Annotated in this window: 55 protein-coding genes (1 of these 55 only partly in view); 19 read left to right on the plus strand and 36 right to left on the minus strand. The window is 70.3% G+C overall.

The window, feature by feature from the left end:
- The 4 genes from eccE to rarD all read left to right on the plus strand — a co-directional run.
- Nucleotides 1–1298, plus strand: partial view of a type VII secretion protein EccE gene (eccE, locus tag KBX71_RS22745; RefSeq protein WP_374102626.1) — the 3' portion only. The gene continues 658 nt to the left of window position 1, outside the view; only the last 1298 of its 1956 coding nucleotides appear in the window; the start codon falls outside the window, past its left edge; the stop codon is at nt 1296–1298.
- Between the two features lie 60 nt (nt 1299–1358).
- Nucleotides 1359–1745 (plus strand): phage holin family protein, encoded by a 387-nt coding sequence (locus KBX71_RS22750; RefSeq protein ID WP_091395522.1) that lies wholly within the window; start codon nt 1359–1361, stop codon nt 1743–1745.
- Between the two features lie 128 nt (nt 1746–1873).
- Nucleotides 1874–2371: a GNAT family N-acetyltransferase gene (locus tag KBX71_RS22755; RefSeq protein ID WP_210819956.1), complete on the plus strand. Its 498-nt coding sequence runs from the start codon at nt 1874–1876 to the stop codon at nt 2369–2371.
- Nucleotides 2368–3285, plus strand: coding sequence for an EamA family transporter RarD (rarD, locus tag KBX71_RS22760; RefSeq protein WP_210819957.1), 918 nt, complete (start codon nt 2368–2370; stop codon nt 3283–3285). Before KBX71_RS22755 ends, rarD begins: the two co-directional genes overlap by 4 nt.
- Nucleotides 3286–3384: 99 nt before the next feature.
- On the opposite strand, the gene KBX71_RS22765 is transcribed toward rarD, so the two are convergent.
- Together KBX71_RS22765 and KBX71_RS22770 are read right to left on the minus strand one after the other, a co-directional pair.
- Entirely contained in the window at nt 3385–4101 is a 717-nt protein-coding gene (locus tag KBX71_RS22765; RefSeq protein ID WP_210819958.1) for an anti-sigma factor, read from the minus strand.
- On the minus strand, nt 4098–4613 hold the full coding sequence (locus KBX71_RS22770; protein WP_051708644.1) for a sigma-70 family RNA polymerase sigma factor: 516 nt from the start codon (nt 4611–4613) through the stop codon (nt 4098–4100). The genes KBX71_RS22765 and KBX71_RS22770 overlap by 4 nt, the downstream gene beginning before the upstream one ends.
- Before the next feature lie 227 nt (nt 4614–4840).
- Here KBX71_RS22770 and KBX71_RS22775 point away from each other — a divergent pair, with 227 nt between their 5' ends.
- On the plus strand, nt 4841–6967 hold the full coding sequence (locus tag KBX71_RS22775) for a PhoX family phosphatase (protein ID WP_210819959.1): 2127 nt from the start codon (nt 4841–4843) through the stop codon (nt 6965–6967).
- A gap of 92 nt (nt 6968–7059) precedes the next feature.
- Here the strand turns inward: KBX71_RS22775 and KBX71_RS22780 are convergent, their stop codons facing one another.
- A complete protein-coding gene (locus KBX71_RS22780; protein WP_210819960.1) occupies nt 7060–7842 on the minus strand; it encodes an IclR family transcriptional regulator in 783 nt (260 codons plus the stop codon).
- A 154-nt stretch (nt 7843–7996) separates the two neighbouring features.
- Here KBX71_RS22780 and KBX71_RS22785 point away from each other — a divergent pair, with 154 nt between their 5' ends.
- Entirely contained in the window at nt 7997–9226 is a 1230-nt protein-coding gene (locus KBX71_RS22785; protein WP_210819961.1) for an MFS transporter, read from the plus strand.
- Here KBX71_RS22785 and KBX71_RS22790 read toward each other — a convergent pair.
- The 22 genes from KBX71_RS22790 to KBX71_RS22895 form a co-directional block, all read right to left on the minus strand.
- The gene (locus KBX71_RS22790) at nt 9202–10287 is read right to left on the minus strand and encodes a polyprenyl synthetase family protein (RefSeq protein ID WP_210819962.1); all 1086 of its coding nucleotides are present in this window, start codon (nt 10285–10287) and stop codon (nt 9202–9204) included. The genes KBX71_RS22785 and KBX71_RS22790 overlap by 25 nt on opposite strands.
- A gap of 90 nt (nt 10288–10377) precedes the next feature.
- The gene (gene nuoN, locus KBX71_RS22795; RefSeq protein ID WP_210819963.1) at nt 10378–11931 is read right to left on the minus strand and encodes an NADH-quinone oxidoreductase subunit NuoN; all 1554 of its coding nucleotides are present in this window, start codon (nt 11929–11931) and stop codon (nt 10378–10380) included.
- Entirely contained in the window at nt 11928–13463 is a 1536-nt protein-coding gene (locus KBX71_RS22800) for an NADH-quinone oxidoreductase subunit M (protein ID WP_091395550.1), read from the minus strand. The genes nuoN and KBX71_RS22800 overlap by 4 nt, the downstream gene beginning before the upstream one ends.
- Before the next feature lie 64 nt (nt 13464–13527).
- Complete coding sequence (gene nuoL / locus KBX71_RS22805; protein ID WP_210819964.1) at nt 13528–15453, minus strand: NADH-quinone oxidoreductase subunit L; 1926 nt, start codon at nt 15451–15453, stop codon at nt 13528–13530.
- A gap of 12 nt (nt 15454–15465) precedes the next feature.
- Entirely contained in the window at nt 15466–15765 is a 300-nt protein-coding gene (gene nuoK / locus KBX71_RS22810; RefSeq protein ID WP_030486270.1) for an NADH-quinone oxidoreductase subunit NuoK, read from the minus strand.
- Nucleotides 15766–15881: 116 nt separating this feature from the next.
- Nucleotides 15882–16652 carry an NADH-quinone oxidoreductase subunit J gene (locus KBX71_RS22815; RefSeq protein WP_124821337.1) on the minus strand — a complete coding sequence of 257 codons (771 nt, stop codon included), beginning with the start codon at nt 16650–16652 and terminating at the stop codon, nt 15882–15884.
- Entirely contained in the window at nt 16649–17290 is a 642-nt protein-coding gene (gene nuoI, locus KBX71_RS22820) for an NADH-quinone oxidoreductase subunit NuoI (RefSeq protein WP_210819965.1), read from the minus strand. The genes KBX71_RS22815 and nuoI overlap by 4 nt, the downstream gene beginning before the upstream one ends.
- A 1-nt stretch (nt 17291) precedes the next feature.
- Nucleotides 17292–18644 carry an NADH-quinone oxidoreductase subunit NuoH gene (gene nuoH / locus KBX71_RS22825; protein ID WP_210819966.1) on the minus strand — a complete coding sequence of 451 codons (1353 nt, stop codon included), beginning with the start codon at nt 18642–18644 and terminating at the stop codon, nt 17292–17294.
- Nucleotides 18641–21148, minus strand: a complete 2508-nt coding sequence (locus tag KBX71_RS22830; protein WP_210819967.1) for an NADH-quinone oxidoreductase subunit G — start codon at nt 21146–21148, stop codon at nt 18641–18643. Before KBX71_RS22830 ends, nuoH begins: the two co-directional genes overlap by 4 nt.
- A gap of 55 nt (nt 21149–21203) precedes the next feature.
- Nucleotides 21204–22535, minus strand: coding sequence for an NADH-quinone oxidoreductase subunit NuoF (gene nuoF / locus KBX71_RS22835; RefSeq protein ID WP_210819968.1), 1332 nt, complete (start codon nt 22533–22535; stop codon nt 21204–21206).
- Nucleotides 22532–23536, minus strand: a complete 1005-nt coding sequence (gene nuoE / locus KBX71_RS22840) for an NADH-quinone oxidoreductase subunit NuoE (protein ID WP_210819969.1) — start codon at nt 23534–23536, stop codon at nt 22532–22534. The genes nuoF and nuoE overlap by 4 nt, the downstream gene beginning before the upstream one ends.
- Nucleotides 23533–24861 carry an NADH-quinone oxidoreductase subunit D gene (locus KBX71_RS22845; protein ID WP_210819970.1) on the minus strand — a complete coding sequence of 443 codons (1329 nt, stop codon included), beginning with the start codon at nt 24859–24861 and terminating at the stop codon, nt 23533–23535. Before KBX71_RS22845 ends, nuoE begins: the two co-directional genes overlap by 4 nt.
- A gap of 55 nt (nt 24862–24916) precedes the next feature.
- Nucleotides 24917–25654, minus strand: a complete 738-nt coding sequence (locus KBX71_RS22850; RefSeq protein ID WP_196928714.1) for an NADH-quinone oxidoreductase subunit C — start codon at nt 25652–25654, stop codon at nt 24917–24919.
- Nucleotides 25651–26328, minus strand: coding sequence for an NADH-quinone oxidoreductase subunit B family protein (locus KBX71_RS22855; RefSeq protein WP_124821345.1), 678 nt, complete (start codon nt 26326–26328; stop codon nt 25651–25653). The genes KBX71_RS22850 and KBX71_RS22855 overlap by 4 nt, the downstream gene beginning before the upstream one ends.
- 14 nt (nt 26329–26342) lie before the next feature.
- On the minus strand, nt 26343–26708 hold the full coding sequence (locus tag KBX71_RS22860; protein ID WP_007454588.1) for an NADH-quinone oxidoreductase subunit A: 366 nt from the start codon (nt 26706–26708) through the stop codon (nt 26343–26345).
- 135 nt (nt 26709–26843) lie between these two features.
- The gene (locus tag KBX71_RS22865; protein WP_124821346.1) at nt 26844–28121 is read right to left on the minus strand and encodes a geranylgeranyl reductase family protein; all 1278 of its coding nucleotides are present in this window, start codon (nt 28119–28121) and stop codon (nt 26844–26846) included.
- 139 nt (nt 28122–28260) lie between these two features.
- Entirely contained in the window at nt 28261–28485 is a 225-nt protein-coding gene (locus KBX71_RS22870; RefSeq protein WP_210819971.1) for a hypothetical protein, read from the minus strand.
- A gap of 87 nt (nt 28486–28572) precedes the next feature.
- Nucleotides 28573–29283 carry a demethylmenaquinone methyltransferase gene (locus tag KBX71_RS22875; RefSeq protein ID WP_124821348.1) on the minus strand — a complete coding sequence of 237 codons (711 nt, stop codon included), beginning with the start codon at nt 29281–29283 and terminating at the stop codon, nt 28573–28575.
- A 228-nt stretch (nt 29284–29511) separates the two neighbouring features.
- A complete protein-coding gene (locus KBX71_RS33905) occupies nt 29512–31101 on the minus strand; it encodes a hypothetical protein (protein ID WP_247683948.1) in 1590 nt (529 codons plus the stop codon).
- Between the two features lie 412 nt (nt 31102–31513).
- On the minus strand, nt 31514–32704 hold the full coding sequence (mqnC, locus tag KBX71_RS22885; protein ID WP_210819972.1) for a cyclic dehypoxanthinyl futalosine synthase: 1191 nt from the start codon (nt 32702–32704) through the stop codon (nt 31514–31516).
- Nucleotides 32705–32865: 161 nt separating this feature from the next.
- Nucleotides 32866–33072 carry a DUF397 domain-containing protein gene (locus KBX71_RS22890; protein ID WP_210819973.1) on the minus strand — a complete coding sequence of 69 codons (207 nt, stop codon included), beginning with the start codon at nt 33070–33072 and terminating at the stop codon, nt 32866–32868.
- Between the two features lie 7 nt (nt 33073–33079).
- A complete protein-coding gene (locus KBX71_RS22895) occupies nt 33080–33928 on the minus strand; it encodes a helix-turn-helix transcriptional regulator (protein ID WP_210819974.1) in 849 nt (282 codons plus the stop codon).
- Between the two features lie 217 nt (nt 33929–34145).
- Between KBX71_RS22895 and KBX71_RS22900 the strand changes: the two genes are divergently transcribed.
- From KBX71_RS22900 to KBX71_RS22915, 4 genes are all read left to right on the plus strand, one after another.
- Nucleotides 34146–34442 carry a hypothetical protein gene (locus tag KBX71_RS22900; RefSeq protein WP_210819975.1) on the plus strand — a complete coding sequence of 99 codons (297 nt, stop codon included), beginning with the start codon at nt 34146–34148 and terminating at the stop codon, nt 34440–34442.
- Nucleotides 34443–34707: 265 nt separating this feature from the next.
- Nucleotides 34708–35793, plus strand: a complete 1086-nt coding sequence (locus KBX71_RS22905; RefSeq protein ID WP_210819976.1) for an ATP/GTP-binding protein — start codon at nt 34708–34710, stop codon at nt 35791–35793.
- Between the two features lie 112 nt (nt 35794–35905).
- Nucleotides 35906–36547: an RloB family protein gene (locus KBX71_RS22910; RefSeq protein WP_210819977.1), complete on the plus strand. Its 642-nt coding sequence runs from the start codon at nt 35906–35908 to the stop codon at nt 36545–36547.
- 16 nt (nt 36548–36563) lie between these two features.
- Entirely contained in the window at nt 36564–36980 is a 417-nt protein-coding gene (locus tag KBX71_RS22915) for a hypothetical protein (protein ID WP_247683973.1), read from the plus strand.
- 1 nt (nt 36981) lies between these two features.
- Here the strand turns inward: KBX71_RS22915 and paaE are convergent, their stop codons facing one another.
- Genes paaE through paaA form a run of 5 tightly spaced genes read right to left on the minus strand, consistent with a single transcriptional unit; the run spans nt 36982 to nt 40739 of the window.
- A complete protein-coding gene (gene paaE, locus KBX71_RS22920) occupies nt 36982–38100 on the minus strand; it encodes a 1,2-phenylacetyl-CoA epoxidase subunit PaaE (RefSeq protein WP_210819979.1) in 1119 nt (372 codons plus the stop codon).
- Nucleotides 38097–38570 (minus strand): 1,2-phenylacetyl-CoA epoxidase subunit PaaD, encoded by a 474-nt coding sequence (gene paaD, locus KBX71_RS22925; protein ID WP_210819980.1) that lies wholly within the window; start codon nt 38568–38570, stop codon nt 38097–38099. Before paaD ends, paaE begins: the two co-directional genes overlap by 4 nt.
- A gap of 53 nt (nt 38571–38623) precedes the next feature.
- Nucleotides 38624–39349 (minus strand): 1,2-phenylacetyl-CoA epoxidase subunit PaaC, encoded by a 726-nt coding sequence (gene paaC / locus KBX71_RS22930; RefSeq protein WP_210819981.1) that lies wholly within the window; start codon nt 39347–39349, stop codon nt 38624–38626.
- Nucleotides 39346–39666 carry a 1,2-phenylacetyl-CoA epoxidase subunit PaaB gene (gene paaB / locus KBX71_RS22935; RefSeq protein ID WP_374102628.1) on the minus strand — a complete coding sequence of 107 codons (321 nt, stop codon included), beginning with the start codon at nt 39664–39666 and terminating at the stop codon, nt 39346–39348. The genes paaC and paaB overlap by 4 nt, the downstream gene beginning before the upstream one ends.
- Nucleotides 39663–40739, minus strand: coding sequence for a 1,2-phenylacetyl-CoA epoxidase subunit PaaA (gene paaA, locus KBX71_RS22940; protein WP_210819982.1), 1077 nt, complete (start codon nt 40737–40739; stop codon nt 39663–39665). The genes paaB and paaA overlap by 4 nt, the downstream gene beginning before the upstream one ends.
- A 370-nt stretch (nt 40740–41109) precedes the next feature.
- On the opposite strand from paaA, the gene KBX71_RS22945 reads away from it, so the two are divergent.
- Nucleotides 41110–42099 carry a hypothetical protein gene (locus KBX71_RS22945; protein WP_210819983.1) on the plus strand — a complete coding sequence of 330 codons (990 nt, stop codon included), beginning with the start codon at nt 41110–41112 and terminating at the stop codon, nt 42097–42099.
- A complete protein-coding gene (locus KBX71_RS22950) occupies nt 42099–43061 on the plus strand; it encodes a hypothetical protein (protein ID WP_210819984.1) in 963 nt (320 codons plus the stop codon). The genes KBX71_RS22945 and KBX71_RS22950 overlap by 1 nt, the downstream gene beginning before the upstream one ends.
- Nucleotides 43062–43107: 46 nt before the next feature.
- Here the strand turns inward: KBX71_RS22950 and KBX71_RS22955 are convergent, their stop codons facing one another.
- The 3 genes from KBX71_RS22955 to KBX71_RS22965 are packed head-to-tail and all read right to left on the minus strand — an operon-like array spanning nt 43108 to nt 45914.
- A complete protein-coding gene (locus tag KBX71_RS22955; protein WP_196920646.1) occupies nt 43108–43959 on the minus strand; it encodes a menaquinone biosynthetic enzyme MqnA/MqnD family protein in 852 nt (283 codons plus the stop codon).
- Nucleotides 43911–45287: an MFS transporter gene (locus KBX71_RS22960; RefSeq protein WP_210819985.1), complete on the minus strand. Its 1377-nt coding sequence runs from the start codon at nt 45285–45287 to the stop codon at nt 43911–43913. The genes KBX71_RS22955 and KBX71_RS22960 overlap by 49 nt, the downstream gene beginning before the upstream one ends.
- 42 nt (nt 45288–45329) lie before the next feature.
- Entirely contained in the window at nt 45330–45914 is a 585-nt protein-coding gene (locus KBX71_RS22965; protein WP_124821359.1) for a helix-turn-helix transcriptional regulator, read from the minus strand.
- Nucleotides 45915–46075: 161 nt separating this feature from the next.
- Here KBX71_RS22965 and KBX71_RS22970 point away from each other — a divergent pair, with 161 nt between their 5' ends.
- The 7 genes from KBX71_RS22970 to KBX71_RS23005 all read left to right on the plus strand — a co-directional run bounded on the left by KBX71_RS22970 (nt 46076) and on the right by KBX71_RS23005 (nt 53440).
- Complete coding sequence (locus tag KBX71_RS22970) at nt 46076–47326, plus strand: HNH endonuclease signature motif containing protein (RefSeq protein WP_210819986.1); 1251 nt, start codon at nt 46076–46078, stop codon at nt 47324–47326.
- Between the two features lie 288 nt (nt 47327–47614).
- Entirely contained in the window at nt 47615–49813 is a 2199-nt protein-coding gene (locus KBX71_RS22980; protein WP_247683950.1) for an AAA family ATPase, read from the plus strand.
- 129 nt (nt 49814–49942) lie between these two features.
- Complete coding sequence (locus KBX71_RS22985; RefSeq protein ID WP_210819987.1) at nt 49943–50587, plus strand: transporter; 645 nt, start codon at nt 49943–49945, stop codon at nt 50585–50587.
- Nucleotides 50584–50895, plus strand: a complete 312-nt coding sequence (locus KBX71_RS22990; RefSeq protein ID WP_210819988.1) for a transcriptional regulator — start codon at nt 50584–50586, stop codon at nt 50893–50895. Before KBX71_RS22985 ends, KBX71_RS22990 begins: the two co-directional genes overlap by 4 nt.
- On the plus strand, nt 50892–51833 hold the full coding sequence (locus KBX71_RS22995) for an ABC transporter ATP-binding protein (protein WP_247683951.1): 942 nt from the start codon (nt 50892–50894) through the stop codon (nt 51831–51833). Before KBX71_RS22990 ends, KBX71_RS22995 begins: the two co-directional genes overlap by 4 nt.
- Nucleotides 51834–51843: 10 nt before the next feature.
- Nucleotides 51844–52581, plus strand: a complete 738-nt coding sequence (locus KBX71_RS23000) for an ABC transporter permease (protein WP_210819989.1) — start codon at nt 51844–51846, stop codon at nt 52579–52581.
- A 94-nt stretch (nt 52582–52675) separates the two neighbouring features.
- Entirely contained in the window at nt 52676–53440 is a 765-nt protein-coding gene (locus tag KBX71_RS23005; RefSeq protein ID WP_210819990.1) for a VOC family protein, read from the plus strand.
- 16 nt (nt 53441–53456) lie between these two features.
- Here KBX71_RS23005 and KBX71_RS23010 read toward each other — a convergent pair whose 3' ends face one another.
- The 3 genes from KBX71_RS23010 to KBX71_RS23020 are packed head-to-tail and all read right to left on the minus strand — an operon-like array spanning nt 53457 to nt 56312.
- Nucleotides 53457–54275, minus strand: coding sequence for an ABC transporter ATP-binding protein (locus KBX71_RS23010; protein WP_210819991.1), 819 nt, complete (start codon nt 54273–54275; stop codon nt 53457–53459).
- Nucleotides 54272–55369, minus strand: coding sequence for an iron ABC transporter permease (locus tag KBX71_RS23015; protein ID WP_307847252.1), 1098 nt, complete (start codon nt 55367–55369; stop codon nt 54272–54274). The genes KBX71_RS23010 and KBX71_RS23015 overlap by 4 nt, the downstream gene beginning before the upstream one ends.
- A gap of 13 nt (nt 55370–55382) precedes the next feature.
- A complete protein-coding gene (locus KBX71_RS23020) occupies nt 55383–56312 on the minus strand; it encodes an ABC transporter substrate-binding protein (RefSeq protein WP_210819992.1) in 930 nt (309 codons plus the stop codon).
- Between the last annotated feature and the right edge of the window lie 144 nt (nt 56313–56456).

A 56456-nucleotide genomic window follows, 5' to 3' on the forward strand; every position in this document is an offset into this window, starting at 1 on the left:
CCGGTGGCACTGTCGGCACGTCGTACCGGCAGCTCACCGACGGGCGTCTCGCCGGGCGCGAACGGGCGGTGGTGGCGGTTCGGGTGCTGCGGGTGAACGGTTGGTCCGAGGAGGACCTACGCCGCGTACTCGCCGGCACGGTCCGTCGGATCGTCAGGCGGCTCGGGCCGTTGGCAGCGCGGCCACTCGGGGTGCCCGCGGCGCTGCGGGTCCTGGGCGAGCTGGCCCACCACGACGGCGAACCGGTCCGGGAGTCCTGGTCGGCGATCCGGTCCGGCACCCTGGTCCAGGCCACCTTCCGACTGATCCAGTGGCCCGACGCGGGGGGTGCGGCCGGACGCCGGCTGGTGCCCCGCCTGCTCGCGCTGCCAGCGACGGCCACGACGGTGTCGATGTGCGCGGGCCCGTCGCCGACGATGACGACGTCGTCGGGTCCGCCGACGACCAACGGAGCGCCGACCGAGCTGACCGTACGCCTGGCCGCCGGGACGGCGACCGAGCTGGCGGCGGCCACCGAGGCGCTGGTCCGCCTGGTGACCGACCTGGGCGGAAAGCTGCGACGGCTCGACGGCGCCCACCTGGGCGGGCTGGCCGCCACGCTGCCGTTGGCGCTGACGGCGCCCGGGGCGCAGCCCCGTCCACCGTCGGCCGGGGCGCAGCCCAGCGCGGCGGCGGACGACTGGGAGTTGTCCCTGGGCGACGCGGGAATGCTGGTCGGCACCAACCGGCACGGTCGAGCCGTCACCGTGCGACTGTTCCGACCGGAGAGCACCCGCGTACTGCTGGTCGGCGGGGTGCGCGCAGCCCAACTGGTGGCCCTGCGCGCGCTGGCGCTCGGTGCCCTGGTGGTGGTGCAGACCGCCCGGCCACGCGCCTGGGAGCCGTTCGTCCGGGGGGTTGGCGCGCCGGGCGCGATCCCGTTACTCCCGCCCGGTCGGGCGGTCGCCGACGGGATCGGCACCGCGCTGCGTCCGTTGCTGCTGATCGTCGACGCCGGGCCGGTGGCGGCCGAGGCGACGCCGGGCCCGCCGTGGCGGGCCACCCTCGTGGTACGAGACGAGCTGACCCCGGCCGATGTGGACGCGTTGAGCCGCGCCGACCTGGCGTTGCTGCAGCCGTTGACCTCCGCCGAGGCCACCCTTGCCGGAGCCGCGCTGGGGCTGGGCGGCTCGGCCGAGTGGCTGACCCGGATCCGCGAGGACATGGTGGCCGTGGTCAACCGTCGGGCGCTGCGCTGGGCGCTGCTCTCCCCCACTCCGATCGAGGCACAACTGATCGGGCCGCCGACGCGCCGTTGATCCACCAGATGGCCAGCTGCCGGGTTACGCCGGTGCGTGGTCCGTGGCACGATCCCCGCCATGGGTTTTCTGAAAGGTCTGCTGATTCGGCTGGCCAGCACAGCTTTGGCTTTCTGGCTGGCCACGCTCCTCATCCCGGGCATCTCCCTGGATTCGAACTCGGCCACCGAGACGGTGACCACGCTGCTCCTGGTGGCGGTGATCTTCGGTGTGGTCAACGCGGTTCTCCAGCCGATCATCAAGACCGTCGGCTGTGGCTTCTACCTGCTGACCCTGGGCCTCATCGCCCTGGTGGTGAACGGGCTGCTGTTCCTGCTCACCAGCTGGATCGCCGACCAGGCCGGGCTGCCGTTCTCGGTGGACGGTTTCTGGCCGGCGGCCGTGCTCGGCGCCCTCTTCGTGAGCATCGTGACCTGGATCCTCGGCGCCGTCCTCGACCGGGACTGACCGCCGACCAGCCAGCACCGACCCGGCCCGTCCGGGGCTCCGACCTTGGCCGGGGCCCCGGCGGGCCGATGACCAGACTCCGGGAATGTGACGGCCTGACCGCCCACCTCGGCGGTTAGCGTCGCGGCATGTTCTCGCTTACCTATTCCGACGGTCACCTGCTCAGCACCGATCCGGCGCGGATCGATCTGGACCTGGTGCACCACTGGTTGTCCACCGACGCGTACTGGGCGCTCGGACGGGACCGGGAGACCACCGAGCGGTCGTTCGCCGGCTCACTGCCGTTCGGCATCTACCGGCCGGAGGACGGCCGCCAGGTCGCAGTGGCCCGGGTGGTCACTGACGGCGCCACCTTCGCCTGGCTCTGCGACGTGTACGTCGACCGGGCCGCCCGGGGTCGCGGGCTGGGCGGGTGGCTGGCCGGCGCGGTCCGCGACCACCTGGACGAGCTGGGCGTACGCCGGATCCTGCTCTGCACCAGCGACGCCCACCAGGTGTACGCGCGAGTCGGTTTCACGCCGCTGGACGCGCCGCCACGGTGGATGCAGCTGGACCGGCGGCCCCCGGTGACCCCGATCACCGGAAAGGAACAGAGCAGCAGTACGCCCCTTACGGTGGAAGCGTGACGCCACTCCGCCTGGGATATCTCTACGGCCTCGGCGCGTACCTGCTCTGGGGTTTCTTTCCGCTCTACCTGAAGTTGCTGCGACCCGCCGGCCCGCTGGAGATCCTGGCCCACCGGATCGTCTGGTCGGTGGTCTTCGTGGCCCTGCTGCTGGCGGCGCTGCGCAACGTCGGTTTCCTGCGGGCGCTGCTACGCCGCCCCTGGGCGGTGGCGGGCATCGTCGCCGCCGCCGCGCTGATCGCTGTGAACTGGGGCACCTACATCTACGGGGTCAACTCCGACCGGGTGGTGGAGACCGCGCTCGGCTACTTCATCAACCCGCTGGTCGTGGTGCTGCTCGGGGTGACGGTGCTGCGGGAGCGGCTCCGCCCGGCGCAGTGGGTGGCGCTGGGGATCGGCGCGTCGGCGGTCGCGGTGCTCACAGTGGACTACGGCCGGCTGCCCTGGTTGGCGTTGACGCTGGCGTTCAGCTTCGCCGGCTACGGCCTGGTCAAGAAGCGGCTCGGGCTGCCGGCCGCGGAGGGGCTCTTCGTCGAGTCGGCGGTGTTGGCGTTGCCGGCTCTGGGCTACCTGGCGTGGCTGACGGCGAAGTCCGACCTGGCCTTCGGGCACGTGTCGGCCGGACACACCGCGCTGCTGGTGCTGGCCGGCGCGGCCACTGCGATTCCGCTGCTGCTGTTCGCCGGGGCGGCCAACCGGCTGCCCCTGAGCAGCCTCGGCATGGTCCAGTACCTGGCGCCGATCCTCCAGCTCGGCTGCGGTGTGCTGATCTTCCACGAGCCGATGCCGCCGGCCCGCCTGGCCGGCTTCGCCCTCGTCTGGCTGGCCCTGATCGTCTTCACCGCCGACGCCGTCCGAGCCTCCCGCCGCACCCGCCAACCCACCCACGTCCCGACCCCTCTCCCCACCCCCTGACCCCGCGATCTTGCAGTTTCGGTGGTCGATATGCCTGCCATGCCCCTTATGGAAGGGCAGAAAGTGCAAGATCGCGGAGGACCGTCGGGGGTGGGTGGGCTAGGGGACGGCGTAGGTGAGGAGGGGGGTGCCGTCGGCTTTCTGCAGCTCCACGCTTACCAGCTCGGCGTCGGTGAACCTGGTGGCGCCGGTGAACCTGAGGTCGTCGCCGGGGGCCGCCAGCCAGGAGCCGATCTGCTCGGTGGCGCCGTTCGGGCCCCGCGCCACCAGCCGGAACGGGTACGCCTTGCCGTAGCTCGTCCGCGCGTCGTACCCGCAGCGCATGGTCACCTCGGTGCCCCACTTGGTGCCGGTGAGCCCGAGGTCGGCGTGCACCGGCCCGGCCGCGGCCACCGGCCGCATGGCGACCATCGACACCTGCGGGGCCGGGTTGCCCTGCGCGCCGGGCGGCCCGGAGGGGTTGACCTGTCGAGGCAGCGCCACGGCGGTGCCCACGCCGACCAGCACCGCCAGCCCGGCGGCGGCCAGTGTGGTCAGTGCGTACCGTCGCCGGTCCGCGGAGCGTTCCCGACGACGGCGGTGGCGGGCCTCGTCGAGCAGCGCGGGCACCAGGGGCGGGGCCGGCGGCGGCAGGATCTGCTCCAACCCCGCCGGGTCGAGGCGCCCGAGCAACCCGGGCAGGACGGCGATCTCGGCGACCGCCTCCCGGCACGAGGCGCAACCGCCGAGGTGCCGCTCGTAGGCCGCCCGCTCGGCCGGGGCCAGGGCGCCCAGCACGTACGCGCCGTCGTCGTACGCGAACTCGCACCGGGTCATCCCGTCACCCCCATCTCGGCCAGGACCAACCGTAGAGACCGCAGCGCGTAGTGGGTGCGGGATTTCACGGTCCCTGGCGGTACGCCCAGGCGGGACGCCGCCTCGGCCACCGACCGCCCCTGGTAGAAGCACTCGACGAGCACTTCACGGTGGGTCGGGCTGAGCCGGTTCAGCGCCTCGGCGACGGTCCACGCCTCCACCGCCCGTTCCGCCTCGTCGATCACCTCGGGCGGTTCGGGCAGATCGTCGGTGAACACCTCGCCGACCCGGGTGGATCGCCGCCGCCAGGCGTCGATGGCCAGGTTGCGGGCGGTGGTGAACAGCCAGGACCGCACCGAACCGCGCCTCGGGTCGAGTGACTCCGGATGTCGCCAGGCCCGCAGCAGCGTCTCCTGTACCAGGTCCTCGGCCCGCTGCCGGTCCCCGTTGACCAGCCGCAGGGCATGGGCGTACAGCGCCTCCGCGTGCTCGTCGTGCAGCGCGCGCAGCAGTTGGGCGTCGTGGTCGCTGATGGCGGTCTCCTCGCTTCCGGCGCGCGTCCGGCGGTGCGTCCGCTCGGGAATACGTGCGGTCACGCCGATCGGTTCAGCCCGAGGTCAGACCGGTTGCGTGGTGGTTGCCGTCGACGAAGGTGTTCATGCCCGGTTCACATCGCGGCTGACGTGCGCTCACCACGTCCTCCTAGCGTCCGGCTGGTACGCCGCCGATCGTGCCACCGACTTCTCTGGAGGCCTCTCCCATGAGCGACCGTCCCCGGCTGCTCCCCCTGTTGAACGGCACTCGTCATGGCACCCGTGACGCCATGACCTGCCTGTACCGGTGCGGAAACGCCTGTGACCACCCGGTGCCGAACACCTCTGACAACGCGTACTTCGGTGATGTGGTGAACGCCGAGGTTTCGCGACGTGGCGTGGTGCGGGCCGGCGCGGTCGGCGCGCTGGTGCTCGGTTTCGGCGGCGCGGCGGCCGGTGCGCTCGCCGGCGCGGCCCCGGCAGTGGCGGCCCCGACCACCCCGGACGTCCCGGAGGCTTTCGGTTTCGGCCGTCCCAGCACCGGGGTCGGCAGCGGCGCGCTGACCTTCAAGCCGATCCCACCGAACAAGTTGGACACCCTTGTCGTGCCGAACGGCTACGACCACGCCGTGGTGATCAAGTGGGGTGACCCGGTGCTGCCGGGCGCGCCGGAGTTCGACCTGCGTCACCAGACCGCCGCCGCGCAGTCCAAGCAGTTCGGTTACAACAACGACTTCGTGGGCGTGCTGCCGCTGGACAAGCAGGGCAAGCGGGCGCTGCTCGTGGTCAACCACGAGTACACGAACGAGGACCTGATGTTCCCGGGCTTCCCCGGCCTGGACGGGCTCTCCGTGGAGCAGCTGCGCACCGCCATGGCCGCGCACGGCATGTCAGTGGTGGAGCTTGAGCGGGTCGCCGGCACCGGGCAGTGGAAGCCGGTCGACAAGGGCCCGCGGCCGTACAACCGGCGGGTCACCGCGCTGAGCACCAAGTTCGACCTGACCGGTCCGGCCGCCGGCTCGGCCTGGCTGAAGACCGCCGCCGACCCCAGGGGCCGGACTGTCGTCGGCACGCTCAACAACTGCGCCGGTGGCGTGACCCCGTGGGGCACTGTGCTCTCCGGCGAGGAGAACTTCAACCAGTACTTCGTGGGCGCCGACGCCGCCCCGGCCGAGCTGAAGCCGAAGCTGGATCGTTACGGCATCAGCACCGCCAGCCGCTACCCCAGCGGCAGCCGCAAGTGGGAGCGCGCGGACGAGCGCTTCGACCTGGCGAAGCACCCCAACGAGGCACACCGGTTCGGTTGGGTCGTCGAGATCGACCCGTTCGACCCGGAGAGCCGTCCGCGCAAGCACACAGCGATGGGCCGGTTCAAGCACGAGGGCGCCAACGTGATCGTCGCAAAGGACGGCCACGTGGTCGCGTACATGGGCGACGACGAGCGGTTCGACTACCTCTACAAGTTTGTCTCGGACAAGAAGTTCATGAAGGGCAACTCCTGGGCTGCCCGCAAGCACAACCTGACCCTGCTGGAGTCCGGCACGCTCTACGTGGCGAAGCTCGACCAGACAAGTGCCGCCGAGATCGACGGCTCGGGCCAGCTCCCCACCGACGGCGCGTTCAACGGCCGGGGTCGCTGGATCAGGCTGGTCAGCGGCAACCGGTCGTTCGTCGACGGGATGACCGCCGCGGACGTGCTCACCTTCACCCGGCTCGCCGGCGACAAGGTCGGCGCGACCAAGATGGACCGCCCCGAGGACGTCGAGCCGAGCCTGCTCACCGGCAAGGTGTACGTGGCGCTGACCAACAACACCAACCGTGGTGTCGGCAGCAACCCGAAGGCGGACGAGGCCAACCCGCGCAACGCCAACAAGCACGGGCAGATCCTGGAGCTGGTCGAGGACCGCAACGACAACGCCGCGGAGACCTTCGCCTGGTCGCTGCCGATCGTCTGCGGCGACCCGACCGACCAGTCCACCTTCTTCGCCGGGTACGACAAGACCAAGGTTTCCCCGATCTCCTGCCCGGACAACGTCGCCTTCGACGCCACCGGCAACCTCTGGATCTCCACCGACGGCAACGCGCTGGGCAGCAACGACGGCCTGTTCGCCGTCGCGGTGGAGGGTCCGGAGCGGGGTCACCTCAAGCAGTTCCTGACCGTGCCGCTCGGCGCGGAGACCTGCGGCCCGTTCATCACCGGCGACAACCGCTCGGTCTTCGTCGCGGTGCAGCACCCGGGCGAGATCACCGGGGCCTCGGTGGAGAACCCGGCCTCGAACTGGCCGGACGGCGACTACGCCAAGCCGGGCGTGGTGGTCACCTGGCGCCTCGACGGCGGCCCGGTGGGCAGCTGAGCGGCCGACAGCCCCGCTGACGTTGCTCCGCGGTCCGGCGCCGGACCGCCCTGAGAGGCCCTCTCCCAGCCCGGGAGAGGGCCTCTCAGCGGTCAGTTGTCGGAGGCGATGCCGTCGGCCACGCTACGGGCCACGGTGAGCAGCTTGGCGCGTACCACCCGGGCGGAGGTCATCATCTCGCTGGCCGGCAACGCGCAGGCCAGCACGACCCGGCGTTCCATGTCCTTGTCCGGCGCGACGAGCACCGCCGCGCAGGCCACTCCCTGCCGGAACTGCCCCATCTCCAACTGCATGCCGCGCCGGTCACCGGCGGCCAGGTCGGCCTCGAAACTGTCGGTGGTGGTCAGCGTGGCGGTGGTGAACGGGCGCATGCCGTACTCGCGGAGATAGCGGTAGCGCTGGTCGGTCGTGAGGGTGGCGAGGAGCGACTTGCCGAGAGCTGTCGCGTGCGCCCCCTCGTCGAAGCCGGGGACCAGGTCCTCCAGGTAGGGCGAGCGGTGCCCCTCGGCGACCGCCGTGAGGGCCACCTGACCGCCGACGAACCGACCGAGGTAGTGGCTGTAGCCGGTGTCCAGGGCGGCCCGCCGCAGCGTCTCACCGACCGCCGGCGGGCCCCGGAACGCCGTCACCAGCTCCCGGTACCGGTCGGCCACCTCCAACCCCACGATGTACGTGCCGTCCTCGCGACGGATCACGTAGCCCTCGTACGCGAGGGTGCGGACCAGGTGGTAGGTGGTGGCCACGGTCAGCTCGCAGCGCCGGGCGATCTGCTTGACGGTCAGGCCCTTCGGGGCGCGACCGACCGACTCCAGCACCCGTAGCGCTCGGGACACGCTGCGAATCAGGTCCGAAGGTTCTGCCAAGGGGTCGCGCACAACCACCTCCGCCGCCGGGGACTTACACCATATGAAAAACAGGCCCGGTGCGAAATGCCTGTTCGGGTCGAGGATGCCAGATCACCATCCACAGCTTGTGCCCCGCCGGTCACCAGGAGTGCTCTGAGTGGGGCTCGCGTAGGTTTGCCGAACGATGACCGACACCTCCACAACCCCCGATCCGGCGATCGCCCAACCCCACCCGGTCCGGGCCAGCGCCGGCGCAGTCGTCACCACAGTGGCCTGCGTACTCCCGGTCTTCCTGCTCGGCGGTCTCGCCGTGCAGATGGGCACTGACCTCGGCTTCTCGCCGGCCGGTCTGGGCCTGGCCGTCTCCGTCTACTTCGGGGTCAGCGCGCTGGCCTCGGTGCCCTCCGGCCGCCTGGTCGAACGGTACGGACCGGCAGTGGTCGCCCGCTGCGGCATCCTGCTGGCCGCCGGGTCGATGCTGGCTGTGGCCGCCTTCGCCCGGTCGTACCCGGTGCTCGTCGGCCTGCTGGCGCTCAGCGCCGCCGCGAACGCGCTCGGCCAGTTGGCCAGCAACGCCGCGCTGGCCCAGCACGTGCCGGCCCGGCGGCAAGGGCTGTCGTTCGGTGTCAAGCAGGCCGCCATCCCGGTCTCCACACTGCTGGCCGGCGTCGCCGTGCCCACCATCGCGCTCACCGCCGGCTGGCGCTGGGCGTTCGTTGCCGCCGCCGTGGCCGCGCTGACGACGCTGGCCGCCGTACCCCGGCAGTTGCCCGGCACCGCACGGCGGGCCGGTGCCACACGCGCCGGGCGGGCGACGACGGCGCTCGTGGTGACCGGCGCCGCGGCGACGTTGGCCTCGGGCGCGGCCAACTCGCTGGGCACCTTCCTGGTGGACTCCGCCGCGGCCCGGGGCCTGTCGCCGGGTCTCGCCGGCCTCACCCTGACCCTGGGTAGCGCGGTCTGCGTGGCCGCACGGGTGGGCGCCGGCTGGTTGGCCGACCGCCGCGAGACCGGCCACGTCGCCCTCATCGCCGCGATGCTGCTCGTCGGCGCGGTCGGACTGGGCCTGCTCGCGTTGACCGGCTCGGTGCCGTTGGTGGTCGGCGTGGTGCTCGGCTTCGGCCTGGGCTGGGCCTGGCCCGGCCTGATGAACTTCGCGGTGGTCCGGCTCCACCCACAGTCACCGGCCGCCGCCACCTCGATCACCCAGACCGGGGTGTACGCGGGCGGCTGTCTCGGCCCGCTGAGCCTGGGCCCACTCGCCGCCCACCTCGGCTACCCGGCGATGTGGAGCATCGCGGCCGTGGCGATGCTGCTCGCCGCCGCCCTCATGCTCGTCGGCAGCCGACTGTTGACCCGCGCCGCCGCCGCAGCGGGCCGGGGTGTGGATCAGCTGGTGCGGTCGGCGATGTAGTCGCAGAGCGACTCGAGCGCGCTGCGGGACGGGCCGTTCGGCAGCGGGGCGAGCTGCGCGCGGGCCTCCTCGGCGTAGCTGCGCACGGTTTCCCGGGCCCGCTTGAGCGCCGGGCTCTCCCGGAGCAGCCCCAACGCCTCGGCGTGCAACGCGTCGTCGGTCAACGGGCCGGTCGCCAGGATCTCCCGCAGCCGCACCGACGACGCGTCGGAGTCGTCCGCCTCGCGGGCGTAGAGCACCGGCAGCGTCGGGACACCCTCGCGCAGGTCCGTGCCGGGGGTCTTGCCCGACTGCACCGACTCGGAGGCGATGTCCAGCAGGTCGTCGGAGAGTTGGAAGGCGACGCCGATCGTCTCGCCGTACCCGGCGAGGGCCTCGACGTGCTCCGGGGTGGCGCCACCGAACAGGCCGCCGAACCGGGCCGACGTGGCGATCAGCGAGCCGGTCTTCTCGGCGATCACGTGCAGGTAGTGGGTCACCGGGTCGTCGTCGGCGCGCGGCCCCACCGTCTCCGCGATCTGGCCGTGCACCAGTCGCGCGAAGGTGCGCGCCTGCAACCGGACCGCCTCGGGGCCCAGGTCGGCGGCGATGTCCGCCGCGCGGGCGAAGAGGTAGTCGCCGACCAGGATGGCCACCGAGTTGGTCCACCGGGAGTTCGCGCTGGGCGCGCCCCGACGGACGGCGGCCTCGTCCATCACGTCGTCGTGGTAGAGGGTGGCGAGGTGAGTGAGCTCCATCACCACGGCGGCCGGGACCACCTGCGCACTTGTCGGGTCACCGAACTGGGCGCCGAGCGCCACCAGCAACGGCCGGAAACGCTTCCCGCCGGCCTCGACGAGGTGCCGGGCAGCCTCGGTGACGAACGGGTCGGCGCTGGCCACACTGGCCCGCAACTCGACCTCGACCGTGTCGAGTAGGCCCAACACGGACGCCTCGACACGGGGATCGGCGAGGCTGAGGCCAAGCGCGCCGAACTGACTCGTGCTCGCCCGACCCCGCCGACCGCCGGAGCCGGAGGCACCTGAACGCTCGCCCGCCGGATTCACCACGCTATCAACCATGCCACACGCGTTCGACCTGCTCCGGGCCGGGGATACGCACCGGGAGCCGGCACGTGAACACGTGCCGACCCCCGGTGATCGATCCTTCGGTCATCGAACGAATTCGGCGGCTCCGGTGGCCAGATCGAGCAGCGGCGCCGGGGCGACGCCCAACACCAGGGTCGCCAGCACACCGATCATCAGCGCCGCGGAGGTGAGCCCACCGGGCACGGTGACGGTCGGGGTGGACTCGCCCGGCTCGGAGAGCCACATCATCACCACGACCCGCAGGTACGGGAACGCGAGCACCATGCTGGTCAGCACACCGGCGATCACCAGCCAGGCCTGACCACCCTCCAGCGCCGGCCCGAAGATGGCGAACTTGCTGGTGAAGCCGCTGGTCAGCGGGATACCGGCGAAGGCGAGCAGGATGAACGTGAACAGCGCGGCGAAGAACGGCGACCGCCGGCCCAGCCCGGCCCAGCGGGACAGGTGGGTGGCCTCGCCGTCCTCGTCGCGTACCAGGGTCACCACGGCGAACGCGGCAAGCACCGAGAAGCCGTACGCGACCAGGTAGAACATCGTGCCGGCGAGCCCGTCGCGGCTCGGCGCCAACACACCGACCAGCAGGTAGCCGGCGTTGGCGATCGAGGAGTACGCGAGCAGCCGCTTGATGTCGGTCTGGGTGACCGCCAGCACGGCACCCACCAGCATGGTCAGCACCGCCACCGCGCCCAGGACCGGGGTGAAGTCCCAGTTGGCGTCGGCGAACGCGACCTGGAAGACGCGCAGCAGGGCACCGAACGCGGCGACCTTGGTGCAGGCCGCCATCAACCCGGTGACCGGGGTCGGAGCGCCCTGGTAGACGTCCGGGGTCCACACATGGAACGGGGCCGCCGCGGCCTTGAAGAGCAGACCGATGGCGAGCAGCGCCATGCCGGCGAAGAGCAGCACCGGGCTGGCCGGCGACTCGCTCACCGCCGCGTGGATGGTGGCGAAGTCGACGCCGGCCGAGCGGCCCGGCATGCCGGCGGTGAAGCCGTAGATCAGGGCCACGCCGAACAGGAAGAAAGCAGAGGCGTACGCGCCGAGCAGGAAGTACTTCATCGCCGCCTCCTGGCTCAGCAGACGCCGGCGACGGGCCAGCGCGCAGAGCAGGTAGAGCGGCAGGGAGAAGACCTCCAGCGCGATGAACATGGTCAGCAGATCGTTCGCCGCCACGAAGATCAGCATGCCGCCGATCGCGAACGTGGTGAGCGGGTAGACCTCGGTGAGGCCGTTGCGCCCCTCGGCCTGCCGCCGGTCGTCGGCCGACTCGGCGGTCACCGCCGCCTGGGCGACGAACGCCCCGCCCCGCTCGACCGAGCGGTCACCGATCAGCAGCAGCGCCATCGCGGCCAGCACCAGGATCGCGCCCTGGAGGAACAGCGTCGGCCCGTCGATCGCGAGGGACTGGCCGGCGGTGATGATCCGCTCGTCGGCGCTGAGGACCACCATGGTCAGTGCCGCGAGCACCGCCAGCAGCGCCAACGTCAGCTGCACCACGTGCCGCCAGCGCCGGGGCACCACTGCCTCGACCAGCACGCCGAGCAACGCCGTGCCCAGCATGATCAGGATCGGAGCGATCGCCGCGTAGTCGATCGACGGCAGTTTCAACTCGGTCACTTTGCCGCCTCCTGGACGGTGCCGCCCACGGACGGCGCCGGGTCGGTTCTGCCGATGTCGTCCATGGTCGCCTGGACGGCCGGGTTGATCACGTCGGTGACCGGCTTCGGGAAGAAGCCGAGCAGCACGATCAGCGCGATCAGCGGGGCGACCACGACCTTCTCACGCAGGTTGAGGTCCCGGCGCATGCCGTCGACCTCGGTCAACGCCGGGTTGAGGGTGCCCTGGGTGGTGCGCTGCACCATCCACAGCACGTACGCGGCGGCCAGGATGATGCCGAGCGTGGCGATGACCGCGACCGGCTTGTTCACAGTGAAGGTACCGATCAGCACCAGGAACTCGGAGATGAACGGCGCCGTACCGGGCAGCGCCAGCGAGGCGAGACCGGCGAAGAAGAGCACCCCGGCGAGCACCGGGACCAGCTTGCCAGCGCCACCGAAGTCGCTGATCAGCGACGAACCACGCCGGGAGATCAGCATGCCCACCACCAGGAACAGCAGGCCGGTGGCCAACCCGTGGTTGAGCATGTAGAGCACCGCGCCGGTGCCGGCCTGGGTGGTGAAGGCGAAGATGCCAACCCCGATGAAGCCGAAGTGCGCGATCGAGGTGTACGACACCAGCCGCTTGAGGTCGTTCTGGCCGACCGCCAGCAGGGCGGCGTAGACGATGCCGATCACGCCCAGCGCCAGCGCCCACGGCGCGAACCACTTCGACGCCTCGGGGAACAGCGGCAGGCAGTAGCGCAGGATGCCGAATGTGCCGACCTTGTCCAGCACGCCGACGAGCAGCGCCGCCGCGCCCGCCGGGGCGGCACCACCGGCGTCGGGCAGCCAGGTGTGGAACGGGAAGAACGGCGCCTTGATGGCGAACGCGAGGAAGAAGCCGAGGAACAGCCACCGCTCGGTGCCGGTACTGATGTCGACCTGCGAGAGCGCCTGCCAGTCGAAGGTCTTGCCACCGACCACCCACAGGCCGATCACCGCGGCCAGCATGAACAGACCGCCGACGAGCGAGTAGAGGAAGAACTTCACCGCCGCGTACTGCCGCTGGTGGCCGCCGTAGCTGCCGATCAGGAAGTACATCGGGACGAGCATGACTTCGAAGAACACGTAGAACAGGAAGACGTCGGCGGCCGCGAAGACGCCGATCATCGTGCACTCGAGGACCAGCAGCAGCGCGAAGTAGACGGGCACCGACCGCTTCGACGACTCCGCGTCGTGCCACGACGCCAGGATCACCAGCGGCACCAGCACCGCGATCAGCATCAGCATCACCAGCGCGATGCCGTCGGCGGCGAAGGTGAAGCTGACACCCCAGTTCGGAATCCACGAGTACGACTCGCGGAACTGGAACCGGTCACCACCGGCGTTGAAGCTCACCCACATCACCACCGAGAGCACCAGCACCAGCAGCGACCAGGCGAACGCCACCTGCTTGGCCAGCTCCGGGCGGTGGCGCGGCAGGAAGGCCACCACCAGGGCGCCCACCAGCGGCGCCACGGTGAGCACCGAGAGGAACGGGAAGTTGGACATTATGCGGCCTTACCTCCGTCGTCACTGCGTGGTCCGCCGGCGGGGGCGGCCGGGAACAGGTCGATCACGCCAACCACCCCGCCTGCACCGCCAGGAACGCCGCCATCACCAGCAGCGCACCGGCCAGGATCGAGGTGGCGTACGAGCGGACAAAGCCGGTCTGCATCCGACGAAGGCGACCCGAACCCCCGCCGACCGCGGCGGCGAGCCCGTTGACGAGCCCGTCGATGCCCCGGTTGTCGAGGTACACGAGCGCCCGGGTGAGGAAGATGCCCGGCTTCTCGAAGACCGCCTCGTTGACCGCGTCGGTGTAGAGGTTGCGCCGGGCGGCGGTGACCAGCACCCCGGCCGGCTGCGGCGCGGTGGCCGTACCGGCCCGGAACAGGAACCAGGCGAGCCCGGCGCCGAGCACGGTGACCAGCAGCGACAGCGTGGTGATCACGGCGTGCGAGAGGACCGCCTCGTGCTCGGCGTGCTCGCCGCCCAGCCCGGCGGTCTCGGTCAGCCAGTCCGGAACGGACGTGGCGAGCAGGAAGCCGGCGCCGACCGACCCGACCGCCAGGAGGATCAGCGGGATGGTCATCAGCTTCGGCGACTCGTGCGGGTGCTCGATGTCCTCGGTCCACCGCTGCGGACCGTGGAAGGTGAGCACGAACAGCCGCGTCATGTAGAACGCGGTCAGCCCGGCGCCGAGCAGCGCCGCCCCGCCGAAGAGCCAGGCGGTCCAGTCATCCCGCTCGAAGGCGGCCACGATGATCGGCTCCTTGGAGAAGAAGCCGGAGAACGGGAACATGCCGATGATGGCCAGCCAACCCATCATGAAGGTCAGCCAGGTGATCTTCATGTACTTCGACAGCCCACCGAAGCGGCGGATGTCGACCTGGTCCTCCATTCCGTGCATGACCGAACCGGCGCCCAGGAACATGTTGGCCTTGAAGAAGCCGTGCGCCAGCAGGTGCACGATGGCCAGCGCGTACGCCGCGCCGCCGAGGCCCACACCGAGGAACATGTAGCCGATCTGGCTCACCGTCGACCAGGCGAGCACCCGCTTGATGTCGTCCTTCGCCGCACCGATGATGCAGCCGATCAGCAGGGTGAGCGCGCCGACGCTGACCACCACGAGTTGCAGCGTCGAGTTGGCGGAGAAGATCGGGTTGGACCGGGCGATCAGGTAGACGCCCGCGGTGACCATGGTGGCGGCGTGGATGAGCGCCGACACCGGCGTCGGGCCCTCCATCGCGTCCGGCAACCACGCCTGGAGCGGGAACTGACCGGACTTACCGGCCGCACCGAGCAGCAGCAACAGGCCGAGGACCAGCACTGTGGTGCCGGTCAGCGCGCCGACACCGTTGAACACCTCGTCGTACTGGGTGGTGCCCAGGGTGGCGAACATGATGAAGATGCCGATGGCCAGGCCGGTGTCGCCGACCCGGTTCATCAGGAACGCCTTCTTGCCGGCGGTGGCCGCGCTCGGCCGCTCCGTCCAGAAGGAGATCAGCAGGTACGACGCCAGACCGACGCCCTCCCAGCCGAAGTACAGCATCACGTAGTTGTTGCCGAGCACCAGCAGCAGCATCGCCGCGACGAACAGGTTGAAGTACGCGAAGAACCGACGACGGCCCGCGTCGTGCGACATGTACTCCACCGCGTACAGGTGGATCAGGAAACCCACCCCGGTGATCAGCAGTACGAAGACCGCGGCCAGCGGGTCGAAGAGCAGGCCGAAGTCGACCCGCAGATCACCGACCGCGATGAAGTCCCAGAGGCTCAGCTCGACCGACTTGTTCTCCAGGCCACGCAGCTGGAAGAAGAAGCTCAGGCCGAGCACGAACGCGGCGCCGATGGCGGCGACGCCCAACCAGTGCCCCCAGCGGTCGGCCCGGCGGCCGAGCAGCAGCAGGATGGCCGCGCTGACCAGCGGGATCGCCACCAGCAGCCAGACGCCCCCGAGCAGCCCCGTGGCCTGGGCGTATTCCACAGTCTCTTCCACCGGTGGACCCCTCTAGTACTTGAGCAGGTTGGCGTCGTCGACACTCGCCGAGCGTCGCGTCCGGAAGATGGACATGATGATCGCGAGCCCGACCACGACCTCGGCCGCCGCCACCACCATCACGAAGAACGCCATGATCTGACCGTTCAGGTCACCGTTGATCCGGCTGAAGGTGACCAGCGTCAGGTTGGCCGCGTTGAGCATCAGCTCCACGCACATGAACAGCACGATCGCGTTGCGCCGGACGAGCACCCCGGCGGCGCCGATGGTGAACAGCACCGCCGCGAGCACCAGGTAGTAGTCAGGCGTCATGGCTGGACTCGCTTTCGTTCGCGACTGCGGGGCTCCGCTTCGCTGCACTCCTCGCGCTCACCGGACTTGCCTTTCGTTCGCGACTGCGGGGCTCCGCTTCGCTGCACTCCTCGCGCTCACCGGTCCGTCCCCTTCAGGGTGGTCTCCTGCGCCGTCAGCTCGCGCACCGGCAGGATGTCCGGCGTACTCCGCTCGGAGAGGCGGCCGTCCGGCAGTCGGGCCGGGGTGGCCACCGAGGACGAGGTCGCGAAGACGCCGGGGCCCGGCTTGGGGCCGGGGTAGTTGCCCGGCGCGAAACGGGCCCGCATGGTCGACACCTGGTCGACCTTGTCCTGCTTGCGGCGCTCGATGTGCGCGAGCACCATGGCACCGACCGCCGCGGTGATCAGCAGCGCCGAGGTCAGCTCGAACGCGAAGACGTACTTGGTGAAGAGCAGTCGGGCGATGCCTTGGACGTTGCCCTCCGCGTTGGCCTGCTCCAGACCGACCGCTGTGGTCCCCTGCAGCGCCCGGTAGAGCGCGCCGCCGACCAGGCCGGCGAAGCCCAGGCCCAGCACGATCGCGGCGACCCGCTGGCCGCGCAACGTCTCGATCAGCGAGTCGGTGGAATCCCGACCGACAAGCATCAGCACGAAGAGGAAGAGCATCATGATCGCGCCGGTGTAGACGATGATCTGCACCATGCCGATGAACGGCCCGGCCTGGAGCACGTAGAACACGCCCAGACAGAGCATGGTGAGCACCAGCCAGAGCGCGGAGTGCACAGCGTTGCGGGCGGCCACCATCCCGATCGCGCCGATGAGCGCGAGCGGGCCGAGGATCCAGAAGGTGACCTCCTCGCCGCCGGATACCCCACCCGCCGCGGCCAGCACCGTAGACGTGGTCATGCCTTCTCTCCCTTGCCGGCCGCGACGCGCTGGGCGGCCTGCTCGGCGCCCGGGAACGTCACGCCGGGGTGCTCCTCGACCTGGTAGCGGCCGGGGCCCATCGGGGACTTCTCCGCACCGGCGGAGGTGCCCGGGTTGTCCAGCGCGCCGACGTAGTAGTCCTTCTCGCTGTCACCCAGCCGCATCGGGTGCGGCGGCTGCTCCATGCCCTCGAGCAACGGCGCGAGCAGCTGCTCCTTGGTGAAGATCAGGTCCTGCCGGTTGTCCCGGGCCAGCTCGTACTCGTTGCTCATGGTGAGCGACCGGGTCGGGCAGGCCTCGATGCACAGCCCACAGAAGATGCACCGGGCGTAGTTGATCTGGTAGACGCTGGCGTACCGCTCACCCGGCGAGAAGCGCTCCTCGTCGGTGTTGTCGCCACCCTCGACGTAGATCGCGTCCGCCGGGCAGGCCCAGGCGCACAGCTCGCAGCCGATGCACTTCTCCAGGCCGTCCGGGTGCCGGTTGAGGATGTGCCGCCCGTGGTAGCGCGGCGCCGACACCGGCGGCTTGAACGGGTAGTCGGTAGTGACGACCTTCCTGAACATGTGCGAGAAGGTGACACCGAATCCCTTGAACGTTCCGGTGATCGCGCCCACGTCACACCTCCCTGGAGTCCGAGCCGGCAACGATGTTGGCCGGCTCCCGCTCGGCGACCACGCGCGTGATACGCGGGCTCGGTGGTACCTGAAGATCCATCGGTGGCAGCGGGAAGCTCCCGTGCGGCCGGTTGTCGACCTGTTCCTGCGTGGTCGGCTTCGGCTTCGGGCGCCGGCTGGGCCAGAAGATCGAGGCGATCAGCAGGATGCCGGCCGGAATGCCGACGGCGATCACCTTGCCGCGGGTGTCCCAGTCCTCGATCGAGCGAAGGCCCGACAGGACCAGGATCCAGACCAGGTTGATCGGCAGCAGCACCTTCCAGCCGAGCCGCATGAACTGGTCGTACCGCAGCCGGGGCAGCGTGCCACGCAGCCACACGAAGACGAAGACCAGCGCGATCACCTTGCCGAAGAACCAGAGCATCGGCCACCAACCGGAGTTGGCGCCCTCCCAGATGGTGATCGGCCAGGGCGCCCGCCAACCGCCCAGGAACAGCGTGGTGGTGACCGCGGACATGGTCACCATCGCCACGTACTCGCTGAGCATGAAGAGCGCGAACTTCAACGAGCTGTACTCGGTCATGAAGCCCGCGACCAACTCGGACTCGGCCTCGGGCAGGTCGAACGGCGCCCGGTTGGTCTCACCCACCGTGGCGATGAAGAAGATGATGAAGCTCGGTAGCAGCAGGATCGCGTACCAGCCCGGCGCCGGGATCGTCTGGCCGAAGATGCTCAGCTCGGTGCCGTGTGCCTGCTTCGCGACGATCCCGCTGGTGCTCATCGTGCCGGCGGTCATGAAGACCGCCACGATGCTCAGCCCCATGGCGACCTCGTAGGAGATCATCTGGGCGCTCGACCGGAGACCACCCAGCAGCGGGTACGTCGAGCCGGAGGCCCAACCACCCAGCACGATGCCGTAGACGCCCATCGAGGAGCAGGCGAGCAGCAACAGCACCGCCACCGGCACATCGGTGACCTGCAACGGCGTGTGGTGGCCGAAGATGCTCACCATCGGGCCGAACGGCACCACCGACAGGGCGGTGACCGCGCAGATCACCGAGATGGTCGGGGCGAAGAAGTAGACGACCTTGTCGGCCGCCTTCGGCAGGATGTCCTCCTTGAAGGCCATCTTCAGGCCGTCGGCGAGGGTCTGCAGCAGGCCGAACGGGCCGACCTGGTTGGGGCCGGGCCGCACCTGCATGTAACCGACCACGCGCCGTTCGAACCAGACCCCGAGCAGGGTGGCCAGCAGACCGAAGGCGAACGCGAAGACAATCTTGCCGAGAACCAGCCACCACGGATCCCGGCCGAAGTCGGCAAGCGTCGGATCCTGGGCCAGGATTGACGAAGTCACTGGTTACCCCCGGAGTTGAGGAGCGGACCCGGGAGACCGGTCTCGTCGGCCGCCACGCGCCCGGCCGGGATGGCCGTGCTCGGTGCGGGGACGGAGATCCGGACGACCGCGCCGGACGTCGCCCCGAGGCTGCGCCGCACGGTCGAGCCGGGTGAGTTGGTCGGCAGCCAGACCACGCCGTCCGGCATCTCGGTGAGTTCCGCCGGCAGGGTCAGCGCCCCCCGGTCGGTGCCGACAGTGACCGCGTCACCGTCGACCACACCGAGCGCCTCGGCGGTGCCCTTACCAAGCCGGACAACCGGCGGACGGGCGGTCCCGGCGAGGTTCTCGTCGCCCTCGGTCAGGGTGCCGAGGTCCACCAGCTGGTGCCAGGTGGCCAGCACGGCCTCCCCGGCCTTCGGCTCCGGCACCCGGCCCGGCGCGACCGACGGCGCGGCCGGACGGGACATCCGCGTCGCCGGCAGCGTGCCCAGCTCGCGACGCACGCTCGGCACGTCGGCCGTGCCGAGGCGCACGTCGAGAAGCGCGGCCAGCGCGTCGAGCACCCGACCGTCGGTCATCGCCGCGGTGTTCAGCACCGCCTCGAACGGGCGCAGCCGGCCCTCCCAGTCCAGGAAGCTGCCGGCCTTCTCGGCCACCGGGGCGACCGGCAGCACCACGCTCGCCCGCCGGGTCACCGCGCTGGCGCGCAGCTCGAGGCTGACCAGGAACGGCACCGCGTCCAGGGCGGACTCGGCCAGTCGCGGGTCAGCCAGGTCGGCCGGGTCGACACCGCCGACGACAAGCGCGCCGAGCTGCCCGTTGGCGGCCGCGGTCAGGATGCCGTCGGTGTCCCGGCCGGCCTGGCTCGGGATCACCCCGGCCGGGATGTCCCACGCCTCACCCAGCTCGGCGCGGGCGGCCGGCTCGGTGACCAGGCGTCCACCGGGGAGCAGGTTGGGCAGGCAGCCCGCGTCGACCGCGCCGCGGTCACCCGCGCGCCGCGGCACCCAGGCCAGCTTCGCGCCGGTACGCCGAGCCACGTCGGCCGCGGCGGAGAGCCCACCCGGCACACTTGCCAACCGCTCGCCGACGATCAGGATCGCGCCCGGTGCGCTCAGCGCCTCGCTGACCGTGGCGTGCTCGGCGAGCACGCTGGCCTCCTCGCCCGGCACCACCCGGGCCAGCTTGGCACCGAGCTTCTCCAGGCCGCGGGTGGCGAAGGGCGCCAGCGCGTACACCGTCAGGGTCTTCTTCAGGTACGCCTTGCGCAGCCGCAGGAAGAGGATCGGGCACTCCTCCTCGGGCTCCAGGCCGACAAGCACCACCGCCGGCGCGTTCTCCACGTCGGTGTAGGTGACGTCGGTGACCCCGGCGACCGAGCTGGCCAGGAAGTCGGCCTCCTCGCGGGAGACCGGCCGGGCCCGGAAGTCGATGTCGTTGGTGTTCAACGCGACCCGGGCGAACTTGGCGTACGCGTACGCGTCCTCGACTGTCAACCGACCGCCGGTGAGCACCGCAGTGCCCTGCTGGCTCTCCCGAGCCGCGTGCAGGCCCTCGGCGGCGACGGTGAGCGCCTCGCTCCAGGACGCCTCGCGCAGCTCACCGGTGTGCTCGTCGCGGACCAGCGGAGTGGTCAGCCGCTCGGCGGCCCGGGTGTACTGGAAGCCCCAGCGGCCCTTGTCGCAGTTCCACTCCTCGTTCACCGCCGGCTCGTCGCCGGCGAGCCGGCGCAGCACCTTGCCGCGCCGCCAGTCGGTGCGCTGCCCGCAGCCGGCCGAGCAGTGCTCGCAGACGCTCGGGCTGGAGACCAGGTCGAACGGGCGGGCGCGGAAGCGGTACTGGGCACCGGTCAGCGCACCCACCGGGCAGATCTGGACGGTGTTGCCGGAGAAGTAGGAGTTGAACGGGACATCCCCCGCGTCACCCTCCTCGCCGTACGCGTCGTCCCGGTAGATGTTGATTTCTTCGGCGGACGACCGGCCCATCAGGTCGATGAACTTGTCGCCGGCGATCTCATCGGAGAACCGGGTGCACCGCTGGCAGAGCACGCACCGCTCGCGGTCCAGCAGCACCTGGCTGCTGATCGCCATCGGCTTCTCGTACTCCCGCTTGTGCTCGTGGAAGCGCGAGTCGGTGCGGCCGGTGGACATCGCCTGGTTCTGGAGCGGGCACTCACCGCCCTTGTCACACATCGGGCAGTCCAGCGGGTGGTTGAGCAGCAGCAGCTCCATCACCCCCTCCTGCGCCTTCTTGGCCACCGGGGAGGTGATCTGGGTACGCACGACCATGCCGTCGGCGACGGTCTGGGTGCAGGAGGCGACAGGCTTGCGCTGCCCCTCCACCTCGACCAGGCACTGCCGGCACGCGCCGGCCGGGGCCAGCAGCGGGTGGTCGCAGAACCGGGGGATCTCGGTGCCCATCTGCTCGGCGACCCGGATCAGCAGCGTCCCCTTGGGGGCGGTGACCTCGACGCCGTCGATGGTGAGGGTGACGGTCTCGGTCTGCTTGGCTACGTCGGTCATCAGAGTCGCCTTTCATTCGCGACTGCGGGACTCGCAAGCTCGTTCCTCGCGCTCATCAGTGCGCCCCTACCAGGGTCTTCTCCGACAGCTTGGGTGCGGTCCGACCCTCGATGTAGTCGAGGTAGTCCTGCTTGAAGTACTGCAGCGAGGAGGTCACCGAGCTGGTCGCGCCGTCACCCAGACCGCAGAACGAGCGGCCGAGGATGTTGTCGCAGGTGTCCAGCAGGGTGTCCAGGTCTTCGTGGGTGCCCTGACCGGCGAGGATCCGCCGGTAGACCCGGACCATCCAGTAGTTGCCCTCGCGGCACGGGGTGCACTTGCCGCACGACTCGTGGTGGTAGAACTCCAGCCACCGATACGTCGCGTAGACCGGGCAGTCCTGGTCGGAGAAGATCTGCGTGGCAGTGGTGCCGAGGATCGAGCCGGCCGCCGCCACCCCCTCGAAGTCCAGTGGCACGTCCAGGTGCTCGGCGGCGAGCAGCGGGGTGGACGAGCCGCCCGGGGTCCAGAACCGCAGGTTGTGGCCGGGCTGCATGCCACCGGCCAGCTCCAGCAGCTCGCGCAGCGTGACACCCATCGAGCACTCGTACTGGCCCGGGTTGGCCACCCGACCGGAGAGCGAGTAGATCATCGGCCCGGAGGACTTCTCGGTGCCCATGCTCTTCCACCAGTCGGCCCCACCGAGCACGATCGGCGGGACGCTGGCGATGGTGCCGACGTTGTTCACCACAGTCGGGCTCGCGTACAGGCCGTGGGTGGCCGGGAACGGCGGGCGCAGCCGGGGCTGACCCCGGAACCCCTCCAGCGAGTCCAGCAGCGCCGTCTCCTCGCCGCAGATGTACGCCCCGGCGCCGGAGTGCACCACAAGCTCCAGGTCGTAGCCGCTGCGCAGGATGTTCCGGCCCAGGTAGCCCTTGTCGTACGCCTCCTGGACCGCGCTGCGCAGCCGACGCGCGGCGTGCACCGCCTCGCCCCGGATGTAGATGTAGGCGCGGGCGGCCCGGATCGCGTACGACGCGATGATCACGCCCTCGACCAGCGCGTGCGGGTCGTGGGTCATCAACGGCAGGTCCTTGCAGGTGCCCGGCTCGCCCTCGTCGGCGTTGACCACCAGATAATGAGGAACCGTCGGCGGATTTCCGCTTGGCTGTTGAGGAATGAAGCCCCACTTGAGGCCGGTGGGGAAGCCTGCGCCACCTCGGCCGCGCAGCCCGGAGTCCTTGATCAGCTGGATCAGGTCGTCCGGGTGGGCCTTGAGCGCCTTGCGCAGCGCGGCGTAGCCGTCCAGCTGCTCGTACGTGCCGATCTGCCAGGCGTCCGGCGACAGCCAACGCTTGGTCAGCACCGGCGTCAGCTTGGCCAGCGTCTCCGGGCGGGGAGTGGTCACTTCTGGGCCCCCGTTTCGTTCGCGTCCGCCGGTCCGGCGCCGTCGGCGTCCGTCCCAGCCTTCGCTTCGGTGAGGTTGCGCTCCTGCGCCCCGGCCTCGTCGCCGGCGGGCTTGCGGTCGCCAGCGGGCTCGTTGGCCGCAACACCGGCGGCCGCCGCCTTCTGCGCGTCACGGGGTTCCGGCGGCGAGGTCACCGCGGGAACCTTTGCGGACGCCCCGTCGCCACCCTTGACCGGTGCCGCGCTGGCCTCGACGGGCGCCGGCTTGGCGGCCTCCGCCTTCGCCTTCGCCTCGGCGGCGGCCTTGTCGGCCTCGGCCTTGCTGCGGATCGGGGTGTTCGGGTCGAAGCCCGGCACCGAGACGCCGTGCTGCTGGGCCAGCCGCAGCCCGCGCAGGGTGGGCTCGCCCGGTCCGCCGTCGGCGACGGCCCCGTCGCGCTCGTCGGCGAAACCGGCGAGCTGCACCGCCATCTCCTTGAGGGTGCAGAGCCGGGCGCCCCGGGTCGGCATCGGCCGGCCACCGGCCCGCAGCTCGTCCACCACACCGACGGCGGTGGAGGCGTCCACACCGTCGAAGAAGTCGTAGTTGACGGTCATCACCGGGCCGTAGTCGCACGCCGCCAGGCACTCGGCGTGCTCAAGCGTGATCGTGCCGTCCGCGGTGGTCTCGTCGTGCCCGACGCCCAGGTGCTCGGCGAGGGTGTCGTAGACCTCCTGACCACCGAGCACATCGCACATCGTGTTGGTGCAGACGCTGACCAGGAAGTCACCTGTCGGCTTGCGCTTGTACATCGTGTAGAAGGTGGCCACCGCGCCGACCTGGGCCTTGTTCAGCCCCAGCACCTCGGCGCAGAACGTGACCCCGGCCGGGGAGACGTACCCCTCTTCGGCCTGCACCAGGTGCAGCAGCGGCAGCAACGCCGAGCGGGACCGGTCCGCCGGGTAACGGGCGATGATCTCGCGCGCCCGCTCCCGGGTCTCATCAGTGAAAACAACACTCATCGGTCACAACCACCCATCACCGGGTCCAACGAGGCGCCGCCGGCGATCACGTCGGCGATCAGGCCGCCCTCGGCCATCGCCGGGAGAGCCTGCAGGTTGACGAAGCTCGGCTCCCGGTAGTGCACCCGGTAGGGCCGGGTGCCACCGTCGGACACCGCGTGCACGCCCAACTCGCCCCGGGGAGCCTCGATCGCGACGTACACCTGGCCCGGCGGAACCCGGAAGCCCTCGGTCACCAGCTTGAAGTGGTGGATCAGCGACTCCATCGACTGACCCATGATCTTCGCGACGTGCTCCAGCGAGTTGCCCATGCCGTCCACGCCGATGGCCAACTGCGCCGGCCAGGCGATCTTGCGGTCGGCGACCATCACCGGGCCCGGGCGGAGCCGTTCGAGTGCCTGCTCGACCAGCTTCATCGACTCCCGGATCTCGGCGAGCCGGACCTGGTAGCGACCCCAGACGTCACCGTCGGGGTGGGTCGGCACGTCGAACTCGTACGTCTCGTAGCCGCAGTACGGCATCGTCTTGCGCAGGTCCCAGGCGAGGCCGGCGGAACGCAGCACCGGGCCGGTGATGCCGAGGGCCACGCAGCCGGTGACGTCCAGCACCGCGACGCCCTTCGTCCGCTCGGTCCAGATCGGCTGGCCGGAGAGCAGGTCCTCATACTCCTTGAGCTTCTTCGGCATCATCTTGAGGAAGTCGCGGATCTTGACGATCGCCTCGTCCGGCACGTCCTGCGCCACACCGCCCGGCCGGACGTACGCGTGGTTCATCCGCAGACCGGTGATGGTCTCGAAGATGTCGAGGATGTACTCCCGCTCGCGGAAGCCGTACAGCATGATCGAGATCGCGCCCAGCTCCATGCCGGTGGTGGCCAGCCAGACCAGGTGCGACGAGATCCGGTTGAGCTCCATCATCAGCACGCGGATCGTGGTGGCCCGCTCGGTGATGTCGTCGGTGATGCCGAGCAGCTTCTCGACCGCGAGGGCGTACGCCGTCTCGTTGAAGATCGGGGCGAGGTAGTCCATCCGGGTCACGAACGTCGAACCCTGGACCCAGTTGCGGTATTCGAGGTTCTTCTCGATGCCGGTGTGCAGGTAGCCGACGACAGAGCGGGCCTCGCGGACCGTCTCGCCCTCCAGCTCCAGGATCAGCCGCAGCACCCCGTGCGTGGACGGGTGCTGCGGACCCATGTTGACGATGATCCGCTCGTCGTTGATCGGGTCGGTGCCCGCGACGATCGTGTCCCAGTCTCCACCGGTGACGGTGAAGACCCGACCCTCGTCGGTCTCACGCTCGCTGGCGTAGTTCGACGTAGCGCTCACTGTGCCGGCCCTCCGATCGCGACTGCGGGGCTCCGCTCCGCTGCACTCCTCGCGCTCACTGGTACGACCTCCGCTCGTTCGGCGGCTGGATCTCCGCGCCCTTGTACTCGACGGGGACGCCGCCGAGCGGGTAGTCCTTGCGCTGCGGGTGGCCCTCCCAGTCGTCTGGCATCAGGATCCGGGTCAGGCTGGGGTGGCCGTCGAAGACGATGCCGAACATGTCGTACGCCTCCCGCTCCTGCCAGTCGGCGGTCGGGTAGATGGCGGTCACGCTCGGCAGGTTCGGGGCCTCGACGGAGACCGCGGCCTCCAGCCGGACCCGCCGCCGGTACGTCATCGAGGTGAGCAGGTAGACCACGTGCAGGCGGCGTTCGTCGGCGCCCAGGTAGTCCGCACCGGACACCGAGGAGCACAGCTCGAAGCGCAGCGCCAGGTCGTCCCGCATCACCTGGCAGACCTCGGCGATGCGTTCCGGGCGTACGTGCAGGGTCAGCTCACCCCGGTCGACCACGACCTTCTCGATCGCGTCACCGAAGGCCGGGTACGCCTCCTCCAGCGCGTCGCGGACCTCGTCGAAGTAGCCCCCGTACGGCCGGGACGCCTCCTCGATGGGCTGGCGCTGGCGGACCAGGCCGCCGTAACCGGACACGTCGCCGGTGCCCTGGTTGCCGAACATCCCGCGACCGGCCGGGCTGGACGGCGGGAGCTCGGCGGGTGCACCACTCGTGGCGCCGGCCGGCACCACCGGCAGCGGTACGCCGCCGTCGTTTGGCTTGTCCGTGGGTGACGTCATTTCGGGCCTGCCTGCGGGTGGAGGTGGTTCTGAGCGTTCATCCAGTTCTCGATGCGCAGCTGCTCCTCGCGGCCCTCGCGGACCGCCCGGGTCCACTCGGCGCGGCGGGCCTTGTCGCTGCGGTACGAGGAGGGCATCGAGCCGTAGGGCACGATCGGAACATCGCCACGCTCCTGGCGGGCGGCGAGCATCTTCCGACCGTTCGGGCCCAGCGGCTCGTACATGATCTTCTCGCGGAGCTTGAGGATCGCGTCGATGAGCATCTCCGGCCGGGGCGGACAGCCGGGCAGGTACATGTCGACGGGCACCACGTGGTCGACGCCCTGCACGATCGCGTAGTTGTTGAACATGCCGCCGCTGCTGGCGCAGACGCCCATCGAGAGCACCCAGCGCGGCTCGGCCATCTGGTCGTAGATCTGGCGCAGCACCGGGGCCATCTTCTGACTCACCCGGCCGGCCACGATCATCAGGTCGGCCTGCCGGGGCGACGCCCGGAAGACCTCCATGCCCCAGCGGCCCATGTCGTAGTGCGGACCACCGGCGGCCATCATCTCGATGGCGCAGCAGGCCAGGCCGAAGGTGGCGCCCCACACGGACGACTTCCGAGACCAGTTGACCAGCTTCTCCACCGAGGTGAGCAGGACGCCGGCGGGAAGCTTCTCCTCGATGCCCATCTGACGTTCCTTCCTCAGTCCCAGTCCAGGCCGCCGCGCCGCCACACGTAGGCGTACGCAACGAAGACCGCGACGATGAACAGGACCATCTCCACGAAGCCGAAGATCGGCAGAGCGTCGAACGAGACCGCCCAGGGGTAGAGGAAGATGATCTCGATGTCGAAGACGATGAAGAGCATCGCCGTCAGGTAGAACTTGATCGGGAACCGCCCGCCGCCGACCGGCTGCGGGCTGGGCTCGATGCCGCACTCGTAAGCCTCGAGTTTGGCCTTGTTGTAGCGACGGGGACCGGCGAAGCGGGCGGCGCCGACGGAAAACAGCGAGAACGCCGCGGCGAGGGCGAACAGCCCGATGATCGGTGCGTAAGGCGAGAGCGACATCGTTTTCTCCTGCTCGTCCTTCCCTGCCCTCGGTGCTTGACGAAAATCACACTATTCACGTCCCTCGCAGTGGCAGTCGGCGGGGGTCGATCTTTGTCAGCGTCGGGGCCGTGACCAGCACCGATGCCGTCCTACTTATACGGCTGGGGCGGCCTTCGTCATCGCGTTGATGACCCGATCCATCGCGTCCCCGCCACGCGGGTCGGTCAGGTTGGCCAACAACTTGAGGACGAAACGCATCAGCGTCGGGTGCGGCATGCCGTGTTTGGTGGCGATCCGCATGATCTCGGGGCGGCCGATCAGTTTCACGAAGATGCCGCCCAACCGGTAGTAGCCGCCGAGCCGGGCCTTCAGCTCGTTCGGGTACGCCATCAGCGCGCGCTCGCGTTCCGGGCCGGCCGGCCGGGCGAGGGCCTGGACCATGGCCTCCGCGGCCAACTCGCCGGACTCCATCGCGTACGCGATGCCCTCGCCGTTGAACGGGTTGACCATGCCGCCCGAGTCGCCGACCAGCAGCACGCCCCGCGTGTAGTGGGGCACCCGGTTGAAGCCCATCGGCAGCGCGGCACCGAGGATCGGACCGTCGGCGTTTGTCTCGTCGGTCATCCCCCAGTCTTCCGGGGTGTTGGCGAGCCAGTCGGTGAGCAGCCGGCGGTAGTTGGTCTTGCCGAACGCCGACGACGAGTTGAGCACGCCGAGGCCGACGTTGACCCGGCCGTCACCGAGGCCGAAGATCCAGCCGTACCCGGGCAGCAGGTTGTCGCCGCTGTCCTTGCTGCGCAGCTCCAGCCAGGACTCCAGGTAGTTGTCGTCGGCCTTGGCCGGCGAGCGGTAGTAGCGGCGGACGGCCACGCCGATCGGCCGGTCCTCCCGCTTGGCCAACCCGAGCGCGAGCGGGAACCGGCCGGAGACGCCGTCCGCCGCGACGACGAGCGGGGCGTGGAAGGTGGTGGGCTCCTTGTCCGGCCCGACCTCCGCCTCGACGCCAGTCACGCGGCCGTCGCCGTCGAGCACCGGGCCCAGCACGTTGACGCTGGTCCGCAGCTTCGCGCCGGCGGCCACCGCACGCTGGGCGAGCAGGTCGTCGAAGTCCAGGCGCGTGCGCACCAGGCCGTAGTTGGGGAAGCTGGCCAGCTCCGGCCAGTCCAGTTCGAGGCGCACCCCGCCGCCGATGACCCGCAGACCCCGGTTGTGCAGCCAGCCCGCCTCGGGCGAGGTGTCCACACCCATCCGGATGAGCTGGCGCACCGCGCGCGGGGTCAACCCGTCGCCGCAGACCTTCTCCCGGGGGAACTCGGTCTTCTCCAACAACAGCACCCGTACGCCGTGCCGGGCCAGGTGGTACGCAGTCGCTGATCCACCGGGACCGGCGCCCACGACAATGACGTCGGCGTCGTGTTCCACCGCGGTCATTCGCGCCTCCTCCCGCACGCTCGTGAAATGCTTCACAAGCCAGACGGGACGAGTGTATGACCGGCGTCATACCAGCGCAGGATCAGGGGTACCTAACTCGCCGATGTGACAGCCGATGACCGTCCACAGCGGTCGGGTGTCAGGCCGGGCTGGAGGCGTCCAAGCCCGCGTCGACCCGGATCGCCTCCGGCAGATGTTCGCGGAGCGCCCCACCCGCAGCCCGGTCCAGTGCCGCCAACACCTCGGCGACGACCTGCCGGACCTCCACCGGGTCGGCCCCGGCCAACTGGCGCAACTGGGCGATGAGTTCGGCCGCGTCGTCGTCGGTGGCGGCCACCGGGTCCGCCGGGTCTGCTCCGGTCATGCGATCGAGCGTACGGGGCAAAGTGGACTAAAAGCCGATATTACCGGAACCTGAATAATGTCCGTGCCGCTCAATGCGGTCCGTCAGCTACTCGCGGATCCCCCGGTGCAGGGCCACCACGCCACCGGTCAGGTTGCGCCACGCCACACGTCCCCACCCGGCCGCGGCCACCCGCCCAGCCAGCGCGGACTGCGCCGGCCAGGCCCGGACCGACTCGGCGAGATAGACGTACGCCTCGGGGTTGCTCGACACCGTGCGGGCCACCGCCGGCAGCGACCGCATCAGGTACGACAGGTAGACCGTCCGGAAGACCGGGTTGACCGGGGTGCTGAACTCGCAGACCACCAACCGGCCACCCGGCCGGGTCACCCGGGCCAACTCACGCAGCGCCGCGTCGGTGTCGTTGACGTTGCGCAGCGCGAAGGAGATGGTCACCGCGTCGAAGCTGGCGTCGGCGAACGGCAGGCGCAGCGCGTCTCCGGCCAGCAGCGGCACCTCGGGCCGGGCCCGCTTGCCGGTGTGCAGCATGCCCAACGACAGGTCGACCCCGACCGCGTACGCCCCGGACTGGGCCAGCTCCCGCGTCGAGACACCGGTGCCCGCCCCCACGTCCAGCACCCGCTCGCCTGGTCGCAGCCCGAGCGCCGCCCGGGTGGCCCGGCGCCAGGAGCGGTCCTGACCCATCGAGATCACCGTGTTGGTCAGGTCGTAACGCTCTGCCACGCCGTCGAACATCGCGGCGACCTCGTGCGGCTGCTTGTCCAGACTGGCGCGCTGGCCCTGCGGGGTACGGCTCACCCCTCCACTCTGCCAGCCGCCCGCCAAGCGACTCTCGCTGGGTGGGCGGCACGCCCCGCGACGCTCGCTGGGTGGGCGGCACGCCCCGCCTACGCGAAAGGGCGGGGTGGTCGCCCACCCCGCCCTCGCGTCGTGCCCGCGTCCATGACGCCTCGGTCAGGACGCGCGTCGTCCTCGCACCCGTCGCGGTCGCGCCTCTTCTGCGCGCCGCTGGTCAGGCCACCGGTGTCAGTCGGTCGACTTCTCGTCGGCCGGCGACACCAGGACCACCTTGCGGCGACGGCTGAGCACCAGCAGCGCTCCGCCCACGAGCAGGATGATCACGCCGATCCCGCCGATCAGGCCGACCTGCACACCTGTCACGGGCAGGCCGCCACCGCCCGAGCCGCCACCGTCGGAACCGCCGCCGGCACCCGGCGAGACGGTCGTGCCCGGCGTCGTCGTACCGCTTGGGACCGGAGTCGGCGTGGCCGACGCGGTCGGGGTCTCGGTCGGGGTTGCCGTCGCGGTCGGCGTCGGAGTGACAGTCGGCGTGTCCGTCGGGGTAGCCGTCGGGGTCGGGGTCGGCGACTCGGTCGGGGTGACCGTCGGCGTCGGAGTCGGCGTCTCGGTCGGAGTCGGCGTCTCGGTCGGGGTGACCGTCGGCGTCGGAGTCGGCGACTCGGTCGGCGTAGCCGTCGGAGTCGGCGTCTCGGTCGGGGTGACCGTCGGCGTCGGAGTCGGCGACTCGGTCGGCGTAGCCGTCGGCGTCGGCGATTCCGTCGGGGTGACCGTCGGCGTCGGAGTCGGCGTCTCGGTCGGGGTGACGGTTGGCGTGGGTGTTGGCGTCGGGTCCTCGGCCTGGTCGACGAAGACGTCGAAGATCGCCTGGTTGTCGCCCTCGTCGACCTCGCTGAAGGTCTTGCGCTGAGCGGTGTTGGCCCGCTTCGGCTGCTCCTCGGGCTTGCCGGCTGCTACGTCGAGACCCTGCGCAACCAGCTCGCCGACCCGCAGCACCGGCTCGGTGACGTCCTTACCGACTGTCACCTTGATGTCCGCCGTGTAGTAGTCACCGGGCCGGATCACCGCGCCGTCGTCCTGACAGAGCGCCTGCGCGACACCGAAGGACTGCTGCGTGCACGTGTCCGGCAGGGTGTCGAAGGTGACGCCCGCCGGGAGGGTGAGCACGTAGGCGAGGCCGGTGGCCTTGCGGCTGCCGTCGTTGTAGACCGCCCAGTCGACAGGCACAGTCTCGCCCGGCCGCACCGGCCGAAGGTCCGGGTCATCGCCGTTGACGCCGTTCACCACGACGTTCGCGTTGACGTCCTGCACCCAACTGGTCAGGTCGTACCCGGGCTCGGTGACGGTGATGTCGTGCTCGACCTTGTTGTCTTCCTTGTTGGGGTCCTCCGTGGCGGAACGGATGGTGACCACAAGCGTGCCGGCGGCGCCCTTACCACCGGTGGAGAAGATCGGAATGCCGAAGTCCTCGCTGGTGCCGGCGGCCAGGTCGCCGAGGCGGCAGGTGAACTTCTTGCCGTTCACCCGGCAGCCGTCGGGCACCACGACCCGGACCTTGTTCGTCTTCAGCCTGCTGGTGTCCACTGTGTAACTGACACCCTTGGCGTCTTCCTCGCTCCGGGTGTTGTCGACGGTGAACTTGAACGGCTTGCTCTTGGCCTCCGTGACGCCCTTGGCCAGGTTGTAGCTGAGCGGCACCAGGGCCAGGTCGGCCTGCTCGGCCGCCAGCACTGGGGCGGCCACGGCGGCGATGCCGCCGGCCGCGAGCAGCGCCACGACACTGGCGCGCACCAGCGTCGAGCGGTGGAACGCTGTCATCAGTCCCCCGGGGGTAGGGAAGAAAGAATGGTTGCGGAACGAGCGGACGCTATCGGAGGCCGATCTTCCACGCCAGCAGGCGGACCCGTTTTCATCCGTCCGGCCCCAGCTGGGCAGACAGTACGGGCGGGATGGTCACCCATCCCGCCCGTACTGCCGTGCGTTATATGAACGACCCGCAGCGGGCCGATGGAGGACAGCCCCGTCTGGCGACGGTGGTCACGGATATGAGCCGGGACGCTAGCGGCCGACGATCATCTCCACCAGCCCCGCACCGGACAGCCTGACGCTGCGGCGGCGGGGACCACCCGTACCGCCGGGGGGTGATCCGGCGGGAGCATGAGCGTCGATCAGCCGAACGGCCGGGTGCCGAGGTGGCCGTGGCCGTGGCCGTCGCGAAGCAGACGGCGCGTCAGTTGACGTCCACCAGAGGCAGGGATCGGCCCGCGCCGCCACCGGGCAGCGCGATCGAGGAGAAGTGCGAGACCACCCGCTCGTCGGTCGGGTCGTCGGCAGGAGTGTGGTGCACGGCGAGCCGGTTGTAGAGGGTGTCGCGCTGGGCGGGGATCCGGTCCGCCGAACGGATCATGCCGATCAGCTCGTGCAGGTTGGAGCGGTGCCGCGCACCGGCGGAGGAGATGACGTTCTCCTCCAGCATGATCGAGCCGAGGTCGTCCACGCCCATGTGCAGCGAGAGCTGCCCGACGTCCTTGCCGGTGGTCAACCAGGACGCCTGCAGGTGCGGCACGGTCTCGAAGAAGAGCCGGGCCACCGCGACGAGCCGCAGGTATTCCAGGGTGGTCGCCTGGGTGCGGCCCTTCAGGTGGTTGTTCTCCGCCTGGTACGTCCACGGGATGAAGGACCGGAAACCGCGGGTGCGGTCCTGTACGTCCCGGATCATGCGCAGGTGCTCGATCCGCTCGGCGTGCGTCTCGCCGGTGCCCATCATCATGGTGGCGGTCGACTCGATGCCCTGCCGGTGGGCCAGCTCCATGACCTCCAGCCAGCGCTCGCCCGACTCCTTCAGGGGCGCGATGGCCTTGCGGGGCCGCTCGGGAAGCATCTCCGCGCCGGCGCCGGCGATCGAGTCCAGGCCGGCGGTCTTGATCCGGGCGATGGCCTCGTCCAGGCTCACCCCGGAGACCTTGGCCATGTGCAGGATCTCGCTGGGGCCGATCGAGTGGATGACCAGCTGCGGGTACGCCTGCTTGACCGAGGAGAACAACTCCTCGTAGTACTCCACGCCGTAGTCCGGGTGGTGCCCGCCCTGGAGCATCACCTGGGTGGCGCCCAGCTCGACCGCCTCGCCGCACCGGCGCAGGATCTCCTCGGTCGGGTGGGTCCACCCTTCCTTGTGCTTGGGCGCCCGGTAGAACGCGCAGAACTTACACGCCGTCACGCAGACGTTCGTGTAGTTGATGTTGCGATCGATCAGGTACGTGACGACGTTGTCCGGGTAGCGCCGCCGACGCACCGCGTCCGCCGCCTCGCCCAACGCGTGGAAGGGCGCCTCGGTGTAGAGCAGCAGCGCCTCGTCGGGCGTGATCCGCCCGCCGTCCGCGCCGCGCTGCAGGATGTCGTCGATCTCCCGGCTCACCGTCACCCCCCGAGCCTACGCCGACGATGCTCCCCTTCCGGGAGGGGTCTTCATGGCTGCTGCACCCTTCCGCGATCTTGCACTTGCTGTCGCGACATAGGGGGCATTGCGCGCATCTTGGCGACCGAAACTGCAAGATCGGCGCGGGCGGGGCGACCCCGCCTCGGTCACCGAGCTTGGCGCCCCGCCCGAGGCACGGCCTCAACGAAACGGGACCAAACCGACAGGTCAAAGGCCAGGACCGGGCCGGCCGGGTCCTTCGAGTCGCGTACGGCGATCGCGTGGGTCAGCTCGGCGACCTCGACGCAGTTGGCATTGGTGCCACTACGGCTGGACTTGCGCCAGGTCGCGCCGGACAGCTCCGGAGTGATCATCAGGGGCTCACTCTCGCTCGTGCTCCGTTGCGACCCGCGCAACGAACTCCACCGAATCGACGGGGCTCAGCGCCACCTCGGCCAGCCTATCGGCCTCCCGCCGGAAGTGCGCCACCTGCGGCGGCTCCTCCAGGAACAGCCCGGCCAACTTGTGGTCCAGACAGACCACCGCCCGGTTGCGGGGAAAGTCGAAGAGCGCGAACGACCCATCCAGCCCGGTGTGCCCGCCGACCGCCAGCGGCACCACCTGCAAGGTCACGTTCGGCCGTTCCGCGGCATCGATCAGGTGCCGAAGCTGACGGGCCATCACCCGGTGGCCGCCGAGCACCCGGCGCAACACCACCTCGTCGAGCAGAGCGTGCAGCGACGGCGGCGTGGCGCGGGTGAGAATCGCCTGCCGGCCCAACCGGGCCGCCACCCGCCCCTGCGCCTCGTCATCCGCGATGCCACCACTGCGCATCAGCGCCTGGGTGTAGTCCGGAATCTGCAACAGGCCCGGCACCAGCAACGGCTCCCAGTTCACGATGCTGGTCGCCTCGGCCTCCAACCGGATCAGCGTCCGGGACTCGTCGGACAGGCCGCCGATCGCCTCCCACCACCCGGACTCGGCCGACCGATCGGCCATTCCGAGCAGGCGTTTGCGCTCGTCCCCGGTCACGCCATAGATCACCAGCAGCGACGCGACATCCGCGGCCTGGATGCCCTGGATGCCGGTCTCCATCCGGGACAGTTTGGACGGCTGCCAGCCCAGCCGGATGGCCACCCGACGCAAAGGCAGCTTGCGCGCCTCCCGCAGCTCGCGTAACTCACCGCCGAGCCCTCGACCGACGACCGTGGGTTGACTGGCCTTGGGCATCCCTGATCCTCCGCGTCGACTCTCGTCACACCATCACGCTGACGGCATGAACTCGTCGCGTTGAGTATTGACTTGATCTCAGCAACCCGCAACCATCGCAAGCAACGTTGCTGAATCCCGTTCCCCACCCCCGGAGGTTGCGATGCCCATCTGGACCCAACAGCCCGCCTGGCTGCGACCTTACGATCCAGCCGATTCACCCGGGCCGATCCCGTCGGTGATCGCTCACTTCCGGCGGCACGGACGGGAGGAGAAGCCGACACCGACCGAGGCGGAGCGAGAGGCGAGCCGCTACACAGTGGTGCTGGTGCCACCCGAGGCCGCCGTAGCGCTTGGCGACGACCGAGGCGAGGTCGGCCTGCAACTGTTCCGTGACGACGACTGGGACCACTACCCGGCCCATCTCGACGAGGCAGTCAAGTTAATCGAGGAGGCGTGCGGCGAACGGGTCTCCCTCGTCGAGCACCGCTCCGACCTCACCTACTGGACCGCACACGTCCGCCCCAACGACTGAGCCTCAGCGCGCTCGGACACCAAAACGCACCCTCGGCGCACTCAGGTAGGCCAAAACGTCAGTTCTTGACGCCTGAAGCTACAAGAGCGGGTATTGTAATGGCTGTTCCGGGGATTAGGAGTTGAGCTAGAGGATGCTGCTGCGCTTCCGGGTGACGAACTTCGCCTCCCTCCGCGACGAGGCCGAGCTGAGCCTCATCGCCGCCGACGAGCACCCGGACCTCGCCGTCCGGCCGGTGCCGCGGGAGAAACTGTCCGCTCTGCCTGTGGCAGGCATCTTCGGCCCCAACGCCTCAGGCAAGTCCAACATCGTCAAGGCCCTCGGCTTTGCGCGCGACGCGGTTCGACTATCTCACCAGCGTTGGCTACCGGAAGAACCGATCCCGGGTCGCTGGCCCTTCCGGCTCGACCACGAGAGCGGGAACCTGCCGAGCGAGTTCGTCTTCGACTTCGTCGTCGAGAACGTCAGGTACGAGTTCGGCTTCTCGCTGGACGACGAGGTAATCCGACAGGAGTGGCTGTATGCCTTCCCGAAGGGCCGGCGGCAGATCTACCTTGAGCGCGACGGCGCCTCACTGCACTTCGGGAACAACTTGACCGGCCCGCGCGAGCTGATCGCGGAGACTGTCCGACCAAACAGCCTCTTCCTCTCCGCGGCAGCCACGCTGAACCACCCACAGTTGAGCAAGATCTACCGCTGGTTCAGTCCTCGTCAGATGGTCGCCTCGGGCGATGTGTCGATCGCTCGACCTCCACACGTCCTACCAGACGATCGAATGCTCGCGCTCCTCCGATTCGCGGATCTGGGCATCGTCGGCGCGGCGCTCGTTCAGCGAGAGTCAGAGGCTGGCACTGGCCCAACAGAGCCGCAGATTGAGCTTGTGCACTCGGCGCACACCGAGGACGGGAAAGCAGCTTTGCCTTGGCAGTGGGAGTCAGCCGGCACCCGCAGTTGGTTCGATCTTCTGCAACTGGCGGTGCGGGCACTCGACGCCGGTGGGCTACTGGCCGTCGACGACCTTGGTAGCGAGCTGCATCCGCTCCTCACGACCGAACTGATTCGCCTCTTCCACGAGCCGGACACCAACCCGCACGGCGCACAGCTCATCTTCAACAGTCACGATGTCGGGCTCCTCGGCCGCCACCGTAATCTCCGACTCAGCCGGGACCAGATCTGGCTCACCGAGAAGGACAGCGGCGGCGCGACGCGGCTCTACCCCCTCAGCGAGTTTCGGGTACGCGGTGGCCTCGACGACGTCGAGGGCAGGTACCTGAAGGGCCGCTACGGTGCCGTGCCCTTCCTGGACCACGAGGTGCTGGATCTCCTCGCTCCGCCGACGCGTGCTGCCTGAGAACACCAGCCGAAAACTTTAACTCGCAGACACTGGCAATTGAAGTCTGGTGTCTTGGTGGCTAGAGTTTGTTTATGCCCCGTGTCGTGCGCTACTTCTCGGCCGCCCGCTGATGGCCCGCCCTGGCAAGCCGCTGCGCCGCCAGCCCGGAAAACGACAGGAGCGCAAGACTTACCTGGTCTGCTCCGAAGGCGAGAACACCGAGACGCTGTACTTCAAGGGCCTGCGCCGCGAGCTACGGGCGGGCAATGTGCGGATCGAAGTCTTCTCCGGCCGCGGCGAGCCGTACGGCGTTGTCGAGAAGGCCGTCGCGGAGACCAACCGGGCCGCCGCCCAGGGTGACGGTTACGACGAGGTCTGGTGCGTCTTCGACGTTGAAGCTCCAGAAGCACACGCCCGCCTCGGCGCGGCAGTCGCACTGGCCGCGCGGAACGGCATCAACTGCGCTATTTCCAATCCCTGCTTCGAGGTCTACCTCCTTCTTCATTACGAGGAGCTGTCCTACCTGACGTCCGACGAGGCGTGCCGCCGACTGGAACGGCACCCGTGTGGTTATCGCCGACGCGGCAAGCTCTTGGACTTCGAAATGCTCAAAGCGGGCCGTCCTGACGCGTTCCGTCGGGCGGCGCGACTGGACAGGCTGAGCGCAGGCCTGCCGCTAGCCGACCGGAACCCCTCGACCTCGGTGCCAGGCCTGGTGGCCACGTTGGAGTCCGACGCCGCCACCAACACGTTTCCCCAAAGAACTGCCTGAGGAGCACACCGTGCCGATGCACAAGATCGAAATCGACGACCAGGTGTACGCCCTGCTTCAGCAGCACGCGGAGCCCTTCGTCGATCGGGAGAACGACGTGCTCCGCCGGTTGCTGGGGCTCGACCTCGGCCCCGAGAAAGCGAAGGAAGATCGGCGGCCGGGCGGAGACCTTATGGGTCTAATCGAAGCCAAGCTGCTGATCCCAGGCGACGAACTCATCCACGTTCAGTCACGGAAGGGCAGGACACACCGAGCGGTGGTCACCACAGATGGGCACCTTCGCCTTCCCGACGGGTCCACCTACGCGAAGCCTTCGCCAGCGCTGAAGGCGTGCGTCGGCCACGACATCAACGGCTGGGGGCAGTGGACCCACGTCCGGAGCGATAAGCCACTTCAGGCGCTCCGCCAGAAGCTCCTGCACGGGTCTGAGTAAGTCACGCGTCGTAGTCGATGGTGAGCTTGTCGGTGGTCGGGCTGGACTGGCAGGTCAGCACATAGCCGGCGGCCAGTTCGTCGGGCTCCAGCGCGTAGTTGCGGGCCATCGTGACCGAGCCGTCGACGACCTTCGCCTTGCAGGTCGAGCAGACACCGCCCTTGCAGGCGTACGGCAGCTCGCCCCGCACCTTCAGCGCGGCGTCCAGCACCCGTTCCTCGCGGCCCATGGTGAAGCTCGACGACCGGCCGTCCAGCACGATGGTGACCTCGGCCCCGGCGCCCGCCTGGTCGGCGGGTCGGCGCACCGGCTCCGGTGGCGTGTCGACGTGGAACAGCTCGGTGTGCACCGCCGACTCGGGCAGCCCGTGTGCGGTCAGCACGTCCCGGACGTCGACCACCATGGCGTACGGGCCGCAGAGGAACCACTCCTCGATCAGGTCGCCCGGCACGATGGTGCCCAGCAGCCGGCCCAGCCGCTCGGCGTCGATCCGACCGGAGAGCAGCGGCGACTCGCCCTGTTCCCGGGAGAGGACGTGCACCAGGTGCAGCCGGGTGGGATAGCGGTCCTTCAGGTCGGCCAACTCCTCGGCGAACATCACGGTGTTCGCCGTGCGGTTGCCGTACACCAGTGTGAAGGTGCTGGCCGGCTCGACGGCCAGGGCTGTCGCGACGAGCGCGAGCACCGGGGTGATGCCGGAGCCGGCGACTACCGCGCCGTAGTGCCGCGCGCGGTCCGGCGCGAACGCCGTGGTGAAGGTGCCCAGCGGCGGCAGCACCTCGACCGTGTCGCCACTTCGCAGCGCCCCGCAGGCGAACGCCGAGAAGGCGCCGCCGGGGATCTCCCGCACCCCGATCCGCAACCGGCCGCGCCGGGCCAGGTCGTCGGGGGTGGAGCAGATCGAGTACGACCGGCGCACGTCCGCGCCGTCCGCCGCGGCTCCGCCGGGAAGACGCACGGTGAGGTGCTGGCCCGCGCGGAACGCGAAGGTCTCCCGCAGTTCCTCGGGTACGGCGAAGGTCACCACCACGGAGTCGTCGGTGAGCCGGTCGACGGCGGCGACGGACAGCGGGTGGAAGACCGGCCGGCGGCGAACCGGGCGGGTGATGGTGACAGTCACAGCGCCTTCAGGTGGTCGAAGGGTTCGGAGCAGGAACGGCACCGCCACAGCGCCTTGCACGCGGTGGAGCCGAACCGGCTGACCTGCTCGGTCTCCGGCGAGCCGCACTGCGGGCAGCGGACCGCGAGCGTCAGCGACACGACGCCGGCGGTGGGCACCGGGGCCGGCGGGGCGATCCCGGCGGCGGCGAGCTTGGCCCGCCCACCCTTGGAGATCCAGTCGGTGCTCCACGGTGGGCTGTAGACGGTCTGGACCTTCACGTCCGGGTGGCCGGCGGCGGTGAGCGCGCGGCGGATGTCGGCCCGGATCACGTCCATCGCCGGGCAGCCGGTGTAGGTCGGGGTGATGGTGACGGTGACCCGGCCACTGGCCGGATCCTCCTCGACCGCCCGCAGGATGCCCAGCTCGTCGATGGTGATGACCCGGATCTCCGGGTCCACCACCGACGCGACCGCGTCTCTGGGGTTCACTGTGCCACTCGCGTTCGCGACTGCGGGGCTCCGCTGCGCTGCACTCCTCGCGCTCACCAGTTCGCTCCGGGGTGGGCCCGGTGCAGCACCTGCATCTCAGCGAGCAGGTAGGCCAGGTGCTCGGTGTGCACACCGGCCCGCCCGCCGGCCGGGGCCCAGGCACTGTCCGGCCGGGTGAGCGTCGCCTCGGCCAGCACCGGGCCGACGACCTCGTCGAACGCCGGCCGCACTGTGGCCGGGTCGACAGGCGCCGACGGGTCTGCGGCGAACAGCTCATGGGTGTACGGCCACACCTGGTCGACGGCCGTCTGCATCCGACGATGCGACTCCTCGGTGCCGTCACCGAGCCGCTTCACCCACAGCGCGCCGTGGTCCAGGTGGTACGCCGACTCCTTGCGCGCCTTCGCGCCGATGGCGGCCAACCGCTCGTCCGCGCAGCCGGCCAGCGCCGTGTAGAGCGGCAGCTGGTAGGCCGCCAGGAAGAACAGCTTCGCCATCGTCACCGCGAAGTCGCCGTTGGGCAGCTCGACCAGTAGCGCGTTGCGGAACTCGCGGTCGTCGCGCAGGTACGCCAACGCGTCCTCGTCGCGGCCGGCGCCTTCCAACTCGCCCGCGTACGACAGCAGCAGGCGCGCCGCGCCGAGCTGGTCGAGGGCGATGTTGGCCAGCGCGATGTCCTCTTCCATCTCCGGTGCGCGGGTGGCCCACTCGGCCAGCCGCTGGGCCGCGACCAACGCGTCGTCGGCGAGCGAGAGGGTGTAGTCGAAGGGCCCGTTCACAGGTGCGCCACCCCGTCCGGCACCTCGTAGAAGGTGGGATGGCGGTAGACCTTGTCGGCTGCCGGGTCGAAGAAGGCGTCCTTCTCGTCCGGGCTGGACGCGGTGATCGCGCCGGCCGGCACCACCCAGATCGACACGCCCTCCTGGCGGCGGGTGTAGAGGTCGCGGGCGTTGTGCAGCGCGAGCTCGGCGTCGGGGGCGTGCAGGCTGCCGACGTGCGTGTGCGACAGCCCGCGCCGGGCCCGCACGAAGACCTCCCACAGAGGCGAATGACTCGTCATGCCGGGTTGCTCGGCTTGCTCGCTACGCTCGCTCACGCGGCCACCGTCTCCTTCTGTCCCGCCCGCTTCGCGGCGTACGCCGCGGCGGCCTCGCGTACCCAGGTGCCGTCGGCGTGCGCGGCCCGGCGGTGGGCGATCCGCTCGCGGTTGCACGGACCGTCGCCGGAGATCACCCGCATCAGCTCGTCATAGTCCGGCTGGGTGTAGTCGTACGCCTGTCGCTCGTCGTTCCAGCGCAGGTCGGCGTCGGGGATGCGCAGCCCGAGGATCTCGGCCTGCTGGACGCACATGTCGACGAAGCGTTGCCGCAGGTCGTCGTTCGAGAAACGCTTGATCTTCCAGGCCATCGACTGGGTGGAGTGCGTGGAGTCGCCGTCCGGCGGGCCGAACATGGCCAGCGACGGGTACCACCATCGGTCCACCGCGTCCTGGGCCATCGCCCGCTGCGCGGGGGTGCCGTGCCCCAGGGTGTGCAGGATCTCGTACCCCTGCCGTTGGTGGAACGACTCCTCCTTGCAGACCCGGATCATCGCGCGGGCGTACGGGCCGTAGGAGCAACGGCAGAGCGGCACCTGGTTGACGATCGCCGCGCCGTCCACCAACCATCCGACGGCGCCGACGTCGGCCCAGCTGAGAGTGGGGTAGTTGAAGATCGAGCTGTACTTCTGGCGGCCGTCGAGCAGCAGCTGGACCAGCTCGTCGCGGCTGATGCCGAGGGTCTCGGCGGCGGCGTAGAGGTAGAGGCCGTGACCCGCCTCGTCCTGCACCTTGGCCAACAGGATCGCCTTGCGCTTGAGCGACGGCGCCCGACTGATCCAGTTCCCCTCCGGCTGCATGCCGATGATTTCGGAGTGGGCGTGCTGGGCGATCTGCCGGATCAGCGTCCGCCGGTACGCGTCGGGCATCCAGTCGCGGGGTTCGATCTTCTGCTCGGCGTCGACCACCTCGGCGAAGTACGCCGCCAGGTCCTCGTCCGGCGCGGGGCCGCCACGCCGCCCGCGCGCCGCCGCTGCTCGCAGCTCTGCCTCGGCGGCCTCGACCTCGCCCAGCAGGCCGCCGGGCGCCTCGTCCGGGGTGCCGTTCGGGGCGGAGAAGTCGTTGCCATACATGACGCTAAGTGTTACAGCTTGCGCCTCGTTGCACCAGGGGGTGTAACAGAAATCCGAGCATCCCATCCGTAATCGAATGACTGCTTTGTGCTACCTGGACGTCGTTCTGTCGTCGTGACTTAGGCCACGAAACAAAGATGAATCCCTGCAAAAACCTCATACCGGGCCCATATCCCGCCTTTATCGCAGGTTGCCTAGTGTCGAACCCTGGCGGTCGGCCGGTCCGGACGTAGACTTCTGCCGGACAACCGATCGGCTGCCGACATCGACGTCTCCACAGAGGCCACCTCCCCCGGCCTCGGCGATCGCACCGATTCGTCCCGACGACAAGCCGGTCCCCCCGGCCCTGACACCTGGAGTTCACCCACTCATGCGATCTCGCGTGACCCTGGTGCTCGCCATCACGGCGGTCGTGCTCGGCGGCGTCCTACTGGTCCCCACCGCGTACGCCCGACTCGCCAGTGACGACAGCGGCGGAGGCGGCGGAGGCGGTACGTCGAGCGTCGCCGCTCCCGCACCCGCCCCACCACCGCCACCCACCCTGGCGGCAGGCCCGGTGTCGGTGAGCTTCAAGGGTGAGTTCTTCTCGTGGGCTCTGATGGATCGGAAGACCGGCAAGATCTCCGGGTCGCCGAACATGACCGCGACCAGCTCCACCGAATCGATGATCAAGGCATGGATCGTCTCCGACTACCTGCGACAGCTCGGCGACAAGGAGCCGTCCGCAGCGATGAAGGAGGCGGCTCGAGTCGCCATCGTCGACAGCAACGACGGGGCGGCCAACAAGGTCTACGCCGCCGCGGGAGGCTCGTACAAGGCTTCGTCCAGCAGCATCCCCGATCCGGTGATCCAGCGGGCGATCAAGATCTGCGGGCTGACCGACACCAAGCGCGGCAACGTCAAGCCGTACACCGGCTTCTGGAGCTTCACCCGGATGTCCCCCCGCGACGCGGTCCGGGTCGGCGACTGCATCGCCGACGGTAAGGCCGCCGGTCAGAAGTGGACCAAGTGGGTGTTGGACCAGATGAGCAAGGTCAAGGGCACCACCGCGGCCAAGGACCAGCGACCCTCGTCCGGCGGTGGCCGCTGGGGGATCATCGACGGTCTGCCCAAGTCGATCACCGCGCAGGGTCCGGTCAGCATCAAGAACGGGTGGACCCCCATCTACGGCGACGGCACCTGGCACGTCAACTGCCTCGCCGTCACGGGCAAGTGGAGCCTCGCGGTGATGCTGCGCTACCCGATCAGGACCGGTCTGGACTACGGCGCGAAGGTCTGCGCCAGTGTGGCCACCCAACTGGTCACCCCGCAGCCCGGAGCCGCGCTCAAGGTGCCGCAGCAGCCGGTCGGGAAGCTTTGATGGCCGGCAACCGTCGGGTCGACCGGCGCAACGGCGGCGAGGCGTCCCCGCTTCGGCTGATCGCCGTCGCTGTCATCCTGATCGGGCTGGTCCTGGTGTCGCTGCGGCTGCTGCCCGGGTCGCCGTTCGAGTCGTCCGCCGCGGCCAAGTGGGGTGACGCCGGCTCCGACACCAGCGACCGCCCCACCGGCGCCGGCACCGACCGCAGCGCCCGCCAGCCGTCCTCGCCGTCCCCGAGCCCCAGCCCGTCGCTGGAACCGCTGCCCTTCGTGGCCAAGGACCTCAAGCTGGACATCAAGGGCTGGTATTCCTGGAGCGTCCTCGACCGGCGAACCGGAAAGATCATCGGTTCGAAGAACATGGGCGAGACCAGCACGACCGCCTCGATGATCAAGGCATGGATCGTCGCCGACTACCTGCGTCGCGCGGCCGACGACGGCCAGACCCCGAGCGACGCGAAGCTCGCCGACGCGACACGGATCATCAGGGACAGCGACAACACCCGGGCCGAACAGTTCTACAACCAGGTCGACCGGGACGCCTCGATCAAGCGACTCATCTCCATGTGCAAGCTGACCGACAGCAGCGTCGCCCCCGACGGCGGCTGGAGCCGGACGGCGCTCTCCCCCCGGGACACCGCCCGGCTGGGCAACTGCATCGTCACCGGCACGGCCGCCGGGCCGAAGTGGACCAAGTGGCTGCTCAACGAGATGAAGCAGGTTCGCGGCGCCGGCGACTTCGGTATCCGCAAGGCATTCCCGGCCTCCGAGCAGAAGAAGATCGCCATCAAGAACGGGTGGATCGACCGGACAAAGGAGCAGGAGATGCACATCAACTGCCTGGCCATCGGTGACACCTGGACGATGGGCGTGATGGTCAAGTACCCGATCAACATGGGCTACGACTACGGCATGAAGAACTGCGAGAAGATCACCGAAGCGTTGCTCCGCCCCGGCACCTGAGCCGCGCAGGCTGACGCCGGCTGCGCTGGCCCCGGGGCCGGCGGTGTCAGCCGGCGAAGAACTCGGGGCCGCCGTCCGGCAGCGCCGGGGCCTCGCCGATCGCCGCCGCCCGCCGGGCCCACTCGCGCAGCCCGGCGACCTGCCGGTCGCCAAGGGAAAAGTCGAGGGTCCGGAAGTACGTGGCAAGCGTCTCCGCGTCGAAGGTCTCCCAGCGGGCCGCCGCCTCGGCGACCTGGTCCAGCTCCGCCAGGCAGAGGTCCCGCGAACGCAGGAATGCCTCGTGCACCTCCTTGACCAGGCCCGGGTGGGCGGCGGCGAAGTCGCGGCGGACCGCCCAGACGGCGAAGACCATCGGCAGCCCGGTCCACTCCCGCCACGCCTGCCCGAGGTCGGTGACAGTGAGGCCCTTCTGCGGTGCCTCGTAGTACGCCCGCAGCGCCACGTCGCCGATCAGCACGGCGGCGTCGGCCTCCAGCAGCATCTGGGTCAGATCCGGCGGGCAGCGGAAGTATTCGGGCCGCACGTCGTACTGCTCGGCGAGCAGCAGCTGCGCCAGCATGACCCCGGTCCGCGAGGTTGAACCGAGCGCCACCCGGGCGCCGTCCAGCTCGCCGAGGGGTCGGGTGGAGACCATGTTGACCGAGAGCACCGGCCCGTCGCTGCCCACCGCCAGGTCCGGCAGGAGCAGCAGCTCGTCGGCGTGCTTCAGGTATTCCAACAGCGTGATCGGGCCGATGTCGAGATCGCCGGCGACCAGCGCCGCGCTCAACCGGTCCGGCGAATCCTTGTGCAGGTCGACGTCGAGCAGGGCACCGGAGCGCATCAGACCCCAGTAGATGGGCAGGCAGTTCAGGAACTGGATGTGCCCGACCCGCGGGCGTGCGATGCGCTCAGCCATGGCCCGACCGTATCCCCGGCGGTTGGCTCCGGCTCGGCGGGCCGGCCCGGAGTGGCCAAGCCCGCACTTGACGACCGTCGTACCGCCCGGGTCACGACCGGCACGAACACCAGCACCACCAGCAGCCCGACCACACCGGCACCGGCGATCAGAGGCCGAGGCGGCACGGCCGCGAGCAACGCCCCGCCGATCAGGAAGCCCGCCATCGAGCCACCCTGCACCGCCGCGCCGTAGCTGGCGTACGCGCGAGCGCGCATCGCCTCCGGCACCCGGCGAGCGGTGAGCAGGTTGGCGAAGACGTTCTCGCCACCGTTGGCCGCACCTCCCACCAGCCAGAGCGGCACCAACACACCCGCCGCCGGCACCGTCGCCGCGAGCAACACCATCAGGCTGCACACGGCCAGAGTGGCCAGCACCCCACGCACCAACGCGCCATCGTCGTCGAGCCGCCTGGCGAGTCGTACGGCGAGCCAGGTCCCCGGCAGCATGCCGGCCATCCATGCGGCACTGACCAGGCCGTACGTGGTCGGTGAACCTCCCAACGTCTCCCGGATGAAGAAGACCTCGATCACGTTGATGCCGCCGATCGCCGCGATCACCACGGCGGTGCTCACCACCATGACGAGCATCAGCGGGTCGCGGTGCAGCCGCCAGCCGCTCTCCGTACCCCCGGCGGTTGGCACGCCGCCCGAGGCGGCCTGGCTGCTTGCGGCGGCCTGGCTGCTTGCGGGGGCCTGGCTGGTGGCGGGCTGGCGGCCGCCGCGTCGCGTCCGCAGCAGCAGGCCCGCGACCACGAGCGCCAGGTAGGTCGCGGCATCGAGAAGCAGCGGTACGCGGGTGCCGAACTGCCCCACCAACAGGCCGGCCAGCACCGGGCCGCCGAGCGCGCCGAGCGAGACGGCGGTCTGACTGATCGCGCTGGCCCGCGGCAGGTCGGCGGGACGGACCATCGCCGGCAGCAGCGCTGCCAGGCAGGGTTGGGTCACTGCGAGCCCGCAGGCCAGCAGGGTGACGAGCCCGACCACCAGGACCGGTTGCTCGACGACGGCGAGGAGCGCGCAGATCGCGGCCTGCGCGAACCCGATGGTCACCAGCAGGGTACGGCTGTCCATCCGGTCGGCGAGTCGACCCGCGAGTGGGGCGAGCACCACCAGGGGCAGGGTTGCGGCCAGCAGTAGCCCCGACACGGCCAGCCCGCCGGCACCGGCACCCTGGAGGGCCAGCGCCAGGGCGGTCGCCGCGAGGAAGTCCCCGCAGATCGTGGTGCCCCGAGCCGCGGCGGCGATCCAGACGTCCGCCCAGCGCGACTCTCCAGTTGTGAAGGACATACTTCGAAGATAATCCTTCACAACTGATCCATGCAACCCTGCCTATGCCAGCGGCACCGTCCGGTACTGCACAGCTACCGTGCGCGCCCCCGGCGGTGGATCACCCTGCCGCCGTCGTGGCTGGTACGGCCGGAGCAGCGCCAGCACCGCCTCGTTCAACTCGGCCAACTCCTCGGCGGTGAGCAGCAACAGCGTGTCGCTGAACAGGGCCGTGTCGTACCACTCGGCGGGCTCGTCCCCAGCGCGCCGCAACCAGTCCCGGGTCCGCTCCATGGCCCGGACCGCATGCGCCTCCACCAGCGCCTGCTCAGCCGCACGCGCCTCAGGCCCGGCATCACGACCCGCCTCGACCAGCACGCTCAGACTCGGCACGCGCCACAGCCGCTCGCGCGCGTCCCCCCGGCTCGGCGCCTGCTCGACCAGGCCGAACTTCGCCAGCGCACGCAGGTGATAGCTGGTCGCGCTCGGCGACAGCCCAACGATCTCGGCGCACTCGGTGGCTGTCGCACCGCTCTCGCGGCTACTCAGGTACTCCATGATCGCGATCCGGGCCGGATGGGCCATCGCCCGCATCACCTGCGGGTCGCTGATCGTCATCCGGCGCGAGTCAGGGCGAGCCTCGGTCATAGGCCCATGATCCCGGCAGGTCCCCCAACCCGCCATCACCCCCACGTTCCGCTCGGACCACGAGCAGGGCACGGGTGGCTCGTCATGATCGACGAATTTGGTTTCCATTCATTGATCAACACTAACCCGAAAGTGTCGTACACCAGTTCTATTGTGGCTTTATGTTGGAGGCGTTGGCGCAGGTGGGCGGGGCAGTTGACGACTGCGCCGAGACCGCGCTCTGGGGGCTCTCCGATGACGAGTTGCTTGCTTCTCTGGACGCGACTCAGGTGTTGGCGCAGCGGTTGGCCGCCGTCCAGCTCGGTCTGGTCCGCGAGTTGGACGGCCGCGGTGTGGCTGTCGCGCAGGGTGCCTCGTCCACCGCGGTCTGGCTGCGGGAGCGACTACGGCTCTCCGGTCGCGGTGCGCGCCAACTGGTCCAGCTCGCCGCCACCATCGACGCCGCCCCGTCAGCGGTGCGCGACGCGCTACTCGGCGGCGCCATCACCGTCGAGCAGGGTCGGGTGGTGGCCGAGACGATCGCCGCCCTCCCGGCGGAAGCCGGTCCCGAAGTGGCTGACAAGGCCACCCAACTGCTGGTCGCCTGGGCCGACCGTTTCGATCCGACAAGTCTGAGCCGGCTCGGCGAACGCGTCCTCACGCACGTCGCCCCGGAGCTGGCCGACGAAGCTGAGCTGAAGGCTCTGGAGCGGGCCACCGAGCGGGCCGAGGCCCGCCGGCACGTCACGCTCTCCGAGCAGCAGAACGGGCAGGTACGCCTCAGCGGCAGCCTCGACACCGAAACCGCGAGCCTGCTGCGCGAGGCCATCGATCCGCTCTGCGCCCCGGCCGGTGAGCACGATGACCGCAGTCCTGGTCAGCGTCGCGCCGACGCGTTGGGCGAAGTCTGCCGGCTGGCACTACGCACCGGTCAGCTGCCCGACAACGGCGGCGACCGTCCTCAGCTGGTGGTGACCGTGTCGCTCGACGAGCTGGTCAACGGCGTACGCGCCGGAGCACTGGAGACCGGCACGCGCCTCACGCCCGGTGCGGTCCGCCGCCTGGCCTGCGACGCTGGGGTGCTGCCGGTCGTGCTGGACGGCAACAGTCAGGTCCTGGACGTCGGTCGTCAGCGCCGGCTCTTCACGGGCCCGCTACGGCGCGCGCTGGTCCTGCGGGACGGCGGTTGCGCCTTCCCTGGTTGTGATCGGCCGCCGAGATGGTGCGACGGTCACCACCTCCGGCACTGGGCCGACGGTGGGGTGACGGCGCTGGGCAATGCGGTGCTGCTCTGCGGCTACCACCACCGGTTCATCCACCGCAGCGACTGGACGGTCCGCATCGCGGCGGACGGCCGGCCCGACTTCCTGCCGCCCAGCTGGCTCGACCCGCTGCGCACCCCACGTCGCAGCCTCTACCACCGGCGCTGCTGATGCCACCGACCAGACACCGCGACTTCATGAAAACCGAGTCGATCACGGCGAGAAAGCCGCGCCACCCGGCGATACGCCACTCGGTCACACTCGACCGGGCAACACGCCGTCTCGGTCGGGTGGTCGCGTCGGTAATTCGCTGGATGCGGCGGGTCGGGGAGCGTAGGGTTGCAGCCCGCTTGACGGCCGAGGTGAGCTGCACCGGAACGGACGTCTTCGCGCCGGGCGGCCGGCCATCCGCCCCCGGACACGCGAGCGCGCAGCAGATGTGAACGATGGGACGTCAGCATGCCCGCACTTGACCTCGACACCCAGCTCAGCACCGACGCCGACACCGACACCGACCTCGACGCGGACCTGGCCGCCGAACGCGCACACCTCACCACCTCGCGGGCGGCGCTGGGTCGGATGCGGGAGCGGGCCGAGTCTCTCTTCGCCACCGGTGACCAGGTGGCCGGCGACGCGTACGCGGCCGAGACGCTCGGCCGCACCCTGGCCCGCCGGGTCGCCGAGCTGGCCGACGACCCGACCACCCCGCTCTTCTTCGGCCGCCTCGACTTCGCCGGCGCCCCCGACAGCGGCGCCCCCGACAGCAGGGCCACCGACAGCAGGGCCACCGACAGCAGGGCCACAGCCAGCAGGCCCACGAACGACCCGGCCACGAACGGCCCGACCGCACCCGATACCAGCGGTGATCATCACGGGCGGCGATATCACGTGGGGCGGCGGCACGTCACCGACGAGCACGGCGAGCCGTTGGTGCTGGACTGGCGGGCGCCGGTCTCGCGCTCGTTCTACCGGGCCAGTGTGCGGGATCCGCAGGGGGTGGCGGTCCGGCGGCGGTTCGGGTTCAGCAATGGTGCGCTGACCAGCTTCGAGGATGAGCGGCTGGATCGGGGCGAGGAACTCGGTACGACCAGTCGGATCCTCACCGCCGAGATCGAGCGTCCGCGTGTCGGGCCGATGCGGGACATCGTCGCCACGATCCAGCCGGAGCAGGACGAGCTGGTCCGGGCCGACCTGGCCGACTCGATCTGTGTGCAGGGGGCGCCGGGTACCGGAAAGACGGCTGTGGGCCTGCACCGGGCCGCGTACCTGCTCTACCTGCACCGGGAGCGGTTGCGGCGGGCGGGTGTGTTGATCGTCGGGCCGAACCGGGCGTTCCTGTCGTACATCGCGGCGGTGTTGCCGGCGCTCGGTGAGGTCGAGGTCGAGCAGGCCACGGTGGAGGAGTTGATCTCCCGGGTGCCGGTCCGGGCGGTTGAGGCGTCGGCGGTGGCCGCGCTGAAACATGACGTACGGATGGCGAGCGTGCTGCGGCGCGCGGTGCAGGCACAGATCGGCACCCCGACCGAGTCGATCACCGTGTCGGACGGTTCGTTCCGTTGGCGGATCGGGCTGGAGCCGTTGCACCGGATCGTCGAGGAGACCCGCCGGGAGGGGTTGCCGTACGGCACGGGTCGGGAACGCGTCCAGGCGCGGGTGGTCAGCCTGCTGCAACGGCAGGCCGAGGCGCGGCGTGCGGAGTCTCCAAGCGATGCCTGGCTGCGTCGGATGAGCCGCTGTCGGCCGGTGCTCGACTTCCTGGACGCGGTCTGGCCGGCGCTCACCCCGGAAGGGCTGGTGCACGGTCTGTTCTCCGATCCGGGCCGGCTCGCCGCAGCGGCGGACGGGCTGCTCAGCGACACCGAGCAGGCGCAGCTCACCTGGGCCAAGCCGGCCCGCACCCCGAAGGCGACCCGTTGGACCGCCGCCGACGCGGTGTTGATCGACGAGGCGACCGGGCTGCTGGAACGGCTCTCCGGGTTCGGGCACGTGGTGGTGGACGAGGCGCAGGACCTCTCCCCGATGCAGTGTCGGGCCATCGCTCGTCGCAGCGAGCACGGCTCGGTCACGCTCCTCGGTGACCTCGCCCAGGGCACCGCGCCGTGGGCGGCGACGGACTGGCGGGAGTCCCTTGCCCATCTGGGCAAGCCGGACGCGGTGGTGGTTCCGTTGACAGTCGGTTTCCGGGTGCCCGCCGCGGTCGTCGCGTTCGCGAACCTGCTGCTTCCGGCGCTCGCTGTGGACGTACCGCCGGCCGAGTCGCTGCGTCACGACGGCGGCTTGGACGTGCGTACGGTGACCGATCTGACCTCGGCGACGGTGGCCGAGGTGCGCGCGGCGCTGGCGCACGACGGCTCGGTCGGTGTGATCGCCGCGGACGACGCGGTCGACGGCCTGCGCGCGGCGCTGGCCGAGGCCGGCGTCGAGACCGCGACCGCCGACGACGTGGCGGCCGCGGAGCGGGTCACAGTGGTGCCGGCGACGCTGGTCAAGGGCCTTGAGTACGACCATGTGGTGGTGGTCGAGCCGGCCGCGATCGTCGCGGCCGAGCCACGCGGGCTGCACCGGCTGTACGTGGTGCTCACGCGGGCGGTGTCCCGGCTGGCGGTGCTGCACGTCGCGCCGCTGCCCGCCCCGCTCGTCGCCGGGTCAGCCGGCTGACAGGGCCGCCGCGATCTCTCGTAGCGGGCGGCCGGAGTCGGCCAGCGGCACGTGGAACGACAGCGCTCGAACCTGGGCCACCGCGCGGCGGGGTCACCCGCCTTGACTTTGTTCCGTAAAGTAGTTTGCGTGGACTTCGACGATGATTCCCCGCCCACCGACGCAGCGGCGGCGCTCCGGCTGATCCAGGACCAACGGTCGGCGACGGCACGCCGGCTCGACCCCGACGCCCGCCTGCTCTACTGGCCGTGGGCTGTCGCCTGGCTGGTCGGCTTCGGGTTGTTCTTCCTGCGGTTCTCCCCCGGTGACCGGGCGCTTGTCGACCTGCCGAGCTGGCTGCCGCTGACCGTCCTGTTCGTCCTGCTCACGGCCGCCGGAACGATCCAGGCGGTGGTCAGCGTGCGAGCCTACGGCCAGGTGACAGGTGACTCCGCCCGGCGCGGGAAGTGGTACGGGTACGCCTGGGCCCTCGGTTCGGTGAGCATCTACGCGGGGCTGGGCCGCATCTCCGAGCACCTGCCGCACGACCAGGCGGCGCTGCTCTGGTCGGCGACCGCGGTCGGGTTGACCGGCGCGCTGCACATGGCCGGCGGGGCGGTCTGGCTGGACCGGGACCTGTTCCGGCTGGGCGTCTGGATCAGCCTGATCAACCTGGTCGGGGCGTTCGCCGGGCCGGGCTGGCACCCGCTCATCGTGGCGGTGGCCGGCGGCGGCGGAATGCTGGTGGCCGGCGCGATCGCCCGGCGGCGACAGCGGCAGCGGCAGCAGCCGTGACCGAGCTGGATCCGGTCATTCACGCGCAGGCCCGGCTGCGGGTGGTCGCCAGCCTCTCCGCTCTCAACGTCGGCGACAGGATCGCGTTCCCCCGCCTGCAGGATCTGCTCGCGATGACCGCCGGCAACCTCTCGGTGCACCTGCGCAAGCTCGAAGAGGCCGGCTACGTGGAGATCACCAAGACCCATCGTGGACGCACCCCGGCGACCCTGGTCCGGCTCAGCCGGCGAGGTCGGCTGGCGTTCGAGGAGTACACCGAAGCTATCCGCGCCCTGCTCGACCCCACCCCGTCGAAGGAGCAGTCATGATCCTCGCCCGCGCCGACCAGGCCAGCCGCCGGTACGGCGACGTCCTCGCCCTCGACCGCGTCGACCTGGAAGTCCGGGCCGGTGAGCTGGTCGGCCTGCTCGGGCCGAACGGCGCCGGCAAGAGCACCCTGATGAACCTGCTGGTGGGCCTGCGCCGTCCCAGCTCGGGGCGGGTCGAGCTGTTCGGGGGTGACCCCCGCGACCCGGCGAGCCGGCGACAGATCGGGGTCACCCCGCAGGAGACCGGCCTGCCCGGCACGCTGCGCGTCGGCGAGGTCGTCGACTTCGTCTCCGCGCACTACCCCGACCCGGTGCCCCGGGCGGAACTGCTCGACCGCTTCGGCCTCGCCGACCTCGTCCGACGACAGACCGGTGGGCTCTCCGGCGGGCAGCGCCGCCGGTTGGCGGTGGCGTTGGCGTTCGTCGGCCGGCCCCGGTTGGTGCTGCTCGACGAGCCGACCACGGGCCTGGACGTGGCTGCCCGGCACACCCTGTGGGACGCGATCCGGGCCTTCCACGAGGACGGCGGCACCGTGCTGTTGAGCAGCCACTACCTGGAGGAGGTGGAGACGCTCGCCCACCGGGTGATGGTCATCGGGCAGGGCCGGGTGCTCGCCGACGACAGCGTGGACGCGGTGCGCGGCATCGTCGGCGTACGTCGGGTCAGCCTGGTCGCCGATCACCTGCCCGACCTGCCCGGTGTCGTCCGTACCGAACGGGTGGACGGTCGGCTGCACCTGCTCACCACCGACGCCGACGAGCTGGTCCGGGCGCTGGTCACGGCCCAGACTCCGTTCACCGACCTGGAGGTACGGCCGACGTCGCTGGAGGAGGCGTTCCTCGCCATCACCAGCGGGGACGCGCCCAGCGGCGACGCGCCCGCCAGCACCGGCCGACCCACCACCGCCGCTGCCGGCGGCCGACCCACAAGCGTCTGAGGAGGCGACCGTGCAGCTCGCCCTTGTCCACGCCCGCTACCAGCTCCTGGAGATCATCCGGATTCCGGTGGCAGTCTTCGGCAGCGCCTTCTTCCCGGCCGCCGCCATGATCTTCTTCGTGGTGCCCTTCGCCGGTGACGACGCGGTAGGTGCCACCTACGCCACCGCGTCGATGGTCACCTTCTCGGTGATGAGCGCCAACATCTTCCAGTACGGCGTCGGTGTCGCCGAGGACCGCGACCAGCCCTGGAACCCGTACACCCGGACCCTGCCGGCCGGGCCGGCGCCGCGGTTCGCCGGCCGGGTGCTGGCCGGCCTGGCGCTGACCTACCTCTCGCTGATCCCGGTCGTGGTGATCGGCGCGACGCTGACCGCGGCCACGATCACCCCGGCGGCGTTCCTGCTGGCCCTCGGCACCGTGGCCGTCATCTCGGTGCCGTTCACGCTGATGGGGCTCGCCATCGGCTACTCGCTGCCGAGCAAGGCGGCGATCGTGGTCGCGCAGGTGCTCTTCCTACCGCTGGCGTTCGGCGGTGGTCTGCTCTCCGCGCCGGACGACGCACCCGGGTTCATCCAGACGATCGCGCCGTACCTGCCCACCCGGGGCGCTGCCGAACTGATGTGGGCGGCGGCGGCCGACTACGACGTGGAGCCGCTGGCAGTGATCATGCTCGGTGTCTGGGTGGTGCTGCTCGCCGCGCTCGCCGGCTGGGCGTACCGGCGGGACGAGGGTCGCCGGTTCAGCTGACGATTCGTCCGTTTCCGCCCCGGGCCACAGCGGGACGGTGCCAGGATTCCGGCAGGGGGCCGCCGTGGCCACCCGGGCCGAGAGGGGTCTTGACGTGAGCACCGTCCCGCCGGGTACGCCCTGCTGGGCCGACCTGGCCACCCCGGACCTGACCGACGCCCGGCGCTTCTACCCGGAGCTGTTCGGTTGGACCGGCCAGGTCACCCCGGAGCCCGAGGCGGGCGGCTACACGGTCTTCCTGCTCGACGGCAGGCCGGTGGCCGGCGCCGGCCCGCCCGCGATACCGGACCAGGTCCCGATCTGGTCGACGTACCTCGCCACCGACGACGCCGAGCTGGTCGCCGGCCGTGTGGAACGGGCCGGCGGGCAGGTCGTCGTACCACCGTTCGAGGTCTTCGACAAGGGTTGGATGGCGGTCTTCGCCGACCCGGCCGGCGCCACGTTCAGCGTGTGGCAGCCGCTGGCCATGGCCGGTGCAGAGGTGTTCAACGTGCCGGGCGCGATGAGCTGGAACGAGCTGGTCACCCCCGACCCCGAGGGCGCGAAGGTCTTCTACGAGCTGGTGTTCGGCTGGCAGCCCGACGACCAGGCGGTGGGCGCGATGACGTACACCGGGTGGCGGCTCGGGACGCAGATCGTCGCCGGGATGATGCCGCCGCTGGCCGACGACTTCCCGGCCGACCTGCCCGCGTACTGGACCGTGTACTTCGCGGTGGCCGACGCGGACGCCGCCGCGGCCCGCGCCTCCGAGCTGGGCGGAACGATCCTGGTTCCGCCCCGCGACATCCCGGCGGGCCGCTTCGCCGCCCTCCGCGACCCCCAGGGCGCCCTCTTCTCCGTCATCGACCTGGGCCCCTGACCCGGCGCCTGCCCGCTCAGGGGAGGGTGGGGCGGACGGGGACCACCAGGGGGCCGTGTGTACCGGGGACCACCCGGACGCTGGCCCGGTAGTGGGTGGCGAGCAGCTCCTCGGTCAGCACCTCGGGCGGAGTCCCGGCGGCCACCACCTGACCGGCGGCGAGCATCACCATCCGGTCGGCGTACTCACCGGCCAGGGAGAGGTCGTGCATCGTGGCCAGGACGGTCAGGCCGTGCTCGCGGCGCAGCTGGTCGACGAGTTCGAGCACGTCCTGCTGGTGCCCGATGTCGAGCGCACTGGTCGGCTCGTCGAGCAGCAGCAGCGTCGCGCCCTGGGCGAGCGCGCGGGCGAGGAACACCCGCTGCCGTTCGCCGCCGGAGAGGGTGGCCAGTTCGCGACGGTGGAAGCCGGTGAGGTCCAACCGTCCCAGCACCTCGTGCACGGCGTCGATGTCGGCGGTCGACTCCCGGCCCAGCGCCGGGATGTACGGGGTACGACCGAGCAGCACGTAGTCCAGCACCGACATGCCGGGTGGCACCACAGGCGACTGTGCCACAGTGGCCACCACCCGGGCGCGGTCCCGACGGCGCAGCGCTGCACTCGGCGTACCGAACAGGGTGATCGCCCCCGGCGCGGGCAGCAGGCCGCCGACGGCGCGCAACAGGGTCGACTTGCCGGCGCCGTTCGGGCCGATCACTGTGACCCACTCGCCGACGGCGACGGTGAGGTCGACGCCGGTCAGGATCGGCGTGCCACCGAGGTCGACGTGCAGCCCGCGCACCTCGACGGCCGGCGCGTCGACAGCCGGCGCACCGACGGCGGGTTCGCGCCTCACGTGAGCACTCGCCGGGCGGTCCGCAGCACGAGGACGAAGAACGGGCCGCCCAGCAGGGCGGTCACCACTCCGATCGGCACCTCGGACGGAGCGGCGGCGGTGCGGGCCACCACGTCGGTCAGTGCCAGGAACGCGCCGCCGAACAGCAGTGACATCGGCAGGATCACCCGGTAGCTGGACCCGGCGAGCAGCCGGACGGTGTGCGGCACGATGATGCCGACGAAGCCGATCAGCCCGGTCGCGGAGACCGCCGCCGCGGTGCCCAGGGAGGCGGCGGCGATCAACAGGTAGCGGGTGCGCTGCGGGTGCAGGCCCAGGCTTCTCGCCTCGTCGTCGCCGACCGCGAGGACGTCCAACTCGCGGCGGTGCAGCAGCACCACCACAGTGGTCAGCGCGGCGTACGGCAGCACCAGCAGCACGTCGTGCCAACCTGCGGTGGCCAGCCGGCCGAGCAGCCAGGAGTAGACCGGCTGGATGCTGTCGGCGTGTCGTTGCAGGAGGTACGTCTGACCTGCGGAGAGGAACGCGGAGACCGCCACCCCGGCCAGGATCAGCATCGCGGGTGATCCGCGTCGCCCCCCGGCCGCGCCGAGCACGTAGGTCATGGTGACGGCGAGCAGGGAACCGGCGAACGCGGCCAGCGGAATGGTCATCGGCAGCCCGGAGAGCGTGCCCTGCTTGCCGGCGCCGCCGAGGGCGATCGCCGCGGTGACCGCGAGGCCGGCGCCGGCGGCCACACCCAGCAGGTACGGGTCGGCCAGTGGGTTGCGGAACACCCCCTGGTAGCACCCGCCGGCCATGGCGAGCAGGCCGCCGACGAGCAGGCCCAGCACCACCCTGGGCAGGCGCAGCTCGGTGACGATGGCGATCTCGCGCTCGGTCAGCCCGCTGTCCAGGTGCACCCCGGGGAACAGGTTGAGCAGCTCGGCGGCGACGCTGCCCGGGGGCAGGCTCACCGGGCCGAGCGACACCCCGACGACGAGCGCGACGAGCACCGCGACCAACCCCGCGACGAGCCAACGTTTGCGCAGCCCGGCGGGCCGGGCCCCAGATAGGAGCCCGGCGGGCCGGGCCGCGGACAGCGGCCCGGTCACCGACGGACGACGGTCACGCGGGCACCTTGGCGACCGCGTCGATGATGACCCGGAGCAGGTCCACGACGCGCGGGCCCCAGCGGGAGGCGATGTCGTCGTCCAGGGCCACGACCTGGTTGTTCTTCACAGCGGTGAGACCGGCCCAGCCACTGCGTGCCTTGACCGTGTCGGCGCTCTGCTGGCAGCACTTGGCATCGGCCAGGAAGACGAAGTCCGGGTCGGCCTTGACGACGAACTCCTGGGACAGCTGCGGGTAGCCGAAGTTCTTACCGTCCGCGTCGGCCGGGTCGGCGATGTTGGTAAGACCGGCCTGGCCGTAGAGCGAGCCGATGAAGGTCTTGCTGGTGGCGCTGTACAGCTCCGGGCCCAACTCGTGGAGGTAGGTGAGCTTCTCCGCGCGCTGCGGCAGGTCCTTGACCAGCTTGGCGATGTCGTCCTTCATCCGGGTGGCGACGTCGGTGGCCTGGTCGGCGTGCCCGGTCAGCGTGCCCAGCTCGGTGATCTGCCGGTACGAGTCGTCGAGGGTGACCGCCGCCGGGGTCTGGTACACCGGGATCTTCAGCTTGCCGAGCTGCTCGACGATCTTGTTGCGGTCGTCGGAGAGCACCACGAGGTCCGGGTTCTTACCGGCGATCGCCTCGGCGTTCGGCTGGAAGGCGGAGAGGTCGGTCTTGGGCACGTCGGCCGGGTAGTTCGACTGGTCGTCGACGGCGGTCACCTGCGGGCCGGCACCGATCGCGAAGAGCATCTCGGTGGCGGTGGGCGACAGCACGACGATCTTCTCGGGACGCTTGTCGACGGTGAGCGCGCCGACGGTGACCGGGTAGGCGGCTGCCGCGGTGCCGGCGCTCGGCTTGTCGTCGGCCTTCTCGGCGCAGGCGCCGAGGGCGAGGGCGGCGACCGCGAGGGTCGCCGCGAAGAGCCGAGGGGTACGTCTGAACATGGGGGCCTCCTGTCGGTCGAGGAGTGTGGTGCTTCGCCGACAGGGACTTCCGTACGCCCGCCCACGAGGCGCCCTTCCTCGAGAGCGCGTTTCGCGACCGGTCCGCAGGCGACCTGGCTCGTCCCCACCTACCGGTGGGGCATC

It is taken from the genome of Micromonospora sp. D93 (genome assembly GCF_018070365.1).
GTDB lineage: Bacteria > Actinomycetota > Actinomycetes > Mycobacteriales > Micromonosporaceae > Micromonospora > Micromonospora ureilytica.

What these genes read in the sequence shown, in the direction of transcription:
- KBX71_RS22915 (WP_247683973.1), top strand. Translation starts at nt 36,564, where the DNA reads ATGCACAAGATCGAAATCGACGACCAGGTGTACGCCCTGCTTCAGCAG.
- KBX71_RS22945 (WP_210819983.1), top strand. Translation starts at nt 41,110, where the DNA reads ATGCGATCTCGCGTGACCCTGGTGCTCGCCATCACGGCGGTCGTGCTC.
- KBX71_RS22830 (WP_210819967.1), bottom strand. Translation starts at nt 21,148, where the DNA reads ATGACCGACGTAGCCAAGCAGACCGAGACCGTCACCCTCACCATCGAC.
- KBX71_RS22815 (WP_124821337.1), bottom strand. Translation starts at nt 16,652, where the DNA reads ATGACCACGTCTACGGTGCTGGCCGCGGCGGGTGGGGTATCCGGCGGC.
- KBX71_RS23020 (WP_210819992.1), bottom strand. Translation starts at nt 56,312, where the DNA reads ATGTTCAGACGTACCCCTCGGCTCTTCGCGGCGACCCTCGCGGTCGCC.
- KBX71_RS22910 (WP_210819977.1), top strand. Translation starts at nt 35,906, where the DNA reads ATGGCCCGCCCTGGCAAGCCGCTGCGCCGCCAGCCCGGAAAACGACAG.
- nuoK (WP_030486270.1), bottom strand. Translation starts at nt 15,765, where the DNA reads ATGACGCCTGACTACTACCTGGTGCTCGCGGCGGTGCTGTTCACCATC.
- KBX71_RS22965 (WP_124821359.1), bottom strand. Translation starts at nt 45,914, where the DNA reads ATGACCGAGGCTCGCCCTGACTCGCGCCGGATGACGATCAGCGACCCG.
- KBX71_RS22850 (WP_196928714.1), bottom strand. Translation starts at nt 25,654, where the DNA reads ATGACGTCACCCACGGACAAGCCAAACGACGGCGGCGTACCGCTGCCG.
- KBX71_RS22865 (WP_124821346.1), bottom strand. Translation starts at nt 28,121, where the DNA reads ATGACCGCGGTGGAACACGACGCCGACGTCATTGTCGTGGGCGCCGGT.
- KBX71_RS22855 (WP_124821345.1), bottom strand. Translation starts at nt 26,328, where the DNA reads ATGGGCATCGAGGAGAAGCTTCCCGCCGGCGTCCTGCTCACCTCGGTG.
- KBX71_RS22890 (WP_210819973.1), bottom strand. Translation starts at nt 33,072, where the DNA reads ATGATCACTCCGGAGCTGTCCGGCGCGACCTGGCGCAAGTCCAGCCGT.
- KBX71_RS22955 (WP_196920646.1), bottom strand. Translation starts at nt 43,959, where the DNA reads ATGGCTGAGCGCATCGCACGCCCGCGGGTCGGGCACATCCAGTTCCTG.
- KBX71_RS22750 (WP_091395522.1), top strand. Translation starts at nt 1,359, where the DNA reads ATGGGTTTTCTGAAAGGTCTGCTGATTCGGCTGGCCAGCACAGCTTTG.
- KBX71_RS22775 (WP_210819959.1), top strand. Translation starts at nt 4,841, where the DNA reads ATGAGCGACCGTCCCCGGCTGCTCCCCCTGTTGAACGGCACTCGTCAT.
- KBX71_RS33905 (WP_247683948.1), bottom strand. Translation starts at nt 31,101, where the DNA reads ATGACAGCGTTCCACCGCTCGACGCTGGTGCGCGCCAGTGTCGTGGCG.
- nuoE (WP_210819969.1), bottom strand. Translation starts at nt 23,536, where the DNA reads ATGAGTGTTGTTTTCACTGATGAGACCCGGGAGCGGGCGCGCGAGATC.
- KBX71_RS22960 (WP_210819985.1), bottom strand. Translation starts at nt 45,287, where the DNA reads ATGTCCTTCACAACTGGAGAGTCGCGCTGGGCGGACGTCTGGATCGCC.
- KBX71_RS22785 (WP_210819961.1), top strand. Translation starts at nt 7,997, where the DNA reads ATGACCGACACCTCCACAACCCCCGATCCGGCGATCGCCCAACCCCAC.
- KBX71_RS22790 (WP_210819962.1), bottom strand. Translation starts at nt 10,287, where the DNA reads ATGGTTGATAGCGTGGTGAATCCGGCGGGCGAGCGTTCAGGTGCCTCC.
- KBX71_RS22755 (WP_210819956.1), top strand. Translation starts at nt 1,874, where the DNA reads ATGTTCTCGCTTACCTATTCCGACGGTCACCTGCTCAGCACCGATCCG.
- KBX71_RS22970 (WP_210819986.1), top strand. Translation starts at nt 46,076, where the DNA reads ATGTTGGAGGCGTTGGCGCAGGTGGGCGGGGCAGTTGACGACTGCGCC.
- KBX71_RS22800 (WP_091395550.1), bottom strand. Translation starts at nt 13,463, where the DNA reads ATGTCCAACTTCCCGTTCCTCTCGGTGCTCACCGTGGCGCCGCTGGTG.
- KBX71_RS22995 (WP_247683951.1), top strand. Translation starts at nt 50,892, where the DNA reads ATGATCCTCGCCCGCGCCGACCAGGCCAGCCGCCGGTACGGCGACGTC.
- KBX71_RS22895 (WP_210819974.1), bottom strand. Translation starts at nt 33,928, where the DNA reads ATGCCCAAGGCCAGTCAACCCACGGTCGTCGGTCGAGGGCTCGGCGGT.
- KBX71_RS22870 (WP_210819971.1), bottom strand. Translation starts at nt 28,485, where the DNA reads ATGACCGGAGCAGACCCGGCGGACCCGGTGGCCGCCACCGACGACGAC.
- paaA (WP_210819982.1), bottom strand. Translation starts at nt 40,739, where the DNA reads ATGTATGGCAACGACTTCTCCGCCCCGAACGGCACCCCGGACGAGGCG.
- KBX71_RS22980 (WP_247683950.1), top strand. Translation starts at nt 47,615, where the DNA reads ATGCCCGCACTTGACCTCGACACCCAGCTCAGCACCGACGCCGACACC.
- KBX71_RS22950 (WP_210819984.1), top strand. Translation starts at nt 42,099, where the DNA reads ATGGCCGGCAACCGTCGGGTCGACCGGCGCAACGGCGGCGAGGCGTCC.
- KBX71_RS22860 (WP_007454588.1), bottom strand. Translation starts at nt 26,708, where the DNA reads ATGTCGCTCTCGCCTTACGCACCGATCATCGGGCTGTTCGCCCTCGCC.
- KBX71_RS22765 (WP_210819958.1), bottom strand. Translation starts at nt 4,101, where the DNA reads ATGACCCGGTGCGAGTTCGCGTACGACGACGGCGCGTACGTGCTGGGC.